Here is a 57,671-nt window from a genome sequence, read left to right as displayed (position 1 = left end):
CGCAGTCCACTTGTGTCTGCAGGTATTCGGCGAAGCGCTGCATGCCTTCTTGTTGACCGGCGCTGAAAAACAGCGCGCCGACGTCTGATCTGCCGGATACCCCGATGATGGTCTGCCAACTGGTGATGTTGGGCGTTGCGCACAAGAAGGTGAGCACGTCCTCGCCGAAGCGCTGCAGTGCCTCGGCAACGGGGCCGCTGCTTTGCGAAAGCGCACTCAGCAGCGGGTCGAAATAGCGGTCGGACATGTCCTTGGCAAACGCCACGAACAGCTCTTCCTTGGACGGGAAGTAGCCGTACAGCGTGCGCTTGGAGCCGCCCACGCGGGCGGCGATCTGCGACATCGAGGCGCCTTCAAAGCCCAGCTCGAGGAAGACCTCGCTGGCCGCCTGCACGATGGCGTCGCGTTTTTCTTCGGTTCTGACCCGCATCGACTCACTCCACTCTTGAACTTTAAGTATACCGACTGGGCAGAAATGCTTGACGCCTACGGTAGAGCTTATTAGTATACCGAACCGTACCGTTTAGATTTAATCCTCATGTGTCCCGTCGGAGACTTTCTCGTGCGTCCTCATGCTTCGTTTCGCCTGCCTGTGCTTGCCGCTGCCGTTGCCGCCACCGTTCTGCTGAGTGCCTGCGGCAGCCCGCCTGGAGGTCCGCCGCCGGCCGAGGGCATGCCCGAGATGGGCGTGCTGACCGTCAAACCGCAGTCGGTGACGCTCACCACCGAACTGCCCGGACGCACCGTTCCCTACCTGATCGCCGAAGTTCGCCCGCAAGTGGGCGGCATCGTGCAGACGCGCCAGTTCACCGAGGGCGGCGATGTCAAGGCCGGGCAGACGCTGTACCAGATCGACCCGGCGACCTATCGCGCAAGTTACGCCAGCGCCCAGGCCACCCTGGCCAAGGCGCAGGCCAATCTGCGCACCGCCAAACTCAAGGCCCAGCGCTATACCGAGCTGGTGCAGATCAAGGCGGTCAGCCAGCAGGAGGGCGACGACACCGACGCGGCTCTGGGTCAGGCCGAAGCCGACGTGGCGGCCGGCAAGGCCAGCGTGGAGACCGCGCGCATCAACCTGGCGTTTGCGCGCATGGATGCACCGATCTCCGGCCGCATCGGCCGCTCCAGCGTGACCCCCGGTGCTTTGGTGACCGCCAACCAGGCCACCGCGCTGACCACCATCCAGCAGCTGGACCCGATCTATATCGACGTCACCCAGCCCAGCGCGGCGTTATTGCGGCTCAGGCAGGCGATGGCGCGCGGCGATCTGGAAAAGGCCGGCGACGACGCGGCCAAGGTGTCGCTGCTGCTGGAAGACGGCAGCACCTATCCGCTGCAGGGCCAGCTGGCGTTTTCCGATGTCACCGTCGACCAGAACACCGGCTCGATCACCTTGCGCGCGGTGTTCCCGAACCCGAATGCGGAGTTGTTGCCGGGCATGTATGTGCGCGCGGTGCTGCAGGAGGGCATCAAGGAGCAGGGCGTGCTGGTGCCGCAGCAGGCGGTCTCGCGCAACGGCGCCGGCAAGCCGACCGCGTTCGTGGTCGGTGCCGATCACAAGCTGCAATTGCGCGTGCTGGACACCGACCGCGAAGTCGGCGACCAGTGGCTGGTGCGAAGCGGCCTGAAGACCGGCGAGCAGGTGGTGGTCGAAGGCGTCTCGCGCGCCCGCGACGGCATCGAGGTCAAGACTGTGCCGTGGCAGCCCAAGGGCAAGCCCGCGACTGCTGGTGATGCAGCCGGCACTCCTTCCGCCCCGACCGCACCGCGTGCGGCCAACTGAGGCGGGATCACACGTCATGGCACGTTTCTTTATCGATCGTCCGATCTTCGCCTGGGTGTTGGCCATCATCGTGATGCTGGCCGGCATCCTGTCCATCGCCACACTGCCGATTGCGCAGTACCCCAGCATCGCACCGCCCGCCGTCGCCATCACCGCCAACTACCCGGGCGCCTCGGCGCAGACCCTGGAAGACACCGTCACCCAGGTCATCGAGCAGAAGATGAAGGGGCTGGACCACCTCAGCTACATGGCCTCCACCAGCGAATCCAGCGGTGCGGTGACCATCACCCTGACCTTCGACAACGGCACCGATCCGGACACCGCGCAGGTGCAGGTGCAGAACAAGTTGTCGCTGGCCACCCCGTTGTTGCCGCAGGAAGTGCAGCAGCAGGGCGTGACGGTGACCAAGTCGGCCACCAACTTCCTCAACGTGCTGGCCTTCACTTCCGAAGACGGCAGCATGAGCGATTCGGACCTGTCCGATTACGTGGCGGCCAACGTGCAGGAAACCATCAGCCGCGTCGAAGGCGTGGGTGATACCACCTTGTTCGGCTCGCAGTACGCCATGCGGGTGTGGATGGACCCCAACAAGTTGAATAATTTCAGCCTGACCCCGGTGGATGTGCGCACCGCGATCCAGGCGCAGAACGCGCAGGTCTCGGCGGGTCAGTTGGGCGCGTTGCCGGCGGTGGCCAATCAGCAACTCAATGCCACCATCACTGCGCAAACCCGGCTCAAGACGGCCGAGCAGTTCGAAAACATCCTGCTGCGCACGCAGTCCGATGGCGCGCAGGTGCGGTTGCGCGATGTGGCACGCATCGAACTGGGCAGCGAGAGTTACAACACGGTGGGCCGCTACAACGGCAAGCCGGCGGCCGGTCTGGCGATCAAGCTGGCCACCGGTGCGAACGCACTGGATACCGTGCGCGCCATCGATAAAAGCCTGGAAGGGCAGGAGAAGTTCTTCCCGCCCGGCATGAAGGTGCAAAAGCCGTACGACACCACCCCGTTCGTGCGGATCTCCATCGAGCAGGTGGTGCACACGCTGATCGAAGCGGTGGTACTGGTGTTCCTGGTGATGTATCTGTTTCTGCAGAACTTCCGTGCGACCTTGATCCCTACCATTGCGGTGCCGGTGGTGTTGCTGGGCACGTTCGGCGTGCTGGCGGTGTTCGGTTTCACCATCAATACCCTGACCATGTTCGCGATGGTGCTGGCGATCGGTTTGCTGGTGGACGATGCGATCGTGGTGGTGGAAAACGTCGAGCGCGTGATGGGCGAAGAACATCTGTCGCCCAAGGAAGCCACGCGTAAATCGATGGATCAGATCTCTGGTGCGTTGGTGGGTGTGGCGTTGGTGCTGGCCGCGGTGTTTGTGCCGATGGCGTTCTTCGGTGGCTCCACCGGTGTGATCTATCGGCAGTTCTCGATCACGATTGTCTCGGCCATGACCTTGTCGGTGCTGGTGGCGATGATCCTGACTCCGGCCTTGTGCGCCACCTTGCTCAAGCCGGTGGAAAAAGGCCATGGCCTGGCCACCACCGGTTTCTTCGGCTGGTTCAACCGCGTGTTCGATCGTGGCAACAACCGTTACCAGGGCGTGGTGCGTCACATGCTGGGCAAGGGTTGGGGGTACATGCTTGCCTATGCCGCGCTGCTGGCGTTGGTGGTGTTCGGCTTTATGAAATTGCCAGTGGGGTTTTTGCCGGACGAAGACCAGGGCACGCTGTTCGTGCTGGTGCAGTTGCCGCCCGGTGCCACCGATGCGCGCACCGGTGAGGTGCTCAAGCAGGTGGAACATCACTTTCTGGTCGGCCAGAAGGATTCGGTCGCTGGCGTGTTCGCCGTCTCTGGTTTCAGTTTTGCCGGTAGCGGCCAGAATACCGGCCTGGCGTTCGTCAAGCTGCGGCCGTGGGACGAGCGCACCGGCAAGGGCCAGAGCGTCACCGATGTTGCGGCCAAGGCCGGTGCCTTCTTCGCCGGCATCCGCGATGCCAGGGTGTTCGCGTTCGCACCGCCGGCGGTGTCCGAGTTGGGCAATGCCACCGGCTTCGACCTGATGCTGCAGGACCGCGCCAACCTCGGTCATGAAGCCTTGATGCAGGCGCGCAATCAGTTGCTTGCCGAGTTGTCGCAGGACAAGCGCCTGGTGGCGGTACGCCCGAACGGGCAGGAAGACACGCCCGAGTTCAAGCTGGAGATCGATTCGCACAAGGCGCAGGCCATGGGCGTGTCAATCGCCGACATCAACAACACCTTCTCCAGCGCGTGGGGCAGTACCTACGTCAACGACTTCATCGACAAGGGACGCGTCAAGAAGGTGATGCTGCAGGCCGATGCGCTGTACCGCATGAATCCACAGGACATCGACCGCTGGTTCGTGCGCAACAGCGCCGGCACGATGGTGCCGTTCAACGCCTTCGCCACCGCCAGCTGGCAATCGGGCTCGCCGCGGTTGGAGCGTTACAACAGCGTGCCGTCGGTGGAAATCCTGGGCATGGCGCTGCCCGGCGCGGCATCCAGTGGCGAAGCGATGCAGATCGTGGAAGCGGCGGCCGCCAAATTGCCGCCGGGCATCGGCTTCGAGTGGACTGGTTTGTCGCGGCAGGAAAAATCCTCCACCGGTCAGACCGGCCTGTTGTACGGCCTGTCGATCCTGATCGTGTTCCTGTGCCTGGCCGCGCTGTACGAAAGCTGGGCAATTCCGTTCTCGGTGATTCTGGTGGTGCCGCTGGGTGTGTTCGGCACGCTGCTGGGCGCGATGCTGACCTGGAAAATGAACGATGTGTACTTCCAGGTTGGCCTGCTCACCACGATTGGTCTTGCATCGAAAAACGCGATCCTGATCGTGGAGTTCGCCAAGGAGCTGCATGAAAGCGGCAAGAGCCTGATCGACTCGGCATTGGAAGCAGCACGCATGCGCTTGCGGCCAATCCTGATGACATCGCTGGCCTTCATCCTGGGTGTGGTGCCGTTGGTGCTCGGCAGTGGTGCCGGTGCAGGCGCGCAGCATGCGTTGGGCACAGCAGTGATCGGCGGCATGTTGTCCGGCACGATTTTGGCGATCTTGTTCGTGCCGTTGTTCTTTGTGTTGGTGATGGGCCTGTTCAAGCGCCGACCACAGCCCACTTCACCCGCCCCACAACCGACAGGACACTGAGATGACCCCGATTCGCATGACATTGACCGCGATCGCGGTGGCCAGCGTGCTGTCCGGTTGCACGCTGATGCCGCGCTATGCACGGCCCGACGCGCCGGTGCCGGAGCGCTTTGCCGGCACCGATATCACGATTGCTTCGAACGCCACCGAGTCGCCACCAACACCAGCACCGACGAGGCGATGGACATCGCCAACATCGGCTGGCGGCAGGTGTTCACCGACCCCGCGCTACAGCAGGTGATCGCGCTGGCGTTGGAGAACAATCGCGATCTGCGCGTGGCCGCGCTCAACATCGAAGTGGCACGCGCGCAGTACCGGGTGGAGCGCGCTGCGCTGCTGCCTTCGGTGCAGGGCACCGGCACTTCCAACAACGCGCGCACACCGTCGGAGCTGGCGATTCCGGGCCAGCCGCAGGTGTTTCGCACCTATAGCGCCAACATCGGCGTCAGTGCGTACGAGCTGGATCTGTTCGGGCGCGTGCGCAGCCTGAAGGAACAGGCGTTGCAGCAGTTTCTGTCCACCGCCGAGGCCCGCCGCAGCACGCACATCAGCCTGGTGGCCGAAGTGGCCACCGCCTATCTGACGCTGGCAGCGGATCAGCAGTTGCTGCAGTTGGCGCAGTCCACCTTGAGCAGCCAGAGCGATAGTTATCGCCTGCAGCAACGCAGCTTCGAGTTGGGTATGGCCTCGCAGCTCACCCTGCGCCAGGCACAAACCACGGTGGAAACCGCGCGCGTGGATGTGGAGCGTTATACCGCGCAGGTGGCGCAGGATCGCAATGCCCTGGTACTGCTGGTGGGCACGCAGGTGCCGGTGGAGCTGTTGCCGCGTGCGTTGCCCGATGGCGCCAGCGTGGACGGCAACGTGCTGGCCAGCGTGCCGGCCGGATTGCCGTCGCAGTTGCTGCAACGCCGCCCGGACATCCTGGAAGCCGAGCGCAACTTGCGTGCGGCCAATGCCAATATCGGCGCGGCGCGCGCGGCGTTCTTTCCCAGCATCAGCCTGACCGCATCGCAGGGCTCGTCCACCAGCAGTCTGTCCAACCTGTTCGATTCGGGGACCCGCGCCTGGAGCTTCGTGCCCACGCTGACGTTGCCGATCTTCAACGCCGGGCGTAACCGCGCCAATCTGGACATGGCCAAGGCCAATCGTGCTATCGAAGTGGCGCAATACGAAAAGGCGATCCAGAGCGCGTTCCGCGAGGTCTCCGATGCGCTCGCGCAGCGCGAAACCCTGGGCCGGCAATTGCAGGCCCAGCAGGCCTTGGTGGATGCCACAGCCGACAGCTACCGGCTGTCGCAGGCGCGCTTCGAACGCGGCGTGGACAGTTACCTGCAGGCGCTGGATGCGCAGCGCTCGCTATATAGCGCCCAGCAGACCCTGATCACCACGCAACTGTCGCGCTTCACCAATCTGGCGACGTTCTACAAGGCGATGGGTGGTGGCTGGCTGCAATCGGCCGAGCCCAATCTGGCCACCACTGCAACAGGTCAGCCCAATGGCTGAGACGGACGTTGATGCCGCGCCTGCATGCCCGGCCAGACGCGCGCCACACGACAAACGTGGCGCGATTCTGGCGGCGGCGCGGCAGCTGTTTCCGCGCCATGGGTTCGACAAGACCAGCATGGACACCATCGCCGAACGGGCGATGGTGTCCAAGGCCACGGTGTATGCGCATTTTGCGTCCAAGGAGGTGCTGTTCCGCACCACGCTGGAAGCGCTGGCGCATGCATCGCCCAATCGATGGGACGCGTTACTGGAGATGCAGGCGCCGTTAGAGCAGCGCCTGGCGGCGGTCGCCAAGGCGGTGCTACGGATCTCCACGAGTGGCGCGCTGGACGACACGGCGTATGGCCTGGTGCGGCCGCCGTTGTTGCCCAGCCAGATGCGCGAAGAGATGTGGACACTGGCCTTCGAGCGCTACGACAACATGATGCGCGCGCTGCTGGCGCGCGAAGTGGAGCGGAGCAGCCTGGTCATCGACAATCTGCCCGATGCCTCGGTGCATTTTTTCGAGTTGATGACAGCGTTGCCGGCAAATACGGCGATGCGTGGCGATGGCGTGGATGCGGATTCTGTGCAGCAGAATCGCGATGTGCGCGGTGCAGTCGCGCTGTTCTTGCGTGCGTATCGGCCGGATGTTGCGCGCACGGCGGGCACAACCAGACGCGAAGTGCCGAGTGGTTTCTAGGCGCGCTGGACCTACGCTTGCGGCGTCTGTTCGCGCGTGTCTCCCGCATTTGTATGCGGCGATCACGTCGCTTCATGACACGCATGCCGACCACTGCGTTGATGAAGCGCACTCATAACCGTTAGCGCCAGCCGCTGTGCAATGTGCGCGTGGCGCAGGATTATCGTGTGGCATCGGTGCTGCAGCGGTGTTGCCGCCTGCGGCCGACTCATCCAATGCGGCCGTGTGCCGCGGGAGCAAACGATGCAAACACGACAGTTGGGAAGCAGCGGGCTACAGGTGTCCGCATTGGGCTTGGGCTGCATGGGCCTGAGCTACGGCTACGGGCCGGCAACCGCGCGCAAGGACGCCATCGCGCTGCTGCATGCGGCGGTGGCGCAGGGCGTGACCTTCTTCGACACTGCCGAAGCCTACGGGCCCTTCGTCAACGAGGAACTGTTGGGCGAGGCATTGGCCGCGCATCGCGACCAGGTGGTGATTGCGACCAAGTTCGGTTTCAAGAACGGGCATGCCGATGCCGGTCTCGACAGCCGCCCCGAACGGATTCGTGCTGTGGCAGAGGCCAGCCTTGCACGCTTGAAGACAGACCGTATCGATCTGTTCTATCAACATCGCGTGGACCCGGCTGTGCCGATCGAAGAGGTCGCCGGGACCGTCAAGGATTTGATCGCCGAAGGCAAGGTCAAACACTTCGGCCTCTCCGAAGCCGGTGCCGACACCATTCGTCGTGCGCACGCGGTGCAAGCGGTGACCGCGTTGCAAAGCGAATACTCGCTGTGGTGGCGCGAGCCGGAGACCAGCGTGCTGCCGGCGCTGGAAGAACTCGGCATCGGGTTTGTGCCGTTCAGCCCACTCGGCAAGGGATTTTTGACTGGCGCCATCAACGCTGAGACGCAATTTTCCGACGACGATTTCCGCAATCAGGTACCGCGCTTTTCGGCCGAAGCGCGGCAGGCCAATCAGGTGCTGGTCGAGCGCATCCAGGCCATCGCTGCAGACAAAGATGCAACGCCGGCACAGGTCGCATTGGCGTGGTTACTGTCGCGCAAGCCGTGGATCGTGCCGATTCCCGGCACCACCAAGCTGCATCGACTCGAAGAAAATCTGGGCGGCGCTGCTGTGACGTTGAGCGGCGAGGATCTTGCGCGGATCCAGCAGGCGCTGGATGCCGTGGCGATTGTCGGCGAGCGGTACAGCCCCGAGCGGCAGAAACTGGTTGGTAAGTAGTAGGGCGGCTGATCTGCTTCTTGGCTGCAGGGCCCTTGCCGGCCTACCATCGCGGGACACGCCGCAAGTACGTCCGTGTAGGCTCTTACGCGGCATCCATGCCGCGTAAGGTCCCGCGACGGTGGGCCGGCAAGGACCAGTCGAGATGGTCGGTGCATGGCTTTGAGTAAAGCAGCCAGCAAACTCTCTGGTGCGGTGTCCTCGCCGATTGCGGGACCGTGTGGCGGCATGGATGCCGCCACCGAGCCTTATCTGTTCGGAATCTGGCAGTTTAGGTGTCGAGAGCCGGCGTGGGCCACCGTGAGAGCCTGGATCTCAGCGATCGTCGTGTAGCTTGGTACCCACGCCGGATTCTCCCTTGATTCGCCCGAACAGTTGCCCGAGGTGACACTCGAAACGATAAGACTGGGCAAGCGAGGGAGCTCTCGACATTTCTAGCCTAGCGGAGATTTCCCATGAGCGGAATCGGGATCGATGTGTGCAAACACTCTCTTGACGTTGCGGTTTTTCGAGGCCAGACCCGTCAGTTCACCAACACCGCAGGCGGTCATCGGAAGCTTGTCGATTGGCTGAATACGCTGTCGGTGCGGCAGGTGGTGCTGGAGGCGACCGGGGGCTACGAGCTGGCAGCGCTGGATGCCTTGCATCACGCCGCATTGCCGGTGGCGCGCGTCAATGCGCAACGGGCACGCAACTTGGCCAACGGTTTGGGACTGGCCAAGACCGACCGGCTGGACGCCGCCATGTTGGCCTGCATGGCCGAGAAGATGGAGCTCCATCAGTATGTTCCACTGGAACCATGGCAGCGCGATCTGGGCGAGCATGTGCGTGCCCGTCGGCAACTGGTGGATCTGTTGAAAACAGCAAGGCAGCAGCTGCAGCAGGTTGCGGAAAAGCGCTGCGCAAGCTGCTGCAGGGCAACGTGAACCAGCTTGTGCGCAGTGTGGCGCGGTTAGACAAACTGATCGCCGGGCAGCTGAAGACGCTGCTCACCGAGCAACCGCACCTGGCTGCGTTGAAGACGCTCAAAGGGGTCGGTCCGGTGCTGCTGGCCGTGCTGGCGTGCCGGTTACCAGAGCTTGGGACGCTCAGCGGAAAGCAGATATCCCGATTGGTTGGCGTTGCCCCGCTCTCGCGCGACAGCGGCGCGATGCGAGGTAAACGGGGATTGGCGGAGGCCGAGCCGACATCCGACAGGCGCTGTATATGGCGGCCATGTCCTCAGCTCGGCACGAGCCACGTCTGCGCGATTTTTACAGAGCGCTGCGGGCACGCGGCAAGGAGGGCAAGGTCGCCCTTGTGGCGGTGATGCGCAAGATGCTGGTGATCCTCAATGCGCGCGTGCGCGATGAAAGAGCCGCCATGAAGCCCGCCTGAGCGCATTTGACGGCCATGCGCAAACGCAAAAGCGTGCCGGCCAGCGGCCGGCACCTACCGATGGACGCACCCGAAGGAAACCGATCGAAGGCCGCGAATCGGGGTCCTGATCAACACAGTTGCTACATGGACGTACTTGCGGCGTGTCCCGCGAGCGGCGAGGGCACCGCGCGCTCGACTAACCAGGCTGTTGAGTATTCGGCTACATCCAAACGACGCGACGACGCGAAGTCTCGGTTGTCTTGGAGTGATTGAGCAGTGCGGATAAATCAGGTATAGAGCGGCTGATCTGCGGCGTGGCTGCAGAGTCATGCCTGCGCACCATCGCAGGACACGCCGTAAGTACGTCCTTGTCTCCAGGGCGGCACCCATGGCGCCCCCTTCGCCCGCGTCAACGCACCAGATCGTGCCGCAGCGCATCGATCACCACCTTGAGTGCGCTGGAGGATTGGCGGCGGCTGGGGTAATAGGCGTAATAGCCGTCGAACGGGTCGCACCAGTCGTCCAGCACGCGGCGCAGCCGGCCGGCGGCGATATGTTCCAGCACCATGGTTTCCGGCAGAAACGCCAGTCCACCGCCAGCCAATGCGGCGCGCAGGATCGCGCTGCTGCCGTTGAAGGTCCATTGCCCGTCCACCCGCACCTTGACTTCGCGGCCGTCCTTTTCGAAGTCCCAGGGCAGCAAGCCGCCGTGCGTGGGCAGGCGCAAGCCGATGCAGTTGTGCTGCGCCAGTTCGGCCGGTACCGCCGGGATGGTGTGATGCACGAAGTAGCTCGGCACCGCCACCACCGCCATGCGCTGCATCGGGCTGATCGGCACCGCGATCATGTCCTTGGCCACCTGGTCGCCGAGCCGGATGCCGATGTCGTAGCGCTCGGCGACGATATCGGCCAGGCCGTAATCGACGGTGACCTCGATCTTGAGATCGGGATAATCGGGCAGCACCTTCGATAGCGCTGGCCAGATGTAAGCATCGGCCGCATGGCCGGCAGTGGTGATGCGGATGGTGCCGGCCGGTTTGTCGCGAAATTCGGTGAGCGCAGACAGTTCGTCGTCGATTTCTTCCAGGCGCGGTGCCACGGTCTCGAATAGACGCGCGCCGGCTTCGGTCATCGACACGCTGCGTGTGGTGCGGGTCAATAGACGAATGCCAAGCCGCGTTTCCAATGCGCGCACGGTATGGCTCAACGCCGACTGCGAGACGCCCAGTTGCGCGGCGGCACGGGTGAAGCTGCCTTCGCGTGCCACGGTGACGAAGACCTGCAGATCGTTGAGATTTTCACGCGCCATCGATGCGAATGCCGGCGTCAGGCATGTCATTCATGCGGCTGCATCATGCGCGAATCTGCGTGATGGCTTCAAATCCGAGTGCATTGCCCGCATTGATGCGCTGTGTTTCTAGGTGCATGCGCAATCGGGTGAGTAGTCGGTGTACGCATGCGCGCTACAGTTCAAGCACTGGATCAAGGAGCACTGCAATGAATCTGTTCGCAACTGCGATGTCGCTGTCGATGATGGCCGCCGTCACGCCCGGTGGTGAAGAGCAACAAGCAATCAGGGTGAGCAAGGCCGGTGGCGTGGCCTCTGCAGTCGGCCCGGCCGACTATTTCACCGGCAAGGTGCGTATCGATGCGCCATTCCAGACCGACGCGCCGGCGCGGGTGGGCGGTGCCACGGTGACCTTCGAGCCGGGCGCGCGTACTGCCTGGCACACCCATCCGTTGGGTCAGACGCTGATCGTCACCGCCGGTGCCGGGCGTGTGCAGGAGTGGGGCAAGCCGGCGCAGGAGATCCGCCCCGGCGACATCGTGTGGATTCCGCCGGGCGTCAAGCATTGGCACGGCGCCAATGCGACGGTGGCGATGTCGCATATCGCCATCGCCGAGGCACAGGACGGCTCGCCGGTGACCTGGCTGGAACAGGTCAGCCACGCGCAGTACGCGGCGCAGTGAAGTGACGGTCGTTGCCGACGCGGCAGGGCCGCATTCGCCCTCGGGCAGGTATCGCATCGCGATCCGGGCCTGGGAGCCGCGCATGTCGCTGTGGGTGGAAACCCCGCAGATCGTCGATGCGCAAGATGGCGCGGTGCTGCTGGAGTTCAACGATCCGTGCTGGTCGTTGGAGACGGCACACTGGCACAGCGATGTTGCAGTCGAGCTGACGCTACGGAAGTATCCGGGCGATCACCGACCGGCGCAGGTGGTGGCGATGCTCAATTGCCGCGATCGCAGTGCAACGGTGGCGTCCAGCACGGTGTGCACCTTCGCGGAGCTGGAACACACGCTCGATTGCTTCCTCTCTACCGGTGAACCGGCGCCACCTCGGTGATGGCCATCTGACCCACAAGTGCATCGGCCTTCAGGTGGTACAGCAGTTCGCGCATTGCCAGCGGCGCGAGCACATCGCTGTGGCGTGGTCGATCGAGCAGACCTCGCGAGCCGCAACGCGGCATCCTTTCAGTTGGCGTACCCACACCTGCTGTCCAGCCCCGAGCGTGCGCGCCGGCTGAAGGGCAGGGACGCTGGCGCTGATAGAGCGCTCACGCACTCGCCGTATCGCGAGCGCCTGTTTCCGTGACCGCCTCGCCCATGCCCGCACAACGTTCGACCATCCCCGCGCCAACGAGTCTAGCCGACTGGAAGGCGATCGAAGCCGCCGCCAGCGCTGAACTGGCCCGGCGCACCGAGCAGGCGCATCAGCAGATCCTGGGATTGTTGACCACCCATGGGCATCTGCTCAGCGACGCGCAGCGGCGCGGATTGCACAAGCGTCTGTTGCGTGCCGGGCGCTAAGAGCGGCTAGTCAGTCCTCTGGAACGCTGCGTCGATGGCCGCAAACTGCGCTCCACCTTCGCCTTCGTTGAAGAGTGAAATACAGAGATTTTGAGTCGTTGCGCCGTTTAGCTGCGATCAAAAGCTTGGTTGGTCGAGTGCGCGGTGTCCTCGCCGCTCGCGGGACACGCCGCAAGTACGTCCCTGTAGGCTCGGTGGCGGCATCCATGCCGCCACACGGTCCCGCAATCGGCGAGGACACCGCACCAGAGAGTTTGTCGGTTGCTTTCTTAAAAGCTTGTGCGTTGCTCGACCTGTATTGGGAAGATGACCGAACGCGCCGTTATCCGAACAACGGGCGTCATGCCTTGGCTGCAACATGCACACCGACCATCTCCACTGGTCCTTGCCCGCCCACCGTCGCGGGACCTTACGCGGCATGGATGCCGCGTAAGAGCCTACATGGACGTACTTGCGGCGTGTCCCGCGACGGTGGGCGGGCAAGGGCCCTGCAGCCAGGCCGCAGATCATCATGCGGCATTGATGCCTTACAAGAACGTATTTGCGGCGTGTCCCGCGATGGTAGGCGGGCAAGGGCCCTGCAGCCAGGCCACGGATCATCATGCGGCATTGATGCCGTACAAGAACGTACTTGCGGCGTGTCCCGCGATGGTGGGCGGGCAAGGGCCCTGCAGCCAGGCCGCAGATCATCATGCGGCATTGATGCCTTACAAGAACGTACTTGCGGCGTGTCCCGCGATGGTAGGCGGGCAAGGGCCCTGCAGCAAACCCGCAAATCAGCCGCTCTACAACCAACCAATCCACACCGTTCGATCACCTCCCAAGGCGAGCGCAAGGCTGCGATTGTTGAAAGCATCCGGCTCTAACAGCACGCATCGATCCACACCCTGCGAGCATCTGCCGAATCGACCACCGCGCCAACGCTCAAGTAGCCACTTCCCACGGCGGCACCTCGCCCAGACGCTCCAGCAGAAACTCCACGAACGCGCGCACGCGCGGCGGTTGCAGCTGGCGTGCCGGCATCACCGCGCTGATCTGCGAGGTGGGCGGTGGGTAATCCGGCATCACTGCGACCAGGCTGCCGGCGCGCAGCTCATCGGCGATATGCCAGTACGAATGTAGCGCGATGCCCTGACCGGCGAGCACCGCATCGCGGATCAGCTCGCCGAAGTTGCTCTCGAAGCGGCTCTGCATGCGCACCCGCACCAGACCGCCTTCGGGCGTCTGCAGCGTCCAGACGTCCTGGCGGCCGTCGCGGCCCATCAACAGCACGCCGGCATGCCCGGCGAGATCGTCCGGTGTGCGCGAGGTACCGTGGCGGCGCAGATAGTCGGGCGAGGCGGCGAGGGTGCGGCGGTTGTCGGCGATGCGCCGCGCCACCAGCCCGGAGTCGTCCAGCGTACCGATGCGGATTGCCAGATCGAAGCCCTGCTTGACCAGATCCACCAGATCGTCGCTCAGGTGCGCACTGATGCGCACCCGTGGATGGCGGGCCTGGAACTCCGGCAGCAACGGCGAGACGTATTGCCGCCCGAACGAGGCCGACAGCGTCACCCGCAAGGTGCCGCCGACATCGTGCGCACTCTCGCGCAGATCGTCGGCCAGCGCATCCAGATCTTCCACCAGCACGCGGCCGCGTTCGGCCAGTTGCTGGCCTTCTGCGGTGGGGTGCAGGCGGCGCGTGGTCCGGTGCAGCAGGCGCACGCCCAGATCGCGTTCGAGCCGCTTGAGGCGTTGGCTGGCCACGGCCACGGACAGATCCAGGCTACGTGCGCCGGCGGTGATCGAGCCTGCGTCGAGCACGCGCAGGAACAGGGCGATGTCGCCGAGACGGTCCATACGATTCTCAATGCTGCGTTGATAGTGAATCAGGATAGTAGGGGTTTTTCCGAAAGACGCAGCGGCGCAGGCTGTGCGCAGTCCTCCTTGGCCCACCCTCATGTCCGCTTCCGTGCGTTCTTCCCGTTTTCCTCCGGCGCTGCTCGCGCTGACCATCGGTGCGTTCGGCATCGGCACCACCGAGTTCGTGATCATGGGCTTGCTGCAGCAGGTGGCCACCGATCTGAATGTGTCGCTGACCGCCGCCGGCCTGTTGATCAGCGGCTACGCGCTGGGCGTGTTCGTCGGCGCGCCGGTGCTGACCCTGGCCAGTGCGCGGCTGCCGCGTAAAGCGGTGCTGGTCGGGCTGATGGCGATTTTCACCCTGGGCAACGTGGCCTGCGCGCTGGCGCCCGATTACGCCAGTCTGATGGCCGCGCGCGTGCTGACCTCGCTCGCCCACGGCACCTTCTTCGGCGTGGGCGCGGTGGTGGCGACCTCGCTGGTGCCGGCCGACCGCCGCGCCTCGGCGATTTCGCTGATGTTTGCCGGCCTCACCGTCGCCACCCTGCTGGGTGTGCCGGCCGGTGCGTGGCTGGGCCTGCAGTTGGGCTGGCGCGCGACCTTCTGGGCAGTGACGGTGATCGGCGTGCTGGCCACGGCTGCGGTGGCGCTGTGGGTGCCGGCGGCCGCAGGCGCTGCCGTGCCGGTGCCGTGGCGGCAGGAGGTGGCGGTGCTGGCACGCGGTCAGGTGCTGCTGGCTTTGGCGATGACGGTGATCGGCTACGCCGGCGTGTTTGCGGTGTTCACCTATATCCAGCCGCTGCTGGTGGATGTGACCGGCTTCGCGCAGGCGGCGGTGTCGCCGGTGTTGTTGGTGTTCGGCATGGGCATGATCGTCGGCAATCTGCTGGGCGGTCGCCTGGCCGATCGACGCCCCACCGCGACCCTGCTGGGCAGCTTGGCTGCCTTGGTGGTGGTACTCGGTGCGATGGGCTTTTTCCTGCATAGCAAGATCGCCATGGTGATGTTCGTCGGCCTGTTGGGCGTGGCCGCGTTCGCCACCGTGGCGCCGCTGCAGTTGCGCGTGCTGGAGCATGCGCGCGGCGCCGGCCAGAACCTGGCCTCCAGCCTCAATATCGCCGCGTTCAATCTGGGTAATGCACTGGGTGCGTGGCTGGGCGGGCTGGTCATCGCCACGCGCGCCGGATTGGTGGCGACGCCGTGGGTTGCCGCATTGCTCACCGCCGTGGGCCTGGGCATCGCGTTGTGGAGCGTGCATCTGCAGCGTCGTGGGGCGAACGCGCCAGCCGCATGCGTGCAGGCGGGTTGATTCGCTCCTTCGATCGACCAGCACTGCGCTCGTTTCTTCGATTTCCAGGAGCATGTCATGGACACACGTTTTCTCGGCCGTTCCGGTTTCAAGGTGCCGGTGCTTGGCCTGGGTGCCGGCACGTTTGGCGGCAAGGGGCCGCTGTTTTCCGCATGGGGCGACACCGATGTGGCGCAGGCACGGCGCATGATCGATCTGTGTCTGGAGGCAGGCATTAACCTGTTCGACACCGCCGATGTGTATTCCGATGGTGCTTCTGAGGACATCCTCGGTCAGGCACTGCAGGGCCGCCGCGATCAGGTGATCATCTCCACCAAGACCGGTTTGCGGTTAGGCGATGGGCCCAACGATGCAGGCGCTTCGCGCTTCCGGTTGTTGCGTGCAGTGGATGCTTCATTGCGACGCCTGCGCACCGACTATATCGACCTGCTGCAGCTGCATGCCTTCGATGCGATGACGCCGATGGAAGAGACCCTGTCCACGCTCGATGCGCTGGTGCGCGCCGGCAAGGTGCGTTATCTGGGCGCGTCCAACTACGCCGGCTGGCAGCTGATGAAGTCGTTGGCGGTGGCCGATGCGCAGGGCTGGAACCGCTTCGTCGCCAATCAGACCTATTACTCGCTGGCCGGGCGCGATTACGAATGGGAGCTGATGCCGCTGGGCATCGACCAGGGCGTGGGCGCGGTGGTGTGGAGCCCGCTGGGCTGGGGCCGGCTGACCGGCAAACTGCGCCGCGGCCGACCGCTACCGGAACACAGCCGCTTGCATGCCACTGCCGCCGCTGGCCCGGCGATCAGCGACGAACGCCTGTTCGATATCGTCGATGTGCTCGACGCCATTGCCGAAGAAACCGGCCGCAGCGTGCCGCAACTTGCCATCAATTGGCTGCTGCAACGGCCGACCGTGAGCACGGTGCTGATCGGTGCGCGCGACGAGGTGCAGCTGCGCCAGAACCTGGGCGCGGTCGGTTGGTCGCTGACACCGGAGCAGCGTACGCGCCTGGATGCGGTGAGTGCGGTGGAGCCGCCGTATCCGTACTACCCCTATTGGCGCGGGCACTTTGCCGAACGCAGCCCGCTACCGGTGTAACCCGGGCTGCGCCATTGCACCACGCTGCAACCCGATCGCTGCAGCGTGGCCTGCGTCACCACAGCCTGTTCATAACGGCCGCATCATAAGTGACGTATCACAACAGCCGTGCCGCCCGCGGAATCACCTCGGGCATGATCGCTCCCACGCCCTTGCTGCCCTGCAGCTGCCTGCAGTTGTCCAGCGCGGTAGCCACCGAGCCGTAGCCGATCATCGCGCTGCCATCGATGGCCGAGGCATATACCAGTGTGCCGCCGGTACGTGTGGCCAATGCACCGGCGATAGCGGGCGTGGTATTGAACAGTTTGATTGAGGAGCCCAGCAAGATCAGTTGGCCGCTGCGGGTTTCGAGCGCTGCGGCCACACGCGGCTGTTGCCCGGCCGGAACCGCGGCGGCCGTGCGTGCGGCCGTGCCGGCATCGAGATAGATCGCGTAGCGGTCGAAGCGTGCAACCGGGACGTCTGTGGTGGTTTGCGACGCCGGCACCGCGCGTGCGGCGGTCGTTGCAGGCGCGCCATCGGCCAGCCTGACCACTGCGCCGGGAATCAGCCGGAAGCTGGTACGTCCTGCAGCGATGGTCGGCCCGGTCGCCGCAGCGTGCAGGCGTTTGCTGTCGACCAGCTGCGCCGATGCGGGAGCGCAGACGCCTGCTGCAGCGACAACGAGCAGAGTGAGCAAGGATGTCTTCATGTCAGTGACCCACCACGCGCATTTCGAATTCCTCCAGTTGTTCCTTGCCCTTGTCGGCGAGCATGTCGTCGACTTCCAGGGTCCAGCGCCCGGCCGAGGGTTCGTCCAGGAAGGCGTTGCTCGATGTCAGCCAGACCACGGTTCCATCGGGGGCCTGATCGAGTGTGGAAAACGGCGTCATCACCGTGCTGCGCGTGCCGCTGGGCGACACCAGCACCACGCGCAGGTGACTGGGGTCCTTGTGGGTGGCCGAGAAATACAGTTGCACGCCTTCCACCTTGAAGGATTGGGTGATGTTCAGTGACAACCTGGCCGGTGCCGCGACACCACCAATGGTGCTGCTGTTGCCTTCATACACTTTCCAGCTGGTGTCCCGCTGGGCGGGCAGCGAGGTGAAGTGCATTGCACGTTCCACAGCCGCAGCGGCGTCGACCAGCCCGAAGCCATACCAGTTGCTGAAACGATGGCCCGCCGCACTGGTGGCCCAACCCGGGTCGATCACGGTGCCGTTGTAGACGGCCTTGGGTTGAGCCGGGTCGACCTGGGTCGCGGTCGTGGCCAGGATGTATTTGACATCGTGCAGGGTCAGTTGCGGATTGGCGCCCAACATCAACGCCGCCACGCCCGCCACGGTAGGCGATGCCGCCGAGGTGCCATTCATGCGCGCGGTGTAATTACACGATGCATCGATCTTGGAGCGGCTGCTGTCGAGCGCGTTCTACATCTGGCGGGTACGGTCACGGTTGTTGCCCGCTGCACAGCCGCTGAGGTCGGTGGTGACGATTGCGGCTTTATAGAAGCGCCGCAGCGGCAGAAGGTTGGTGAGCCCATAAGAGGGTCTGGCTGTTTCCGGGTGCGGATCGAAGGCGCGCTGAAACCCATACTCGCCACCCAGCCCGGAGACCCACAGCGCAGAGCCTGGAGATGAGTACGACGCCCGCACGCCATCGGCGTTGACGGCACCGGCCACGATCGTGGTCATCAGGTTGTTGAACTGGTCGGCGTTGGCCAGTGCGCAGCCGACACCGAGTTTGCGGGTCTGGTCTGCGCAGCGATCTACCGGATTGCCTTGTGCATCGTTCTCGATAAGGGCAAAGAACTCGTTGCCGGCAGCTTTGACATACACCCCGCCTTTCCCGCCACGCTGCGCCTGCATCAGTCTTTCGAGCGACTGTTGTTCGTCGACTTCGGTGTAGGGATACACGCGCGACGCACCGCCCCAACTGTTGTTGAACACCTCCATGGCGCGCCCTTCCGGCCCGTCGCCCCAGGCGTAGCGAATGTCGACGTACTGCTTGCTGCCATCCGTCTCTGCAATTGCATTGAAGCCAGCCAGCTTGGCCTCCGGCGCAACGCCACGTCCGCCGATCCCATTCCATCCGCGCTCGGCAATGATGCCCGCCACGGCGGTGCCATGGTCGCTATCGATCTCGCTCGCTGGTGGCGTCGGGTCGTTGGAGCCGGTCAGGAAATTGCGCGAACCGTTGGCGACGATATTGTCGACCAGGTCCGGGTGTGCGATCTCCAGGCCGTCATCGATCACCGCGACATTGACGCCTGCGCCGCGAATTCCCAGCGCATGCAGGATGTCGACATCCAGGTCCACACCCGCGACCGGTCTGCCATCGCCGAACACCGGCTGGCCTTGATTGCGCAGATGCCATTGATAACGGAACAGCGGGTCGTCGCCCTGTTTCGCCTTGGAAGAGGGAGGGGTAGTGGTAGCCGGTTGCGCCACGGCGGTGGCGGTACCTGCGCAGAGGCACAGCGCCAATGCCACAGCCGAGCACAGCGCGGATCGCCTGGAAGCGGGAGTCATCACGAGGTCTCATCGAAAGGGGAAGGGAGGATGCGGCGCCGACACGGCGGACAGCGCCGTCACGCAACCAGGCCGCAGGCGTTTGCCTGCGGCCGTGGCACTCACATCGGTTGCATGACTGCCTGCATCACCACCAGCGATACCTGCGCGATGCCGCTGCTGCCTTGCAGACGGGCCACCGCCCGCTGGGCCTGTTCGATCGAGGAATAGGTGATCACCGCGCTGCCATCCACCTCGGAGGCATAGGCGATGGTTCCGCCTGAGCTGCCTGCCAGCGAGGTCGCGGTGGCTGGCGTGGTGCCGGTCAATTTCAGTTGCGGCCTGACCAGCACCACGCGTCCGGTGCGCTCGTTCACTGCCGCTGCCAACGTGCGTTCGGTGCCGGAGACGCCAGCGCTGCGCGCAGCGCCCGCGGTGTTGTCCAGCACTACGGCATACGGGCCGATGCGTGCGGCAATCTTGCCTGTGGCTACCGAAGAAGTAGCACTTGTGCGCGCCTTGCCGGACAAGGGCGCTGATCGTTCCGCATCGTCAGCCGGCAGGGTCTCGGCAACCACCGAGCCTGGCAGCATGCGGAACATGTCGGCTCCGGATTTGAAACGCTCGCCGGTGGCCGCGGCGCTGAGCGTATTGGCATCCATGTACTGCGCGGCTTGCGCCAGGCCGGACACTGCAACGCAACCGAGCAACAACGAAACAACAAGTGTGTTCTTCATATCAGTGCCCCACGATGCGAAGTTTGAACGTCTTGAGTGCAGCAGTGGTCCTGGGCTCGCTCATGTCGGTGACTTCCAGCGTCCACACGCCCTGCGAGGTTTCGTCCAGAAACGCGTTGCTGGAAGTAAGGTCGATATAGAACCCGGTCTTGGCATAGGCATCGGCATCCAGCGCCGAGAACGGCGTGAGCACATAGCTGCGTGTGCCACTGGGCGATACCAGCACCACCCGCAGATTGCTGGGCGTCAGATGCGCGGTTTCCAGCGACAGTTGCACCGATTCGACCTTCATTGCCTGCTTGATGCGAATCCGCTGGGTGGCCGGCCGCGCCGGCCCACCGATCTGGCTACCTGCATTGCCGGACTTGACCCAGCGTGTGTCGCGCATCGGCGGCAGTGGCGTGAAGTTGCTGGCCTTGTAAACGGCCGCCGCCGCATCGGCCAACCCGAAGCCATACCAGTTACTGAAGCGATGCCCGGCGGCATTGGTGATCCAGCCCGGATCGATCACGCTGCCCTGATAGGCCACACGTGGTTGCCACGGATCGATCTGCCGCGCGGTGGTGGCCAGGATGTACTTGACGTCGCGCGCGCTCAGGCTGGAATTGGTACTGAGGATCAACGCGGCCACACCGGAGACGGTAGGCGCCGCTGCCGAGGTGCCATTCATGATGCCGCTGTAATTGCAGGATGCATCGATCCTGGAGGCGCTACTGTCCAGCGCGTTCAATACCGCCGCGGGATTGTCGACGTTGTAGCCTGCCTGGCAGCCGCTCAGATCGGTGGAGACAATGGCCGGGTCGTAAGCGAACGGCGCGGTATCCGGCGCGAAGATCTGCGCTGCGTTGGGGTAGAACTTGCGCTGTCGCCCGAACTCGCCACCAAGACCGGACACCCACAATGCAGAACCCGACGACGAATACGAGGCGCGTTGCCCCTTGGCATTGACGCTGGCAACGACAATGGTGCCCGGCAGGTTGGCCAGCGGATCGATGTTGGCCAGGGCGCAACCGACATTCAATGTGCGCGATAGCTCGCTGCAGATGTTGACGGGCGTTCCGGTCTGGTCCGGCACGCGCAGGCGCCTGAAGCTGTTGCCCGCAGACTTGACGTAGATGCCGCCAAGACCGCCGCGGGTCGATCGCATCAAGGCTTCCCAGGACTGCTGATCCTCCACCGGAAAATCGAAGTAGATCGACGCGACCGACCCCCAGCTATTGTTGAACACATCGATGTTGCGCGCCTCGGGTCCATCGCCCCACGCATAGCGCACGCTGGCATCGGAGGTGGACGACGCCCGCCCGAACAAATCGAAGCCGGCAAGCAGCGCTTCCGGTGCGACGCCGCGCCCACCGCGGCCGTTCCAGCCGACCGCACCGATGATGCCGGCCACCAACGTGCCATGCGCATTCTCGGGATCGATGGGAGTTGTGTCGTGCGATCCGTCTTCGAAATTGTGCGAGCCATTCGGCAGGATATTGTCGGCCAGATCTTCGTGGCGCAGTTCCAGGCCGTCGTCCACCACGCCAACCCGCACGCCGCGGCCGCGAATGTCGATGGCATGCAGGAGATCCACATCCATATCCACGCCAGGTACCGGGCGGCTGTCGCCGATCACGGCTTGTCCCTGGTTGGAGATGTGCCATTGATAACGCAGTAGCGGGTCGCCTGCGTTGGCCCGGGCAGCGGTCGCCGGCTGTGCGGCAAGCGCAGCGATTGGTGGGCTGCCGATCAGCACGGCGCCGATCAGCAGTGCGAGATGTCGCCTGTGAAAAAGGTTCATTCCGTTTGATTCCGGTCAAAGGGTAGGCACGGTTAAAGCGACACAGTTCCCCGTCCGGTCGATCAGGCGATCGGCCAGTGCAACTGCTTCAACACATTCGGGCCGTGCCTATCGAGCCCGAATCGGCAGAATCAGTAGACGTTGAAAAGTGAATTCACGCGGCAATGGCCGCGTTGAGGAAACCCGATCAGGCAACGCCGGAGGCATGCGCCTGGCAGTACGGGCGAGCCGTCAGTACCAGGTCGGGTTGGATGCAGCGTGCAAAAGAAGAATGCCAACAGGCAGCAACAGGGGCCATGTCCGTGTATCCCGAAAGAGCCAGTGAAACGCATCCGTCAGAAACGCTGGATGGATGCGACCAGGTCGTCCGTCGGCTCCCCTGTGCGCGTCCGCGCAACCGACGCTGGCGATGCGCATGCATCGGCAGCGATCCGATTAAAGATTGGTCAATTCTTGTTTGCAAGCCAGGCACCAGGTGACATTCACGTGACCCGCTGCGCAGTTTATGCGAGGCATGCCGACTCACGCACGCAATGCGAAGTTTTCGGCACGAGATTGGCCGCTATATTTTGCGATCTATCCGGAATCTATTGATAGAAAAAATCACGATGCGCGAATCTGCTTCGCATTTGGATTGATGCGCTACGCCGATCGCGAAGGTAATGCGCCCTGGTCGCAGCATGCACGCATCAGATGCGTCGCTGCTGTAGTGCTTTATGAAGAACGGCCGCTGTTACCTGCGCCGCCATGCATGCATCTGGCACCGTTCAGCGCTGCGCACGTGCACGCACCTGCAACATGACAACGTCAGTTGCCAGCAGGACGAACGCAGGCGCCGATGCCGCGCGTGGCGAGGCGTCAGCGCCCGCACTTCTCGATTGCAGCACCTACCAGCGATACGCCACCGACATCTGGTACTGCCGTCCGGCAATCGGCCGGCCCATGAACACGCCGCCGGTTGCGGCTCCCTGCACGCGCACATTGCCTTCGGTCAGGCCCAGCGTGTCGGTGATATTGCTGCCACTTGCGGTCACTTCCCAGTGCTCGCCCACATGCAGGTTGGCGCCGATATCCACCATGTCGTAGGAGGGCAGGCGCTGGCTGTTGGCCAGATCCGCAAAGCGCTCGCCCACGTAGGAATAGGTGGCAAACAGCTTTAGATCGCCGAACGGCAGCATCCAGTAATAGCTGGGCGTGATGCGGAACTGGCGCTTGGGCTGGCGCATCACCTGGTTGCCGGTGAAGTTTTGATAATCCCGGTACTTGGCATCCAGCCAGACGCCGGTACTGGCCAGCTCGAAACCGCCGAACGGGCGGATGGCCGCTTCCACTTCCATGCCGTAGGCGCGCGAATCGCCGACTGCGGTGAAGTTGGTGCCATCGGCCAGGAACGCCTGAAACGGCGAGTTCTTGAAGGTGTTGTAGAACGCGGTCAGGTACAGATCGTAGTTGCTGGCGCCGAACTTGAGACCGAGTTCGTACTGATCCACTTCCTGCACGCGATTCTGTCCATCGCGCAGATTGTCGAAGCCGGGAAACTTCACCCCGGAGTTGACGCGCGCGAACAGGCTGTTGTGATCATCCAGTGTGAAGTTAAGGCCTGCAGTCCACGATAACGCTTCATCGTCCTGATCGATGCGGCGGGTGCTGGCCAGTGCCAGCGAGGTGGCGTTGTCGTACAACGTGGCCGGGTTGGCATCCAGATCGACGCTGGCGGTATCGTGCACGTCGCCGGTCACGCTCTGGCGTTCGTAACGGGCACCCAGGTCCAGGCGCAAGCGCTCGTTGAGTTCCCATTCGTCGGCGACGAAGGCGGCGATGTTCTCGCCGTCGTAGTTCGCGCGCAGGTTGAAGAATGCAGTGCTGGTGAAGCCCTGACGCGTGGCCTGTTGCCCATTGTCCAAGGCCAGATCGATACGCCGCGCGTTGTTCTGCGCGGTGAGTAACATGGTGTTGCCCAGATACCAGGTGTCGGCCGAGGAGTACTTGGCGTAGTACGCGCCCACGGTGAGCGTATTGCCGGCAAACAGTTCGCGGCTCAGGCGCAAGTCGTTGGTGACCGAATTCAGGCGCTTGTCCACCGACCACCAGCCGGCTTCTAGCACCTGCTGATTCGGGTCGACCGCGCCACCGCCGTTGGTGAAACTGCCGCTGCCGGTGGTGCCATAGCTGGCGATGAAGTCGCTCAGGCGCTGCGGTGCGTCGCCGGTGAACAGCGCATAGGTCGGCGCGCTGCCGCTCATCACGTTGAAGCGATCGGCAATGGTCCAGGCGCCGGTTTCCCAGTTCAATTCGCCGCCGAACACATCGATATTGACGCCACGTCCGTCGGCCAGATCGCGTCGGATGGTCTGTCCATTCGGCCCGACCAGCAGATCGACATTGCGGAAGTCGCGGCCGAGCAGGGTTCCGGTCTGCGCATTCAAGCCGGGGAAGTTGGACAGGTCGTTGCCGTTATTGCGCGACAACAATGGAATGGCGGTATAGAACGCGTTGTTGTCGTCGGTATGCCGCGCGTACAACGACACTTCGCCACTGTCCCAGCGCTTGCTCAAGGTGGCGCTGAACTGGCCGCCCTTGTCGGCGGAAAACTGCGGGTCGCGTACGCCATCGGTCTCGCGAAAGAAACCGCCCACGCTGTAATACCAACCGTTGCCCATCGGCCCGCTGTTGAACACATCGATGCGGCGCAGGTCGTTGTTGCCGCCGGTCAGGCGCACGCTGCCTTCGGGTTCGTCCTGGCCTTTTTTCTGGATGAAATTGACTGTCAGCCCCGGCTGCCCGTTGGAGAAGATCGGGCTGGAACCACCACGCAACACTTCCATGCGCTCGACGGTATCGTCGACGCGGAACAAGGTGGAGTTTTCCAAAAACGACAAGGTCGGTGGCGGAAACAGCGGCGAGCCATCCAGTTGCATCGTCACGAACGGCGCGTCGCCTTCGGACGGCATGCCGCGCACGAAGATGTTGGCACCGGTGCCACCGCCGCTGGGCTCGGCCCACACGCCCGGCACGATCTTCAACAGGTCTGCGGTGCTCTGCGGCACCGCCTGCTGGATCTGTTCTGCGCTGGCGGTGGTGATCGAAAAGCTGGCATCGCGCTTGGCCAGGCCCTTGAAGCGCGCTGTGCCGCTGACGATCACTGCATCCAATGTGGTGGCGTCGCTGCGCGGTTCTGCTGTCGAGGTTTGCGCATGCACAGCGGGCGCAAGCAGTGCGCCAATGGCCAGGGACAAGGCATAGCGGGGCATCGATGACGACATGAAAGCTCTCCTTAGAAGCGTCGCAACTGGCAGCGATGCGTGCAGTCGCGCGCGCTCTGCCAACAAAGTGACCGGCAGCACATCACGGCGCCGGTAGCGCAACGCGGTAACGCACGTTGCGTTGCTGTTCTAACGGAGTTGCCAGCAAAAGCTGTTGTGCGCCGCGTCAACCCATGCCCACGCGCTTTGCCCGCGCCTTACGCCACCGCGCGGACCGGTGCCGCTTCCCGAATCGGTAGATTGATCAGTGCGGCGACCACTGCCAGCGCCATGTCGGCGTACCACATCCAGCTGTAATCGCCGAAGCGCTCCAGCGCCAGCCCACCCAGCCACGCGCCGAAGAAACCGCCCACCTGATGCGACAACAAGGTCAGCCCGAACAACGTTCCCAGATAGCGCGGGCCAAACAATTTGCCGATCAATCCTGCCGTCGGTGGCACCGTGCCCAGCCAGGTAAAGCCCAGTGCCGCGGCGAACAGGTAGAAGGTCAGTGGCGTTGGCGGCGCAATCAGATACAGGCCGATCAACACCGCACGGCTGGCGTACAACGCGCACAGCAACCACTTCATGCGGATGCGTTCGCCCAGTTTGCCGGCGACCAGGCTGCCGGCCACGTTGAACAAGCCGATCAGTGCGATCGATGCTGCAGACACGCTGGCAGGCAGACCGCACAGTGCGATTTCGCCGGGCAGGTGCGTGACCAGAAACGCGATGTGTACCCCGCAGGTAAAAAAGCCCAGATGCAGGCACCAGTAACTGCGATCGCGTACTGCCAGGCGCAACTGCGCACGCAAACCGATGTCGTCGTTTGCGACGGTACTGCGCGTGCCTGGCGGCGATGATCTACGTCGCAGCGGCCAGGCCAGCGGCAAGGTCAACAACGAGATCACTGCCAGCCCGGTCATCGCCCTTGCCCAACCGGCTGCGCCGATCATCAACTGCACCAGCGGCGCAAACACGAACTGCCCGAGCGAGCCGCCGGCGTTGATCAGCCCGGCCGCGAACGAACGCCGCTCCGGCGCAATACGACCGGCGGTGGCACCGATCAGCACCGAAAAACTGCCTGCGCCCGCACCTGCGGCAGCCAGAATGCCGAGCGAGACGATCAGCCCCCATTCGCTGGCCATCCACGGGCTCAGCCCCAAGCCCAGCGATAACAGCACGCCGCCGAACAGCAGCACCGGCAACGGGCCGCGCTCGTCGGCAATCGCCCCGAACACCGGTTGCACCGCGCCCCAGACCAATTGCCCCACCGCCAGCGCGAAGCTGATCGACGCGATGCCGATCCCGGTCTGCCGATGGATCGGCTCCACGAACAAGCCGGTGGTCTGGCGCGCGCCCATCGTCAGCATCAGCATCGCCGAGGCGATGAGCAGCAATCCCCACTGCGCGCTCGCACGCGCTGTCGCCGGGGCGCTCATGCGGCTGTCTCCAGTAAGGCATCCAGGCGTTCCAGCGTTGCATGCAACTGTGCGGTCGGTGCCGCACCGAACAGCGCCTCGAGCTGTTCCTGCGCCGCCAGCCAGTGCGGCCGTGCGCGCACCAGCAACCCACGGCCGCTGCGGCTCAGGACCAGCCATTTCTGCCGGGCATCCTCGCCGCGTTGGGTCTTGATCCATCCGGCCGCCAGTAGCGGTTTGAGGTTGCGGGTGAGGGTGGTGCGGTCCATGCCCAGCGTGTGTGCCAGCGCGCCCAGCGATTGCGCCGCATCCAGCCTGCGCAGGATCGAGTATTCGTTGAGGCTCAGACCCACCGGCGCCAGCGCGTGGTCGTACAGCTGGGAGGTACGCCGTGCAGCACGGCGCAGATGAAAGCAGGTACAGCCGCTGAGCTTGGACATGGGATGCCTCCACAGTGGCAAGCAGAATGCGTGTATATGCACTTATTGGCAAGTTTCAGTTGGAAGTTTCAAGATGCTGTCGCTATCCATGCGAACGCTGGCCGCTGTCGATGGCTTGCGATCTCCAGCCGTGTCGCTTGGTTGTGCGTGAGAGCCCCTGTGCTGCGAGCAGTGCATTCGCCTGACAGTCGAGCCTGCAAGGCCGGCCTCGGCCGCTGAGCAGGTCGCAGCGGCACGATGCGCCTTCCGGTACGCGATGCAGCGCTGGCGCAGCCATCACCTGGACAACGCAAAAAGAGGCCGCCCGAAGGCGGCCTCGCTTATGACGGCGGGAGAGAGCGCCGTCAGAAGAACATCCGCACGCCGAACGAAGCGCTGCGACCAGGAAGCATCACATCGTCCTTTAGGAAGGAGGTGTGCACGCGTGCATCCTGATTGGTCAGGTTGTTGCCATCCAGAAACACTTCCCACGCATTGCTGCCGCGGTCCACGTGGTAGGCCAGATGCGCATCGACGAACGTATAGCCGTCGGTCGCGGTTTCGTTCACGGCGATCTTGTCCTGCTTCATGGTGCGGGTGGCACCGAGCGAAGCGCGCCACTGGTCGGCATTCCAGCGCATTTGCGCGCCGACGCGGCCCGGGGCGATACGCGGCAGATTGCCGCCATCGTTCAAGCGCGCGCGCACGGTGTCGCCGAACACGCGCAGGTCCCACGCGCCGGTGTCGTTGTTGGCCAGATGGAAGGTGGCCTCGCCTTCGAAACCGTGGAAGATCGCGTCGGCCTGGGTCCACTGGCGGATCGGCAGGAAGTCGTTGTCTTCCTCATTGAACCACTGGTTGCCGGTGTCGACGATGTAGACGAAGTCGTTGTAGCGGTTGTAGTACGCGGCGACCTTGGCATCCACCCATTCGTTCTGGAAGTTCAGGCCCAGCTCGGCCTGGTTGGCCTTTTCGGTCTTCAGATTCGCATCGCCGATCTCGAAGGCTAGCGTGGCGATATGCGGGCCGTTGGCGAACAGCTCTTCTTCGGCCGGCGCGCGTTCGGCGTGGTCGAGGTTGGCGGTCAAACGCCATTGTTCGTTGAAGCGGAAACCGCCGCTGAGCGAGAAACTGGTCGGGGTGAAGTCGCGGTCCACGCCGATGTCGGTCTGGTACTTGACCTTGTCCACGCGTGCGCCGAGTTCCGCAGTGACGCGATCCCAGCTGTTGCGCGCAACGCCGAACACGCCGAGCGAGCGCGTATCGGTCTTGGGTACGAAGGATTCTTCGCCCACGGCCTGGAAGGTGGTATCGCTGCCCTGCAGGCCGAACGCGGTCTGCCAGCCGCCGCTGAAGGTGAAGGAGGCTTCCACGCGGCCTTCGTTTGCCCGCTTGGTGAACACGGTGCCGACTTCTTCTCCTTCGAACTCGGTGTGCGCGTAATCGGTGTGGCCGAAGCTGTAACGCAACGCGCTGCCTTCGCCCCACGGATCGGTCAGCCCGCCCTTGAGGTCGTAGCGGTCCTGCTGCAGCTTCAACGACACGCCGCGCTCGCCGATCGACAGATCGCCCGGCTCGCCGGGATTGCCGTAATTGTCGCGGAAGCGCGACGCCGAGAGGCCGACAAAGCCCCAATCGCCCGACAGCGACGCGCCGATCGAGCCCACCTTGGAGTCGATCCAGGAATTGGCCTGGCGCCCTTGCGGGGTGTCGTAATCGTTCTGGTTGCGGTACACGCCGTCGGCATGGATCGACAGCCCGCTGCCATTGCCGGCATCGACGCGGAACATGTCGGTATTGCCGTCCTTGTCGCCGCCGTCGAAGCGCACTTCGGCGCGGCCGCTGAAGCCGTCCACCGGGGTTTCGGCAATGCGTCCGTCGACCACGTTGACCACGCCGCCGATCGCGCCGGAGCCATACAGCAGGGTGGAGGGACCCTTCAGCACTTCGATCTGGTTGGCCAGGAACGGCTCGATCGCCGGCGAGTGGTCCTGGCTGACCGTGGACACGTCCTGTGTGGACAGGCCATCGCGCAGCACCGCCACGCGCGGGCCGTCCAGGCCGCGGATGATCGGCCGGCCGACGCCGGGCCCGAAGTTGGAACTCTGCACGCCGGGCAGGCTGGACACGGTTTCGCCCAGGCTCTCGCTACGCACTTCGTCCAGACGCTCGCCGGCCAGCACTTCGACCGGGCGGCTCAATTCGCCGGCCGCATCGCGCAGCGGGCTGGCGGTGACGACCACCTTGTCCAGATCCTTGATATGGCGGCCGCTGGAATGGGTGGCGTCGTGGCGCGTGTCCGAACTGGGCGGGGTCTGCGGGTCGGCCGGGGCAGGCGCGTCCTCGGCCATGGCCAGGGCAGGGGTCAGCAGGCTGGTCAGGGCCAGCGTGAGCGTGGAGCGGCGAAACGAGGAAACGAGGCGAGGATGCATGGCGGGCCGGACTCTGTGATTGTTACTTTATATCAATGATAAGGCGCAGCTTGACTGCTGGGCCGACGGCGAGATCCACGGCTGCACAGTGCAGTGACGCGGATCCGGAAGCGAGTAAGCTCTGGAACAAGCAAGATGTTATATTATTCCACGTCGCCGCGAACACCTGCTGGAAGTCATGCCTCTACCGTCCCTTCGCCATGTGCTCGACCGCTTCGGTGCGACCGGTTCGCTGCTGTGTGCCGTGCATTGCGCCGTGCTGCCCTTGGTGCTGGCACTGGCGCCGTCGTTAGGCCTGTCGTTCTGGCTGGGCGATGGTGTCGAGCTGGCGATCGTGGTGTTCGTGAGCCTGCTGGGCCTTTTCAGCCTGGTATTGGGCTATCGCCGGCATAAGGCGCTGCATGCGCTGGCGCTGTTGCTGCCGGGTTTGCTGCTGCTGTGGGCCGGCCTGCTGTACGACCCGCTGCACCACGCGGCGATCCCGCATGCGGTGGTGATGACGCTGGGCGGCGCGCTGGTCGGTATCGCCCATCTGGTCAATCTGCGCCTGAACCACGGGCATGCCCACGTTCACGACGCCAGCTGCGCACACTAGCCCAGGCTGCGCTGGCCGGGGCCGTCGTGGTAGGCTTGCCGGCCTTGCGCGAGGGCGCCGCCGGCGTAAACCTCGCCAGACCCGTGTTCAGCGCGGGGATTTTGTATTCAGTATTCACATTCAGGAGTCGACGAACATGGGTAAGGGTGACCGCAAGACCGCCAAGGGCAAGCGCTACAATTCCAGCTACGGCAATTCGCGTTCGCACGCGGTGAGCAAGGTTGTCGTGGGTGCAGCTTCCCCGGTTGCCAAGAAGGGCGTGGTCAAGGCCCCGGCCAAGAAGGCTGTAGCCAAGAAGACCGTCGCCAAGGCCGGCTGATTCCTAGCCTGCTGCGCGACACCAGAACGCGGCGCTTGCGCCGCGTTTTTTTATGTCCGAGGTCAGCGCAAACGCGCGCGTCGCAAACGCGCGCGTTGTTGCTAGCGCGTCGTTTCCGCAGCCGGCGGTTGGCTGGCCGCCGCCGGCGCCAGCAACTGTTCGGCCAGTCCGCGATAGATCGGCGTCTTGCAGACCAGCCCAGACACCGCACGCGCAATCAGCACGGTAGCCAGGATCGGCAGCAGCATCTGGCTGGTGTCGGTGAGTTCCAGCGAGATCACCGCCGAGGTCAGCGGTGCCTGGGTCACGCCGGTCAAATAGGCGCACATGCCCAGCAGCACGAAGGTGCGCGGGTCCACGCCCGGCATCAGCACCGACAGGTTGTGGCCGATGCCGGCGCCCACTGCCAGCGCCGGCGAGAACAAGCCGCCCGGGATGCCTGCCAAGTACGAGACCAGATTGGCCACCAGCTTCATCAGCCCGAATTCGTGGCCGACCACCGCATGCCCCTGCACCAGACTGCGCGCCTGCTCGTAGCCGGTGCCGAACGCGCCTTGCCCGAACACCAGCGCCAGGCCGACCAGGGCCACGCCGCACAGCGCGGCCAGCAGCACCGGATGGCGCTGGCGCAGCGTTGCCATCCAGCGCGGCTTGCCGCTGACGCTGGCCAGCACCATGCGTGCGAACACCCCGCCGAGCAGACCGGCCACGCCGCCGCACAGCGCGATCGCCAACCACGCCTGGCCCAGCGGCAACGCCACCGCCACCTTGCCGAAATAGGTGTAGTTGCCCAACAGGCCCAGCGACACCACGCCACCGACGATCACCGCCGTGAGCAGGGTGCCGGAGAAGCGGTGCTCGAAACGCCCGCTCAGTTCTTCGATCGCAAACACCACGCCGGCCAGTGGCGTGTTGAACGCCGCCGCGATACCGGCCGCACCACCGGCAAGCAGAAAGTGCGAGAGCTCGCGCGGATCGTGAAACCCGAACCAACGCCCGAACGCATGCATCAGGCTGGCGCCGACATGCACGGTGGGACCTTCGCGGCCCACCGAGGCGCCACCGAACAACGACAAGGTGGTCAAGGCGAGCTTGCCGATCGACACGCGCAACGACAGATTGGTTTCCCGAAACGCCGGATCGTTATGTTCCAGCGCGGCGATGACCTGCGGGATGCCGCTACCGCGCGTGGGTCGCATCGCGCCGGAGGTGAGCCAGGCCAGCAAGGCGAAGATGCCCGGCGTCAGCAGCAGCGCCCACCAGATCGAGTGCGCGGTGATGCGCTGAAACAACTGGAAGGCCGCGTCGCTGGCCTTGGCGAACACGATCGCCACCAGCGCCACCGCAATCGCGCCGCCCCACAGTGCAGCGCGGCGACGCCAGCCTTCGCTGGATAACAACGGCCGCAGCCGAAGCCGGCGCGGCGAGGGATCAGAAGCAGACATGCCGCTATTGTCGCATCGGCGCGCCGTAGCCGCGACGCGTCACTCAGCGTGCGTCGGCCGGCGGCACGCGCAAGGCCGGCAACAAGGTGGCGGGATTGCCATCGTTGGGCGCGGCGGGAATTCCCAACAGCCGCGTCATCAGGGAATACACATCGACATTGTCGAAACCCGGCAAAGTCTTGCCCTGCGCCAGATCCGGGCCTTGCGCCAGGAACACCGCGCGCATCGAAGGCAGCGCCGGATCGAAGCCGTGCGAGCCGCGCAGCTGACCGGGCACGCGCTTGGCCAGTTTGTCCGGAAACAGTGCGTCCCAGCCTTCGTGCATCTGGCACACGATCGGCGGAATGCGCGGGTGCGTGCCGTACTGCCAGCGTGCGGGCAGCGCGGCCTTGCGCCAGCAGTCGTACTGCGCATGCGCACCGAGCAGGGTGGCTTCGGCGCGCGCCTGCTGCCCGGGCACGGGATCGAAGCTGATCACCTGGCCCTCGGTGATTGCTGTGGCGATGGTGGGCGGCGCCAGGTCTTCCACGCTGAGCGCATGCCCGGGCGGCACCTCGGCCATGCCGTGGTCGGAGACCACGATGATGTTGGTGCGGCTGCGCGTGCCGTCGCGTTGCATGCCGGCCAACAGGCGGCCGATTGCGCCATCCACCGCGCGCACGCTGTCGGCGTACTCGCGCGACTCCGGGCCATGATCGTGGCCGGCTTCGTCCACGTGTTCGAAATACAGCGTGACCAGGCGGTTGGTTGCGGCGCCTGATGCGTCCAGCCAGCCCAGCACCTCGTCCACGCGCGCGTCCAGACCGGTGCCTTCTTCGTAGTGGCGCCAGCGCGTGGGGCGCACACCTGCAATCGCCGCCTCGCTGCCGGGCCACGACCAGGTCGCTGCATGCAGGCCGTTGTTTTCGGCACCCACCCAGATCGGTTCACCGCCCCACCAGCGCGCATCGCCCACGGCCTCGGGCTTGCTCAGCCAGAAGCTGCCGAGCACCGGGTCGCGCATGCTGTTGTGCACGATGCCGTGGTGGTCCGGGCGCAGGCCGGTGACCAGCGTGTAGTGATTGGGAAAGGTCAGCGACGGATACGAAGGGGTCATCCAGCGCGCACGCACGCCGTCGTGCGCGAGCTGCGACAGGTTGGGCGTGATGCCGCGATCGAGCATGTCGGCACGCAGGCCGTCGATGGAAATCAGCAGCAAGGAATGCGGCGTGTCGCTGGATGGCGCTTCTGCCGATGCCGACGCGCTGGAAACGGCCGCTGGCGCGCTGCGCGGCGGCACGGTGTTGGTACAGGCAGTGAGCAGCGCAAACGCGGTGGCGGCAAACACAAAACGTCGATCGATCATCGCGCCAGTTTACGGCGCGGCAATGACTTCGCGAAGTCAGCGCACCTTGGTTGCGGAGAGTTCGGCGAACAGATCGTCGGCAGGTGTGCTCTGGCGCGGCGACCACCCTTCCAGCTGCAACAATGCCTGCTTGGTCGGCAGGCCGCCGCCGAAGCCGGTCAATGCACCGTTGGCGCCGATCACGCGATGGCAGGGCAGCACGATCGGCAGCGGATTGCGGCCATTGGCGGCGCCGACTGCGCGGCTGGCGGCCGGCCGTCCCACCGCGTGCGCGAGTTGCGCATAGCTCCAGGTCTGCCCGAACGGAATCTGCGCCAGCGTGTGCCAGACCTGCAGCTGAAATGGCGTACCGGCTGGTGCCAACGGCAGATCGAAACTGCGCCGCCCGCCGTACAGATAGTCGAGCAATTGCTCGCGTGCCTCGCGCACCAATGGTGCATCGGGATCGTGCAACCAACGCGCGCGGCCGAGCGCGTCGTAGCGATTCTGCGCGAACAGGATGTGGTGCACGCCGGCGTGATCGGCGGCCACGCTGAGTGCGCCGATCGGCGAGGAGAAGGTGTCGTAATACAACGTGCTCGCGAACGGGTGTCCTTGCGATCGACGGCGAGATGCCACAGGTGCAATACGGCGTAGGCGCGCCACGGCCGCCACGCCTGCGAGCGGGTTTCGGTGGCGCGTTCGCTGAGGCGCTCCGGCGTGCCGAGCACCTGCTGCAGGATCAGGTCGCCGGCCGGAAACGCATCCGGATGCGATAGCGCACGCATGGCGATGTACTGCGCGGTCCACGGCCCGATGCCGGGCAATGCAGTGCAGGCGGCGACGAACTCGGGCAGGCGTTGGCCAGCGCCAAAATGCAGCCGGCCTTGCGCGCATGCCGATGCCAATGCACGCAGCGTGGCGGCACGTGAACGTGGCAGGCCGAGTTGCTCCAGCGGCGCCTCGGCCAGCTGTTCCGGCGTGGGAAAGATGCGATCCAGGCCCGGCGGCATGTCGACATGATGGCCGCCATGGCGCTCGACCAGCCGCGCCGCCAGCGTCGCCGCACCGGCCACGCTGATCTGCTGGCCCAGTACCGCGCGCACCGCCACTTCAAAGCCGTCCCAGCCGCCCGGCACGCGCAGGCCGGGGCGGCGCGCGATCGCCTCGGCCAGCAACGGCTCGGACGCCAACGTGGCGTGCACCGTCTGCAGATCCGCATCCAGATCGAACAACCGGCGCACGCGTCGCACGATCTGCGGAATCTGACGCGGGTCGGTCGCACCGATGCGCAACAACAACTCCGCACGCTGCGGCGCCGCGCTGACGTCGATCAGCGTCGCGTTGCCCGGCGTGCCGATCACGCGTCGGTAGCCGCTGGCGTCGACCTGCTCGATGCCGGGAATCGCACGCCGCTGCAGAAACGCCAGCATCGCGGGTAGATCCAGCGGCGGCCGATAGCCGAGTCGCAAGGTCAGTTCGCCACCCGGCACCTCGGCACGCTGCTTGCGCAACGCCGATGGCGGCATGCCGCAGCCATCCAGAAACGCCGCGTTGAAGCGCCGCAGGCTGTTGAAGCCGGCCGCCAGTGCGACCTCGGTGACCGGCAATGCGGTTTCGGTCAGCAGTTGCTTGGCCAGCAGCAGCCGGCGCGTGCCATGCACCTGGATCGGCGTGGCGCCGAGTTGCTGCACGAACTGCCGCTGCAACTGGCGCGCACTCAAACCGACCGCATCGGCCAGCGTCTGCACCGGCTGCTCCTGCAGGGCGCCTTCGACAATCATCGCCAGCGCGCGCTGCACGCTTTCTTCGCCCAGATGCTGCTGCGCCTGCGGCGACAGTTCCGGCCGGCAGCGCAGGCACGGTCGGTAACCGGCCGCACTGGCCGCTGCCGCAGTTGCGTAGTAACTGATATTGCCCGGCTTGGGCGGCGGCGCCGGACATACTGGCCGGCAGTAAATACCGGTGCTGCGCACGGCGGTGAAGAACAACCCGTCGAAGCGTGCATCGCGCGCCAACCGGGCGCGGTCGCATTGAATTCGGTCGGGCGTGGCGGTCTGCATGGCGCCAGTCTATGCGCTCGTCCCGACCCAGGCTGGCCGTTTTCGGACAGCACTGCGCAGGGCATGCGTGTTCATGGCAGGGTCAAACGGTTGGCCCATTCAGCCATAGACTGGGGGTGATCTCGGTCGCGGTCTGTGTCCTACCTCATGCTGAAACTGCTCTGTCTCTCTCTTTGCTGCGTGCTGGCGCTGTCTGGTTGCGATCGCACCGGCACGTCGGCCGATGCCGCGGGTGCGCAGCAGAACGGCGCGGGGCAGGCCGGCGATGGCGACCATATGGTCTCGGTGGATACGCCCGAACCGGTGGCGCCGCCGCCGCGCCCGCGCGCGCAAACGGGCGAAGCGGGGTGGCCGCAGGCGGAACTGGAAGCCGGCAAGGCCTGGATCAGCTGCGCCACCGATTACAGCAGCGAAGCCGGCGATGGCACGCTGCTGCCGGCGCTGGATCGGGTCAGTGTGGAAGCGGCGCTGGCGCCGTGTCGCGACACCGGGCTGCTGCGGGTGCGCTATGCCGGCAAGATCAACGCCGGCTTCGCTGCGTTGGTGTGGCGGCTGGCGGCGGTGGCCGAGCAGCTGCGGTTGCCGCATCGCATCCTGGATCTGGATTCCAGCGGCGGGCAGGTGGAAGCGGCGATCCGCGCCGGCGATACGATCGGCGAATCCAACTGGACCATCTGGGTGCGCGAAGGCTCGATCTGCCACAGTGCCTGCGTGTTCGTGCTGGCTGCCGGCGACAACCGGTTGGTGGCTGGCAAGATCGGTATTCATCGCATGATGCGGATCAGTTCCAAGGCCACCTCGCGCGCGGAACTCAATCGCGAATTGCGCGAGGTCTACGGCAACGTTAAGGATTATCTGGAGCGCAACGGGGTGGCGGTGGCAGTGGCCGATCTGATGATGACCGTGCCCAACCGCAGCCTGCGGCTGCTGACGATGGACGAGCTGCGCGAGTACGGCCTGGATGGCACCAACGCGGTGCAGGACGATCTGGAGCGCATCCGCCAGATGCGCAAGTGCGGCGATGCCTTCGTGCGCCGCAAGGATGCGTTTCTGGTCGCCTTCGATCAGAAGTGCAAGGGCGAGGGTGCCGATCTGGAGGCGGTCAACGCCTGCGGCCTGGCCTTGAAGCAGCGCTTCGGTTTCCCGGATGCCACCTGCCCGGAAGAAAGCCCGCTGGCCGAAACCGACGCTGCCGCCTTGCCTGCGACTTCCGACCCGGCGAAGGCGGCGGACGCGGCTGCAGGTGACACCCAGCTCGCCACGCCGGCACCGGCACCGGCCGCTGCCGAATCGGTCTCCGAGCCGGCGCCGGCCCCTGTTCATAGCGAAGGCTGAGCTTCACGCGCACCGCACCGTCCGCTGCCTATCGTCGCAGCAGACAACGGCGCCGGGGGGGGCAACATGATCGGAAAAACGAAAGGGGTGATGCTGGCGTACCTGCCATCGGCCCTGCTGGTGCTGGGCGGGTTCGGAATTGCCGAGCTCCTGCAGATGATCGCCGCAGCCAAACAAGTGCAATGGCCGGCCACGCTGGCGGTCTGGCTGAGTCTGGTCGCGTTGATTGCAGCCACTGCGCGTGCGCTGTGGATCAGCTGGCGACTATGGCGGCCGCGCAGCGTTGCGACGGTCCCGCCGAGCGGAGACGCCTGACGCTGCCGGTCATGCAGTGAAACTTGTTGACGGCACGCCTGATGTCGATGCGCCATGGCGCTGCTCGCTCAACGTCATAGACGCAACACGCACTAGACTGCCGTTCCGGGCGCACCTAGCGTGCGACTGTTCTCCCTCTATCGATATACGCACAAGGTCATCTACCCAATGTTCCGTCCCCGTTTGCTTGCCGTGCTGGTGTTGGCTCCGTCGCTTGCCTTCGCACAACAACCTCAGACCGGCGCGCGTCCGGCCGCCGCACCGGTTGCTGGCGGAACAACCGCCGCCGGAACAACCGCAGGCACGCCCGCAGTCACTACCGCGCAGCAGGTGCAACTGGTCAAGCAGAACACCGAGATGACCCAGGCCGCATTGCGTGTGGCGCAGATGGTCGATACCAACCAGGTCGCACCGCTATGGGATGGCGCCTCCACGGTGGCCAAGACGGCGGTCAAACGCGATGTCTTCGTCAGCCAGATCGGTGCCGAGCGCGCGCGCCTGGGCGCAGTGGTCGGCCGCGGGCAGGGCTCGGTGACACGGGTCAAGTACGGCCCCGGCGCGCAGGTGCCGGAAGGGCTGTACATCAACGTCAGCTTCCCGACCCGGTTTGCCAAGGCGCAGCAGCCGGTGCGCGAGCTGGTGTCGTTCCGGCTGGATGAGGACAAGACCTGGCGGCTTGCCGGCTACAGCCTGCGCGCGTCGATCAAGTGATGCCGCGGCCAACCGGAGACTCTGAGTGGAACTGACGATCGAACTAAAGATGCTGGGCTGGGCGATGGTGCTCGGCCTGGTGCAATTGCTGGCCGCCTCGGCCAGCATGACTGCCCAGCGCGGCACCAAGTGGAACGCCAGCGCGCGCGATGGCGAGACCAAACCGTTGACCGGCGTTGCGGCGCGGCTGGATCGCGCCTTCCGCAACTATCAGGAAACCTTTCCGATCTTCGCTGCTGCAGTGCTTGCGGTGAGCGTTGCCGGACGCACCAACGCGGAGACTGCGCTCGCTGTGCAGCTGTATCTGTGGGCGCGCGTGGCCTATGTGCCGGTTTATGCAGCAGGCATCCCTTATCTGCGTAGTGCGATCTGGGTGGTGTCGTTCTGGGGCATCGTCAAGCTGGTGCGGGCGCTGCTGGGCTGGTGATGTGCCGTGTTCTGCGTTCGCGCAGACGGCTGGCCAGTGTCTGATAAACCTAGCGAGAGATCGCCCGATTGCTACGGTGGTTTGTCATCTGTTCCCGTTGCGGCTTGATCCCGATCAAAGCCAGTCAACACCACTGCCGCTAGACTGAGCGCATCGGTGGTAGCGGAGCGCATCATGCAATCGGTAGATATCGCGGTGATTGGCGCGGGGCCGGTGGGCCTGAGCTTTGCGCGGTCGTTGGCAGGCAGTGGTCTGTCGATGGTGTTGGTCGACCAGCAACCGCGCGCGCAGCTCGCCGATCCTGCATTCGACGGGCGCGAGATCGCATTGACCCACGCCTCGCGTGCGCTGCTGGAACAACTGGGGATCTGGCAGCAGTTTCCCAGTAATGCGATCTCCCCGCTGCGCGATGCACGCGTCATGGATGGGCATTCGCAGTTCGCATTGACCTTTGCGGCCTCCGCACGCAGCGCTGGCGATCTGGGTTGGCTGGTGCCGAATCATCTGATCCGTCGCGCCGCCTGGCAGGCCGTGCAGACACAACCTGCAGTGGACATGCGTTGCGGCTGCACGTTGCTGGCCGTGCAGCAGTGTGGCGACTGCGTGGTGCTGCAGTTATCCGATGGGCAAACGCTGTCGGCGCGCCTGTTGGTAGCGGCCGACAGTCGATTTTCCAGCACCCGGCGCCTGCTTGGTATCGGCGCGCAGCTGCGCGATTTCGGCAAGAGCATGCTGGTGTGCCGCATGCGTCATGCGCTGCCGCATCGGCAGGCGGCATGGGAGTGGTTCGGCTATGGCAAGACGCTGGCGTTGTTGCCGCTGCAGGGCAATCGCGCCGGCGCAGTGCTGACGCTGCCGCCGCGGCAGATAGAGGCCTTGCTGGCGATGAACGAGGCGGACTTCAGCGCAGCGGTGACCGAGGCATTCGAACATCGGCTCGGCCCGATGCAGCAGGACGGCAGCCGGCATGCGTATCCGTTGGTGGCGGCCTATGCACAGCGTTTCGTAGCCGAGCGTGCTGCGTTGATCGGCGATGCGGCAGTGGGCATGCACCCGGTCACTGCGCATGGGTTCAACTTCGGCTTGCAGGGCCAGGCACGCCTGGCCGAGCGCGTGCGTGCCGCCACAGGTGCCGGGCGCGATATCGGCGCTGCGTCGCTGTTGCGCGGCTACGAACGTGCGCATCGGCTGGCAACGCGGCCGCTGTACGAAGCGACCAATGCACTGGCCGCGCTGTATACCGACGAACGTGCGCCGGCCCGCTTGTTGCGACGTGGTGCGCTGCGTGCGGCGCATGCGGTAGCACCGTTCAAACAGGCAATTGCGGCGCATTTGACGCAGCGGAGCGTTTGACGCGCTGAAGGGATCGCGGTGCAAGCAGTACCTGCCGCGCCACGTTGGTGCATCGCTGGGCGAGGGTGTTTTGCGATGGCTCTCACTGCGTGAGCGGACAGCGGTGTCAGGCGATCATCAAGCTGTCGCCATGGGCGCGTCACGCGTTGCGCCACGGCGTTTCATCGCGCTACGAGGTTGCGTTGCAAGGTTTATCACTGCGTGAGCGGACAGTATGGTTGGCCGAGCATTTGGGGTTGCTCGTGCTGCAGTCAGACCGCCTGTAGCCAAGCAGAGTGCAATCAAACCGGCGCGTTTACCCGCGCAAGAATCGCATCGATCGCCGTCCGCGCATCGCCACTGCGCAAGGCTTCTTCCAGCAGGGGAATCACCCAGGCGCAGCCGGCTTTGGTCACATCTGCGCGCCAGCCGCCAGGCCAGCCTTCCAGCTCGTGCAAGGCCAGCATGCTGCAACCGCCGCGCTCGGCGTGGCCGCCACGAATCGACTGCTCGAACCAGAACGGCGTCGCCGAATCGGCATCGATCGAAAAAATATAGACATCGTGGTCCGGATCTTCTGCCGAGGGCGCGATATTGCGCCAGCTGACCTGCACCACCTTCATTCTGCCGGCTCCGCATCGGGGTCCAACGCCAGCACGCGGATTTCCACATCGTCCAATTGCACCAGCTGGCCGGGGCGGATCTTGGCGGTCTTGCGCAGCTCCTGCACGCCATCGACGCTGACCGCACCGCTGGCGACGATCGCCTTGCCCTGGCCACCGCTGTCGGCAATGCCGGCTAGCTTGAGCAGTTGGTTGAGTTCGATGTACTCGCCGTCCAGGTCGAATTCCAGGAATTGCATGGTGCGCTCGCTAACAGGAAGACGGCGATTATCCGCCTGTCGCAGGCGACAACACCACTGCGGCAAGGTGAAGGGCGGCAGCTGGATCGATACGTCACCATGCAAGCGCTTTGGCAGCATCCAATGCGCTGCGATTCGCGTGTGGCGCCAGTGAGTTATTCGCGTCGAAAGCGGGCGATCTCGTCCAGCATGCTTTCGGCGCGGATGACGCCTGGGCCGGCATGCGCGTTGTCGATACGTTCCAGCCACGGATGCTGGGTGCGTTGCAGTCGCCGGTAGCCGAGCCAGGTGCCGATGGCCCCGAGCATGCCCACCAGCGCATTGATCAGCAGCCAGCTGTGCGGCAGCGTCATGCCGGTGAGCATGCGCCAGAGGCCATCGGCCACTGCGACCCAGAGTACCCAGAACACAACGCCCAGCCACGGCGCCACCCGCGTGCGCCAGCGCCGCAGTTGCGCGAGCGCCTGCTGTGTCTGCAGCAGCGGCCCGGCGAAATCCAGCTGCGACACCAATTGCAGTTGGCGTAGTGCGGAGATTGCCAGCGCAATACTCCACGCCTGCAGCAGCACGCCGCCGATGATCGCCGCAGCCTGGTCCGCGTGGGCAAGCCAATTGCGTGCGATCACGATGTTCAGCGCGACGGCGCACAGCAACTGCGCGATCTGGCTCGCCCATAGCGGGCGCAGGCTGGCGCGCGCTGCGTGGCCGCGCACCTCGCCGAGCAGTTGGTCGGTAAGGGCGGTTTGCTGATCCAGGCGTTGGTGCACTGCGTGCCAGGCGCGTTGCATGTCGTCGAGTTCCATGTGCTGCTCCTCTTGCGGGTCGTGTGGGTCAGAGTTCTGCGCGGATGCGCGCTTTCAGACGGCTGAGTTTCGTGGCGACGTTGGTTTCGCTGATGCCGAGCACCTCGCCGATCTCGCGGTAGCTGTGGTCGTCCAGATACAGCAGCATCAATGCGCGCTCCAGCCGCGGCAGTTGCGCGATGAAGCCGTAGAGCGCGGCGATCTGCTGCTCGTGCGCCGGGTCGCGTGCCAGTGGATCGGCGATGCTGTCGGCCACCGCCTCCAGCGGCACCGGCTCGTACGTAGCCCGGCTGCGGCCGCGCAGATCGCTGATCGCCACGTTCAATGCGATGCGATACATCCAGGTGGAAAAACGCCGGTTTGGGTCGTAGCCTGAAAACGCGCGCCATAACTGCACGGTGATGTCTTGCACCAGCTCGGCGCGGTCGTCCGGGTTCCAGCAATAGCTGGCCGCGACCTTCAGGACGATGCCGCGGTGATGCTGCAGCAAGGCGTTGAAGCGGGTGTGAAGGTCTGTTTCCAGGGACATGGCTCCGGCCGCGCAAGTGGATAAGAAGGTTCGAAGAGATGATTCGCCAGGCAGCGCAAATCCTCACAGCCTGAACGGACTGTCACGGAAATTTCGACAGCAGGGGGCCTGAAGGCGCACACTATGCTGCTTTGCGCCTGCCGGATCCGTGCGGCGCCTCCGGAGTTACCAATGACCCAAGAATCTCCCGCGCCGCTGCTGTTTGCAGACCTCGGCCTCTCAGACGCTGTGATGAAGGCCGTCGCCAACGTTGGCTACGAGACCCCTTCGCCGATCCAGGCTGCCACCATTCCCGCGCTGCTTGCTGGCCGCGACGTCCTCGGCCAGGCGCAGACCGGCACCGGCAAGACCGCTGCGTTCGCGCTGCCGGTGCTGTCCAACGCCGATCTGAACCAGCTCAAGCCGCAGGCGCTGGTGCTGGCCCCGACCCGCGAGCTGGCCATCCAGGTCGCCGAGGCATTCCAGAAATATGCCGAAGCCATTCCCGGCTTCCGCGTGCTGCCGGTCTACGGCGGCCAGCCCTACGCCCAGCAGCTGAGCGCGCTCAAGCGCGGCGTGCATGTGGTGGTGGGCACTCCCGGCCGCGTGATCGATCACCTGGATCGCGGCACCCTGGATCTGTCCCAGCTCAAGACGCTGGTGCTGGACGAAGCCGACGAAATGCTGCGCATGGGCTTCATCGACGACGTCGAAGCGGTGCTGAAGAAGTTGCCGGAAAAGCGCCAGGTGGCGCTGTTCTCCGCGACCATGCCGCCGGCGATCCGCCGGATCGCGCAGACCTATCTGAAGGACCCGGCCGAAGTCACCATCGCGGCCAAGACCACCACCTCGGCCAACATCCGCCAGCGCTATTGGTGGGTGAGCGGTTTGCACAAGCTGGATGCGCTGACCCGCATTCTCGAGGTCGAGCCGTTCGACGGCATGATCATCTTCGCGCGCACCAAGGCCGGTACCGAAGAACTGGCGCAGAAGCTGCAGGCGCGCGGTCTGGCCGCTGCCGCCATCAACGGCGACATGCAGCAGGCTGCACGTGAGAAGACCATTGCCCAGCTCAAGGACGGCAAGCTGGACATCCTGGTTGCCACCGACGTGGCCGCACGCGGCCTGGACGTTGAGCGCGTCAGCCACGTGCTGAACTACGACATTCCGTACGACACCGAAAGCTATGTGCACCGCATCGGCCGTACCGGCCGTGCCGGCCGCACCGGCGATGCGATCCTGTTCGTCACTCCGCGTGAGAAGGGCATGCTGCGTTCGATCGAGCGTGCGACCCGTCAGCCGATCGAAGAAATGCAGCTGCCCAGCGTGGATGCGGTCAACGACACTCGCGTGGCGCGTTTCATGACCCGCATCACCGAGACCTTGGCCGGCGGCCAGATCGAGATGTATCGCGATCTGCTGCAGCGCTACGAGAGCGAGAACAACGTGCCGGCGATCGATATCGCTGCGGCGATGGCCAAGTTGCTGCAAGGCGATTCGCCGTTCCTGCTGACCCCGCCGGTGCGTGGCGCACGCGAGGAATTCGCACCGCAGCGTAACGAGCGTGCCGATCGCGGCGATCGTAATGACCGCGGTGATCGTGGCGAGCGCCCACGCTTCGAGCCGAAGTTCGAGCGCGGCCCGCGTGCCGATGGCGAGCGCGCTGCGCGTCCGCCGCGTGCCGAGCGCCCTGCGTTTGCCGGTGACGGCGCTGGCGCCGTGCGTCCGCGTCGCGACCCGGTCGCACCGCGTGGCGAGCCGGAGGTCGGCATGGAGAGCTACCGCATCGAAGTGGGCCACACCCACGGCGTGAAGCCGGCCAACATCGTCGGCGCGATCGCCAACGAAGCGGGTCTGGAAAGCCGCTACATCGGCCGTATCGACATCCAGGACGATTATTCGATTCTGGATCTGCCGGCCGACATGCCGCGCGAATTGCTGACGCACCTGAAGAAGGTCTGGGTGTCTGGCCAGCAGCTCAACATGCGCAAGCTGGAAGAGGGCGAGGCTGCGGCGTCGCCGTCCAAGCCGCGCTTCCCGCGTAGCGGCAAGCCGGCCGGTCGCCCGAATGGGCCGAACCGTCCGATGGACCGTGCCGGCGCGCCGCATCGCAAGGGTCCGCCCAAGCCGCGCGGCGAGTAAGCGGAGCTGACAAACCCGCTGCGTGCGGCCGCCCGGTCCACGCAGTCGGCCTCCGGAATCGGTATGTTTATTGACGCATACCGGATCCCGCGTCTGGTTCTTCAGGCGTTGCCCATTGCGAACCACCCTTTGTTAGCCATGCTAAGTCCGTGAGGCAGTTGTGCTCGCCGGGTGCGCATTGCCATACAGACTCGGTCGTTGCGGCCGCTACTGCCTTCAGGCGCCCACTGGGCGCCTGAATCGCATTGGGCAGCGGCGGGGGACGAGGATGGCGATGGCGCAGGCGGCACGCGGCAAAAGCGGTGGTCGGACCATGCACATGGTGCGCGGCTGGCTGACACTTCCCTTGGCATTGCTGATCGGTGTGGCTGTCGGCATGGCGATGCTCTCGGCGCTGATGATCGAGGTCCAGTCCGGCGCCACCGCCTGGATCGTCGGCCAAAGCCATTGGTCCAACGCCCAGCAGGAGTCGGTGTACTGGTTGGAGCGCTATCTCGTTAGTGGCGATCCAGCCGACCTGCAGGCCGCCTGTCGGGCACTGGAGGTACCGCTGGGCGATCGTGCGGCACGTCAGGCGGTCGAACAGCCGGTGATCGACTGGGACGCGGTGTACGCCGGTCTTGCCGCAGGACGCAATGCCCGCCAGGACATGCCGCAAATGGTACGGCTGTACCGCTACGGCCAGGTGTTTCCATACCTGAGCGAGGCGATCGCGCTGTGGAAACACACCGACGCCGATATCCTGCAGCTGAGCGTACTGGCCGACAGGGCGGCATCGGCGCAAGCCACCAGCCGGCCGGACCCGCGCGCGCTGCAGAACCTGCGCGAGGACCTGCATCTGCTGGATGCGCGCATGCGCGGCGATGCCGAAAAATTTCAGGCCTTGCTGATCCGCTGCGCGCGACTGCTGCACGATGTGATGGTGTTCTGCAGCGTGGCCACCTTGCTGCTGGTGCTGACCACCTGCGTGCTGGCGATGCGCCGCATCCGCGATTATCTGCTCTCGCACGAGGGCCGCTTCCGCACTGCGTTTCAGCAGGCTGCGCTGGGTATGGTCAAGTTTGACCTGCACGGTCGCGTGCTCGATGCAAACACCTCGATGGCCAACATCCTGCGCTACCGGCCCGAGGAACTGCAGGCCTGCACGCTGGCCGAGGTGATGCACCCTGGCGATATCGCGCTGGACAGCCGCGGCATGATCGATTGGCCCAGATTGATGCAGTCCGGCGAACTGCGCTTTCTGCGCGCCGACGGCGGGGTGATGTGGGGGCGCTGGAGCGCCTCGCTGGTGGAGCCGGGCCCGGAAGAACCGACGCTGGTGCTGGCGGTGATCGAAGATGTCTCGCATGCGCACGAGCTGGCCGACGAAGTGTCTTTCCATGCGCGCCACGATGCCTTGACCGGCTTGATCAATCGCCACGAAATCGAACGCCGGCTGCTGCGCCTGATCGAACCACCGCAATCGCCGCAGCTGTGCCACGCGCTGTGTTTTGTCGACCTGGATCATTTCAAGCTGGTCAACGACACCTTCGGGCATGCGGTCGGCGACAAATTCCTGTGCCATTTCGCCGACGTGATCACCATGCAGCTGCGCCCGGGCGATTGGCTGGGGCGGCTGGGCGGCGATGAGTTCGCGATCCTGCTGGCCAATACCGATCTGCTGCAGGCGCAGGCCGTGCTTACCCACATGCACGGCGTGCTCGGGCAGCCGTGGAGCCATCAGGGCGGCAAGCCGCTGACGCCCAGCTGCAGTTTCGGCGTGGTGGAAATCCGCCAGGGCGCCAGTGATCTCAACGCCTTGATGACCGCCGCCGATCTGGCCTGTTATGCGGCCAAGGAAGAAGGGCGTAACCGCATTCGCTGTTTTGACGAAAACGATCTGGCGCTGGCGCGGCGGCGCCACGACGGTGGTTGGATCAGCGCGGTGCAGCAGTCCATCGCCGAACAGCGGTTGCTGTTGTATGCGCAGAAAATCCAGGTGTTGAGCGACCCGGGACGTCTGCGGTACGAAGTGCTGGTGCGCATGCGCGCGCGCGACGGCCGCGTGCTGAGCCCGGGCGAATTCCTGCCTGCGGTGGAGCGCTATGGCCTGGGTCGCATGGTCGATGTGCATGTGCTGGAAACCTTGTGCGCGCAATTGGCGGCCAATCCGCTGCATGTGGCGAGACTGGATCTGTGCCATGTGAATCTGTCGGCGCAATCGATCGCCCAGCCGGATTTTCTCGACTTCGTGTGTGCGCTGTTCGAGCGCTACCCCACGCTGGTGCCCAAGCTATGCATGGAGATCACCGAGACCGCGGTCATCGGCAATCTGGAACAGGCGCAGCGCTTCGTGCAGAGCGTGCGTGCGCATGGCTGCCATGTGGCGCTGGACGATTTCGGCAGCGGTCTGGCCTCGTTCGGCTATCTCAAACAGTTCACCGTGGACGTGCTGAAGATCGATTGCGGCTTCGTGCGCAATTACGCGCACGACGCGGTGGATCGCGCCGCAGTGCATTCGATCGCGCAGGTCGGCCTGGCGCTGGGGATCGAAGTGGTGGCCGAAGGGGTGGAGTCGGAAGCCGATATTGCCGGCCTGCGCGAGGCCGGCGTGGGCCAGGTGCAGGGTTTCAGCCTGCATCGCCCATGCCCGCTGGACGAGCTGGTGCAGGCCTCCCTGCCGTTGATGGCGGTGCCTGGAGAGATGCAACGGCTCACGATTGCCGATAAATCGCCGATAATCGGCAGATGACAACTCGACTCAACAAATACATCGCCGAAACCGGCTTCTGCTCCCGCCGCGAGGCCGATCGGCTGATCGGCGAACGCCGCGTCACCGTCAACGGCGTGCCTGCCGGCACCGGTGCGGTGGTGGGCGAGGAAGATACCGTGCTGGTGGACGGCCAGCCGCTGCGCACGCGCGCTGCCAGCAAGCCCGGTGGCCGCAAGCATGTGTACATCGCGCTCAACAAGCCGGTCGGCATCACCTGCACCACCGAGAGCTCGGTCAAGGGCAATATCGTCGAATTCGTCGGCCACGAGCAGCGCATCTTCCCGGTCGGCCGGCTCGACAAGGAGTCCGAGGGGCTGATCCTGATGACCAGCAATGGCAACATCGTCAACGAGATCCTGCGTGCGGAAAATCGCCACCAGAAGGAATATCTGGTGGCGGTCAACAAGCCGGTCACCGACGAGTTCCTGCGTGGCATGGCACGCGGCGTGCGCATCCACAACGAGACCACGTTGCCGTGCCGCACTGCGCGCATCGCCAAATTCGGCTTCCGCATCGTGCTGGAGCAGGGCTTGAATCGGCAGATCCGCCTGATGGCCTCCGAATTCGGCTACCGCGTCACCCAGCTGCGTCGGGTGCGCATCGATAACATCAAGCTGGCTGCGCTCAAGCCGGGGCAGTGGCGCAACCTCAGCGATGCGGAACTGCGCGGCTTGCTGCCGCAGCGCACCGATTGGTGACGCCGCAAGGCATGGGCTGAACGGAAGCGACACGGTGTCTCGGGTGGTCCGGCGCACCCCGATAGTCGAGCCTGACGCGCTCGGTCATACTTTCGCCGCAAATAGCCAGCTGGGGGAGCGGGCAGGTGATCAAACCGGAATTGCCGGACAACGAGGCCGAGCGGCTTGCAGCGCTACGCCAGTACGAGGTGCTGGATTCGCCGCCTGAGCGCGCGTTCGACGATCTCACCATGATCGCGTCCACGCTGTGCGAGACGCAGATGGCGGCCGTGGTGTTGGTGGACGAAGACCGCCAGTGGTTCAAGTCTGCGCATGGCGCGCCACGCGGCGAAGCGCCGCGCGACATCTCGTTCTGTGCGCACGCGATCCTGCGCCCGGATGAAGTGTTGATGGTGGACGACACCTTGCTCGACCCACGCTTCCACGACAACCCGATGGTGACAGGCACTTCTGCGGTGCGCTTCTACGCCGGTGCACCGTTGGTGACCAGCGAAGGGATGGCGCTGGGCTCGCTGTGCGTGTTCGACCAGAGCCCCACGCATCTGCGCGATGAGCAGCGTAACGCCTTGCAGGCATTATCGCGCCAGGCCTCGTATCTGCTGGAGTTGCGCCTGGCCGGCAAGCGCCTGCGTCAGCAGTTGCATGAGCGCGAATGGTACGAGCAGCAGATGGCCGGTTATTACGCGCAGATGGATGCGTTGAACGCGGACCTGGTCGAACAGACCCGTACCGATCCATTGACCGGCTTGCCCAACCGGCGTGCCTTTGCGGCTGCCTTGGCCGCGGCGACCGAGCAGACGCGTGCGGCAGGCCAGCCGTTGTCGGTGGCGTTGCTAGACGTGGACCACTTCAAGACCGTCAACGACGTGCACGGCCACGACCAGGGCGATGTGGTGCTGCGTGAGCTCTCTGCGTTGTTGCGCGCGCATGTCGCCGGTGCCGGCACCATCGCGCGTTACGGCGGCGAGGAATTCGTGTTGCTGCTACCCAATGTGGATCTGCTGCAGGCGCGCGTGCAATGCGAATACCTGCGCCAGAGCGTGGCGGTGATGACGATCGCGCTGCCGGTGACGGTAAGCATCGGCGTGGCAACGCTGCATCCGCAGGAAAACGTGGAAGCGGTGATCAAGCGCGCCGACCAGGCCCTGTATGCGGCCAAGCGCGGCGGGCGCGATCAGGTGGTGGCGTTGGGGTAGGGCGGTGCTGCTGCGCGCGCCGATGCTTCATCGATAATGCCTGTCGCGGCCTGGGCCGCTCCTACGATGGGGTTCGATGGGAGTTGTCGATGCTCCATTGCGCTGCGCAGTCACTCGACGATGTTCTTCGCTTCGGCGGTGCCGAGCAGTTCCGGGTGCACGATCTTGCGCCGGCGTTCCAGCATGGGATGCAGGAACACCGCGCCGAGAATGATCGCCACGCCCAGATAGAACTGCAGGGTCAGCTCGCGCTGTTCGCCCAGCAGCGCGATTGCCAGCACGATGGCGTAGACCGGTTCCAGGTTGGTCACCAGCTGCACCGAGTAGGCGCTGAGATGGCGCAATGCCACCAGTGCCAGTGCAAACGGCAGCAAGGTGCAGGCCAGCGACAGCACGAGCAGCAGCACGCCATCGTGCAGGCTGGGAATAATCAGCAGATTGCCATGCAACGACGGCAACAGCAGCGGCATTGCCGGTGCCAGCAAGGTCAAGGTCAGCGTGCCGGCGCCGAGCTCCAAGGCAGTGACGGTGAGCGGGTCGGCATGCGTCACCATGCGCTTGTTGAGCGAGCCGAATAACCCGACAAATACCGCCGAAATCGCGCCAACCACCACGCCGGCACGCATGCCATCCGGCACGCCGCCGACCACCAGCGCCACGCCCGGCAACACCGCCAGCCCGAACAGCAATTCGCGCGGGCGGAACGGTCGCTGCGTCACCCACGGCTCGATCACTGCGGTAAATACCGGCGCCAGCGCAATGCAGGTCGCTGCCACCGATGCATTGGCCAACTTGATCGCGCCGTAGAAGGTCAACCAATGCAACGCCACCAGTGCGCCGATGCCGCAATAGCCCAGCACCACCCGCCCGGACAAGCCGCGCAGTCCGCGCCAGACGCGCGGCAACAGTGCCAGCGCCACCACCACGATCAACATCCGCCACCACACCAACGGCAACGCCGGCAGCGTGATCAGCTTGCCCAGGATCGCGGTGATGCCCCAGAGCAGGACGCAGAAATGAATTTGCAGTTGCGCCTTGCGCAGATCGTTCGTGGGCATGCGCCATTGTCGCCTAATTCGTCATGCCGCCAAACACGCGCCGCTTGCGCGCCAACCACGTCGAGCGGCCATGCACGCGGGTTGCCGACGGCGGCACGCGCTGGCGGGACTAGCGCGAACCCAGCGTATGCAGCAACGCCATCGCAGCAGCGGGATTACGCTCCTTCGCAGCACTGATGAAAAACACGAATACCTCGCGCGGTGTGGCTTTGGCTTGAGGCTCGGCATCAATGTGCGGTAGATCCGCCGGATCCTCGCCACGCCGCCAGGCCTGGATGCGCTCGGCCCAGCGCGCCAACGCCGGCGCCGGATAACCTGCAGCGAGACGCGCCTGGCTGCGCATCAAGCGTGCATAGACAAAATCGGTGGATAGATCGGCAAAGGATGGGTGCTCCTGCGAATCGGTGAACACCGTGGCCACGCCATGCTGGCGCACCAATGCCAGTAGCGAGGCGTCCACCGCGTCGTGGTCGCGGATTTCCAGCACGTGCCGCAGCACGCGCTTGCCGGCGCGTTTGGGCAGCAGCGACAGAAAACCATCCAGATCCTCGGCCTGCAGGCGATGCCCCTGCTCGAACTGCCACACCAACGGGCCGAGTGTTTCGCCAAGCTCGGCAATGCCACCGATGAAGTCTTCCACCTGCGCCTTGGTGCCCGCCAACTTGCGCGATTGGGTGATACGGCGCGGCGCCTTGGCGGAGAACACGAATCCCGGCGGCACCTCATCGCGCCACTTCGCGTACGTCGCCGGCTTTTGCGCGCCGTAGTAAGTGCCGTTGATTTCGATCGCAGTGACGTGGCGGCTGGCGTATTCCAGCTCGCGCCGTTGCACCAACCCTTGTGGATAGAACATGCCGGCACGCCACGGCGCATACACCCAACCGCCAATGCCGACATGGATGCCATCGAGCGCGGGCGGGGGTGCGTCAAATAGGTCGGTCATGGCGGGCTCCACAGTGGCGTAATGACAGCCACGTGTGCCCAGCTGCGGGCAGATCGAGGCATGCCTGGCTGGATGATAGCGTCGCCGGGCGTGCAGGGATGAAGGCCCAGCGACCAGGGGCTGCTGGGCGCGCATGTGGCATGCACGGGTGATCAAGTTGGTCGGGTGACGTCATGCATCGTTGTGGCCGTTCAAAAAAACGGCGCCGCGCACTTGCAAGGCGTAAGCGCCGCAGACACACCCTTCTGCCTCCCAGCCGACCATCGGCTTACACGGACGCTGCCATGCCGCTACCATCGGATATCGCCGCTTGAGATCGCACCGATGACCTGGACCACGCCCGATCTGTGTGACCGCTTCCCCGAGGTGCATGTCGCCGAGCCGCTGTTCCGCCACTTCGGCGGGCGTGCGGCGTTTTCCGGGCCAATTGCGACGGTGCGCTGTTTCGAAGACAACTCGCGCGTGCGCGAATTCGCTGCCACGCCTGGCGATGGGCGCGTGCTGGTGGTGGACGGGCAGGGCTCGTTGAAGCACGCGTTGCTGGGCGACCAGATCGCCGCGCAGGCGGTGGCCAATGGCTGGGCCGGCGTGTTGATCCATGGCTGCGTGCGCGATGTGGAGATTCTCGCCACGCTGCCGCTGGGCGTGCTGGCGTTGGGCGCCTGCCCGCGCCGGACCGAGCGGCGCGATCTGGGCGAGGTGGAGGTGCCGGTGAATTTCGCCGGGGTGGCGTTCGTGCCGGGTCATTGGCTGTACGCCGATGCCAACGGCGTGTTGGTGGCAGCGCTGCCGCTGTCGTTGGACAGTGCCGGCGGACCGATTTGATCGAGAAAATAAGGACTTGCTAGTGACCTTGAACCGATGGCTGAGTGGAGGCGTGCTGATGCTGGCAGGCGTGATGACGACAACGCAGGCAGCCGAGCTTCCCGCCGGCATGCAGCAGTTCGATGCGCAGATGGAGCGCGTGCGCAAACAGTTCGATGTGCCCGGGATTGCGGTGGCCATCGTCAAGGATGGACAGGTGGTACTGGAGCGCGGCTACGGCGTGCGCGAGATCGGCAAGCCCGCGCCGGTGCAGGCCGATACCTTGTTCGCCATCGCATCCAACACCAAGGCGTTCACTGCGGCCTCGCTGTCGATGCTGGCCGACGAGGGCAAGCTGTCGCTCGACGACAAGGTCATCGATCATTTGCCGTGGTTTCGCATGTCCGACCCATATGTCAGCGGCGAGATGCGCGTGCGCGATCTGCTGGCGCATCGCAGTGGGTTGAGTCTGGGTGCGGGCGATTTGCTGTTCTGGCCGACCACCAGCTACAGCACCGAAGAAGTCGTGCAGCGCTTGGCCAAGGTGCCGTTGAAAGGCGGTTTTCGCGACCGCTACGCCTACGACAACATTCTTTACGCAGTCGCGCAGAAGGTGATCGAGCAGGTCTCCGGGCAGAGCTATGCGGCGTTTCTGCAGCAACGCATCTTCGCACCGGTCGGCATGCGTGGGACGCGCTTCAATGCCGACCATCTGCAGCCCGGCGACAACGCGGCGGTGGGTCATGCCAAATACGACTTCACCGAGCTGCGCACGGTTGCGCCGTTGACCTGGTCCAATAACTCCGGTGCCGGCGGTATCTATTCCAGCGCGCACGACATGGCGCTGTGGATGAAGCTGCAACTGGCCGCTGGCGCGTTGCCCGATGGCACTGCGTTGTTCAGTGCCAAGCGGCAGCAGGACATGTGGTCGATGATCACGCCGATTGCGATCGCCGAGCCGGCGGTACCGGAGCTGGCCGCAGCACGCCCCAACTTTGCCGGCTACGGTGAAGGCTGGAGCCTGAGCGATTATCGCGGCCATCGGCTGGTGTGGCACACCGGTGGCTGGCCGGGCATGGTGTCGCGGCTGACCCTGGTGCCCGACCAACACCTGGGCGTGGTGGTATTGACCAACCAGGAAGTCGGTGCCGCGTTCAATGCGGTGACCTTGCAGGTGCTGGATGCGTTCTTGCAGGTGCCGGCCACCGACTGGACGGCCGCCTATGCCAAGGCGGTGGACAAGGCCGACAGCGATGCCGACACCAGCTGGAAGAAGCATCTGGACGCACGCGCGGCGCGCTCCACGCCGTCGTTGCCGTTGCGCAGTTATGCAGCGACCTATCGCGACCCGTGGTACGGCGATGTGGTGATTCGCCAGGACGGCAAGCGCTTGCGTCTGCAGTTTTCCAAGACCGCGCAGCTGATCGGCACGCTGGAGCATTGGCAGCACGATAGCTTCATCGTGCGCTGGGACGACCGCAGCTTGAATGCCGATGCCTTCGTCAATTTCGCATTGACTCCGGATGGCGCGGTACGCGAAATGCGCATGGAGGCGATCTCGCCGTTGACCGATTTCAGCTTCGATTTCCAGGATCTGGTGTTGACGCCGGTTGCAGAAGGGCAGCCGACGCAGAAGTGATGCGTCGTTGGTTGCGACCGCAGGCACAGCCACTGCACGGAGCGTGTAGTGGCTGGCGGCCACGGCAGCCTGGGCGCATCGTCCAGTGCTACCCCCAACCGACTGCACCGCATCGGGATCGCCATCTGCTCTGCAGCACGGGCGTCAGCAAGGCATTGATCACGGCGCGTGCGGGCAACCGAGCTCGGCGCGCATACACCACGTCGCTTGGCTTGCCGGTGCAGCACAGCCCTGCCGACCGCGGGCGATGCCTGCGTGGCAGCTGCACGATGGCTATCGCCCGCTGGCACGGCTCGATATGATCCGCGCACCCTCAAAGATGTTGCCTTGCGCATGACCACTCCGCAGATGTCGGTGTATTTCTTCTTGCAGGCTGCAGTGATCTTGCTGATCTGCCGTCTGGTGGGTTTGTTGGCCAAGCGGGTGGGGCAGCCGCAAGTGGTGGGCGAGATGATTGCCGGCGTGGCGTTGGGCCCTTCGTTGTTCGGCATGTTGCTGCCGGATGTGCAGGCGGCGCTGTTTCCCAAGCAGACCCTGGACGTGCTCTACGTGCTGGCCCAGTTCGGCGTGGGGCTGTACATGTTCCTGGTCGGTACCGACTTCCGCAGCGATCATTTCCGCGCGCGCTATCGCAGCGCGATGAGCGTGTCGTTAGCCGGAATTGCGGTGCCGTTCGCGCTGGCCTTTGCGATGTGTCCGTGGCTGATCAACGTGGATGGCTTGTTTTCGGAAAAAGCCAAGTTGACGGAAGCTTCGCTGTTTTTGGGCGCGGCCATTGCCATTACCGCCTTCCCGATGCTGGCGCGCATCATTCACGAGCGCGGTCTGACCAACAGCCCGTTGGGCACGCTGGCGTTGACGGCCGGCGCCTTCGACGATGCGGCGGCGTGGTGCATTCTGGCGATCGTGTTGGCCAGTTTCGGCGGCAGTTGGGGGGGCGCGTATCTGGCCATCGGCGGTGGCGTGGCCTATGCGTTGTTCATGATCTTTGTCGGCCGCCATTTGCTGCGGCGGCTCGAGAATTACGTGGTGGCGGACCAGCCGCTGAGCAATGGCGTGCTGGCGGTGATCCTGATGCTGTTCTGCCTCAGCGCCTGGGCGATGGATGCGATCGGCATCCACGCCGTGTTCGGCGGCTTCCTGCTCGGCGTTTGCCTGCCCAGGGGCGCGTTGACCGAAAAACTGCGCGAGATGATGCAGCCGTTCGTGGTGGTCTTTCTGTTGCCGATGTTCTTCACCTATTCCGGTCTCAAGACCCAGCTCAGCGTGCTGCTGCAGCCGCAGATCATGCTGGCCGGCGTGGCGATTTTGGCGGCATCGTTCATTGGCAAGGGATTGGCCTGCTGGGCCGCTGCGCGGATCACCGGCGAGAACAATCGCGATGCGATGGCGATCGGGTCGCTGATGAATGCACGCGGTTTGATGGAGCTGATCATCATCAATATCGGGTTGCAGGCCGGCGTGATCGAACAAGGCCTGTTCTCGGTGCTGGTGCTGATGGCGATCCTGTCCACGCTGATGGCCACGCCGCTGTTCAACTGGATCATGCGCCGCCATGCGCACTTGACCGATGCGGTGCCGAGTCTGCAGCAGCGCTGAGGTTGTTTCGCAGATTTTGTAGATGCAGGGACAAACTGGCGTCGCGCTGCGGTGGAATTACTTGATGCCGCCACGCCCCGCTGCGAGGTACTGAGAGCGCGTCTGCCACCTGGGTGCGCTTGCTTGCGTCCTTGCATGCGTCATCGATATTGGCCACCTGCAATTGGGCGGCTGCAAGTATGCAGCGATGCAGTCGGTGGCGCATCGCTGCATACTTGCACTGCAAACAGGTAGCCAAGACACGATGAGCAAGGCCAAAAAAAAGAAAGCCGCACAGCAGGTGGTGCAGGTACCCGTACCGGTGTATCAGCTGCATGTCGCGCTGGTAGGGAGCACGCCGCTGGTGTGGCGCCGATTGCTGGTGGCCGGGTCGCTGCGCCTGGCAACGCTGCATCGCGTGCTGCAGCCGACGATGGGCTGGAGTAGCGCGCATCCGTACGAGTTCGATCTGGGTGGCGGCCGCTACGGCGAGTCCGGGCTGGATGTTCCCGACCGCCCACGGCTCAAGCATGCCGCCCGCGTCACGTTGGAAAGCGCGGTGGGCGAGCTGGAGTGGTTCGATTATTTCTACGGCAGCGGCGCGGGCTGGCAGCATCGTCTGCAGGTGGAGGCCATCCTGCCGCCGGATGCGGGCCTGCGTGGCGCCCGTTGCGTGGACGGCGCCAATGCCTGCCCGCCGGAAAACAGCGAAGGCATCGAGCACTACCTGGAATTTCTGCAGATCATCGCCGACCCTGGCCATGCTCAACACGTGCAAGTGCTGGCGACACTGGGTGGACGCTTCGATCCGGCGCATTTCGATCTGGACGAGGTCAACCGGTTGCTTGCGCGCATCCGCGACTAAGCGCGGCTGACGACACCTGAGCGCCACTGCGGCTTGACGCGCGATCGGCTAGCCTGATCTCCCGGTTTTTCCAAAGTGTCTGCAATGTTCCGCTGGTTCGAATCCCTGATCGATGTCTTCCCGCCGATCGAGCGGGAAATGCCGCCACGTAGCGTATGGCGGTTCTATCTGCATTATCTGCGGCCGTTGTGGCCGATCCTGCTGGCGACGCTGATCGCCGGATTGCTGCTCGCGCTGGTGGAAGTGGCGATGTTCGACTTCCTCGGTCGCATCGTCGACATGCTCGCCGAGCGGCCGGGGCCGGAGTTCTTCCGTCGCCATGCCGGCGAGCTGATGTGGATGGCGCTGATCACGCTGGTGGCGCGGCCGTTGTTCACCGGCCTGCATAACCTGCTGGTCAATCAGGCGATCGTGCCGGGCTTGAGCAACCGCTCGCGCTGGTTGATGCACAACTACGTGGTACGGCAAAGCCTGGGGTTCTTCCACAACGACTTTGCCGGCCGCATCGCCAATCGCGTGATGCAGACCGGTACCTCGCTGCGCGAATCGGCGGTGCAGATGGTCGATGCGCTCTGGTACATCGTGGTCTATACCGGCAGTGCGTTGTGGCTGTTTTCGCAGGCCGATCCGTGGCTGATGCTGCCGTTGTCGCTCTGGCTGGTGGTGTATATGGCGCTGATGGCGTTCTTCGTGCCGCGCATGAAGGCGCGTGCCTGGATCGCATCGGATGCACGCTCCAAGGCGACCGGGCGCATCGTCGATGGCTACACCAATATCTCTACGCTCAAGCTGTTTGCACATGCCGGCCGCGAGCAGGCGTATGTGCGCGATGCGATCGATGAGTTGACGGTCAAGCATCGCGGCCAGACGCGCGTGACCACCGTCATGGATACCGCCATTGCGGTAGCCAATGGTTTTCTGATCGTGGGCACCTGCGGGCTGGCGTTGTGGCTGTGGAGCCGCGGCCAGATCAGCGTGGGCGCGATCACGCTGGCGACCGGCCTGGTGATCCGCATCCACAACATGTCCGGCTGGATCATGTGGACGGTCAACGGCATCTTCGAAGATATCGGCAGCGTGCAGGACGGCATGCAGACCATCTCGCAGCCGGTGCTGGTGCAGGACGTGCCCGATGCAGTGCCGCTGCAGGTGACGCAGGGACAGGTGCAGTTCGAGCACATCCATTTCCATTACGGCAAACGCGGCGGCGTGATTGCCGGGCTGGATCTGCAGGTGCGCGCGGGCGAGAAGATCGGCCTGGTCGGGCCGTCCGGTGCCGGCAAATCGACGCTGGTCAACGTGCTGCTGCGGCTGTACGACTTGGAGCAGGGGCGCATCCTGATCGATGGGCAGGACATCGCGCAGGTGACGCAGGAAAGCCTGCGCGGGCAGATCGGCCTGGTCACGCAGGACACCTCGTTGCTGCATCGTTCGATCCGCGACAACCTGTTGTACGGGCGACCGCAGGCCACCGAAGCGCAGATGCTGGAGGCTGTGCGCAAGGCGCGCGCGGAAGGTTTTATCGACACTCTGGTGGATGGCGAGGGCCGCCGCGGCTTCGATGCCTATGTGGGCGAGCGCGGGGTCAAGCTGTCGGGCGGTCAACGGCAGCGCATCGCGATTGCACGCGTGTTGCTGAAGGACGCGCCGATCCTGATTCTGGACGAAGCCACCTCGGCGCTGGATTCGGAAGTGGAAGCGGCGATCCAGGACAGTCTGGACGCGTTGATGGGCAACAAGACCGTCATCGCAATTGCGCACCGGCTCTCCACCATCGCGCGCATGGATCGGCTGGTGGTGATGGATGCGGGACGCATCGTCGAAACCGGCACGCATGCGGAATTGATTGCGCAGGGCGGGCTGTATGCACGGCTGTGGGCGCGGCAGACGGGTGGGTTTGTTGCGGCGGATGGGTGATGAGAAATATGCGCTGGCACAGATGCCCGCGTTTCATATGAGTGTGGTGCTACCTGGATGATGCGGGTTTGATGCCTGCCCGCAGAATCGCAGCAATCACTGCAGCAAGCCCCTCTCCTACGGGAGAGGGGTTGGGGTGAGGGTACGGGGCGTAGCCACTGGCCAGTTGGACCACACGAAGCTTCGCCCGTACCCTCATCCGCCCCTGCGGGGCACCTTCTCCCGAGGGGAGAAGGGATGCAGGCAGCTCTTCATTAAGCCCCTCTCCCGTCGGGAGAGGGGTTGGGGTGAGGGTACGGGGCGTAGCCACTCGCCAGTTGGGCCACACGAGGCTTCGCCCGTACCCTCATCCGCCCCTTCGGGGCACCTTCTCCCGAGGGGAGAAGGATCGGTCACTCGATCGGCTGATCCAGCATCAACTCGCGTGCAAAGCGCACCGGTGGGGCGCCGTACGACAGCATCTGGTCGTGGTAGGCCTTCAGGTTGAATTTGTCGCCCAGCTTGGCCTGCACCGCCTTGCGCGTATCCAGATGTTCCTGCACGCCGACGAAATAGGTCGGCAATTGTGCGGACGACAGTTGCGCACGCACCCACTTGCCCGAGGCTTCGCTCTCCTGCTGGAAGGTGTCGTGGGTCATCAGGTGCATTGCCTTGTCGCGATCCCAGCCGTCCACATGTACGCCTTGATCGAGGATTGCGTTGGCAATGGTGCGCAGGTAGAACTTGTGTTGCACCAGGTGGAATAA

Annotated in this window: 45 protein-coding genes and 5 pseudogenes (2 of these 50 only partly in view); 27 read left to right on the top strand and 23 right to left on the bottom strand. The window is 64.6% G+C overall.

From position 1 onward, the window contains the following. Nucleotides 1-430, bottom strand: partial view of a TetR/AcrR family transcriptional regulator gene (locus NDY25_RS02285; RefSeq protein WP_256627742.1) — the 5' portion only. It extends 188 nt beyond the left edge of the window; only the first 430 of its 618 coding nucleotides appear in the window; it begins with the start codon at nt 428-430; its stop codon lies off the left edge, out of view. 132 nt (nt 431-562) lie between these two features. On the opposite strand from NDY25_RS02285, the gene NDY25_RS02280 reads away from it, so the two are divergent. The 6 genes and pseudogenes from NDY25_RS02280 (at nt 563) to NDY25_RS02255 (ending at nt 9,738) form a co-directional block, all read left to right on the top strand. Continuing rightward, complete coding sequence (locus NDY25_RS02280) at nt 563-1,783, top strand: efflux RND transporter periplasmic adaptor subunit (RefSeq protein ID WP_256627741.1); 1,221 nt, start codon at nt 563-565, stop codon at nt 1,781-1,783. 16 nt (nt 1,784-1,799) lie between these two features. After that, complete coding sequence (locus NDY25_RS02275; RefSeq protein ID WP_168958857.1) at nt 1,800-4,943, top strand: efflux RND transporter permease subunit; 3,144 nt, start codon at nt 1,800-1,802, stop codon at nt 4,941-4,943. A gap of 1 nt (nt 4,944) precedes the next feature. Continuing rightward, nucleotides 4,945-6,449: pseudogene (locus NDY25_RS02270) on the top strand (efflux transporter outer membrane subunit). Then, complete coding sequence (locus NDY25_RS02265) at nt 6,442-7,134, top strand: TetR/AcrR family transcriptional regulator (RefSeq protein WP_256627740.1); 693 nt, start codon at nt 6,442-6,444, stop codon at nt 7,132-7,134. The pseudogene NDY25_RS02270 and the gene NDY25_RS02265 overlap by 8 nt, the downstream one beginning before the upstream one ends. Nucleotides 7,135-7,377: 243 nt before the next feature. Further along, complete coding sequence (locus NDY25_RS02260) at nt 7,378-8,361, top strand: aldo/keto reductase (RefSeq protein WP_168958854.1); 984 nt, start codon at nt 7,378-7,380, stop codon at nt 8,359-8,361. A 455-nt stretch (nt 8,362-8,816) separates the two neighbouring features. Further along, a pseudogene (locus NDY25_RS02255) lies at nt 8,817-9,738 on the top strand (IS110 family RNA-guided transposase). 391 nt (nt 9,739-10,129) lie between these two features. Here the strand turns inward: NDY25_RS02255 and NDY25_RS02250 are convergent. Then, entirely contained in the window at nt 10,130-11,029 is a 900-nt protein-coding gene (locus NDY25_RS02250; RefSeq protein ID WP_162498362.1) for a LysR family transcriptional regulator, read from the bottom strand. A 188-nt stretch (nt 11,030-11,217) separates the two neighbouring features. On the opposite strand from NDY25_RS02250, the gene NDY25_RS02245 reads away from it, so the two are divergent. After that, complete coding sequence (locus tag NDY25_RS02245; protein ID WP_168957807.1) at nt 11,218-11,691, top strand: (R)-mandelonitrile lyase; 474 nt, start codon at nt 11,218-11,220, stop codon at nt 11,689-11,691. Nucleotides 11,692-11,773: 82 nt separating this feature from the next. Continuing rightward, a complete protein-coding gene (locus tag NDY25_RS02240; protein ID WP_168957806.1) occupies nt 11,774-12,067 on the top strand; it encodes a hypothetical protein in 294 nt (97 codons plus the stop codon). Here NDY25_RS02240 and NDY25_RS23090 read toward each other — a convergent pair. Further along, nucleotides 12,060-12,195: pseudogene (locus NDY25_RS23090) on the bottom strand (AraC family transcriptional regulator N-terminal domain-containing protein); the annotation flags it as partial. The gene NDY25_RS02240 and the pseudogene NDY25_RS23090 overlap by 8 nt on opposite strands. 132 nt (nt 12,196-12,327) lie before the next feature. Between NDY25_RS23090 and NDY25_RS02235 the strand changes: the two are divergent. After that, nucleotides 12,328-12,531, top strand: coding sequence for a hypothetical protein (locus NDY25_RS02235; protein WP_168957813.1), 204 nt, complete (start codon nt 12,328-12,330; stop codon nt 12,529-12,531). Nucleotides 12,532-13,455: 924 nt separating this feature from the next. Here the strand turns inward: NDY25_RS02235 and NDY25_RS02230 are convergent. Continuing rightward, on the bottom strand, nt 13,456-14,370 hold the full coding sequence (locus NDY25_RS02230) for a LysR family transcriptional regulator (RefSeq protein WP_251754840.1): 915 nt from the start codon (nt 14,368-14,370) through the stop codon (nt 13,456-13,458). Nucleotides 14,371-14,470: 100 nt separating this feature from the next. On the opposite strand from NDY25_RS02230, the gene NDY25_RS02225 reads away from it, so the two are divergent. Continuing rightward, complete coding sequence (locus NDY25_RS02225) at nt 14,471-15,682, top strand: MFS transporter (RefSeq protein ID WP_043908415.1); 1,212 nt, start codon at nt 14,471-14,473, stop codon at nt 15,680-15,682. A gap of 57 nt (nt 15,683-15,739) precedes the next feature. Further along, nucleotides 15,740-16,771: an aldo/keto reductase gene (locus tag NDY25_RS02220; RefSeq protein WP_168957804.1), complete on the top strand. Its 1,032-nt coding sequence runs from the start codon at nt 15,740-15,742 to the stop codon at nt 16,769-16,771. 97 nt (nt 16,772-16,868) lie between these two features. Here the strand turns inward: NDY25_RS02220 and NDY25_RS02215 are convergent, their stop codons facing one another. The 8 genes and pseudogenes from NDY25_RS02215 to NDY25_RS02180 all read right to left on the bottom strand — a co-directional run bounded on the left by NDY25_RS02215 (nt 16,869) and on the right by NDY25_RS02180 (nt 29,294). Continuing rightward, nucleotides 16,869-17,462 (bottom strand): hypothetical protein, encoded by a 594-nt coding sequence (locus NDY25_RS02215; protein ID WP_168957803.1) that lies wholly within the window; start codon nt 17,460-17,462, stop codon nt 16,869-16,871. Nucleotide 17,463: 1 nt separating this feature from the next. After that, nucleotides 17,464-19,281, bottom strand: a pseudogene (locus tag NDY25_RS02210) (S8 family serine peptidase). A 101-nt stretch (nt 19,282-19,382) separates the two neighbouring features. Further along, a complete protein-coding gene (locus NDY25_RS02205; RefSeq protein WP_168957802.1) occupies nt 19,383-19,997 on the bottom strand; it encodes a hypothetical protein in 615 nt (204 codons plus the stop codon). A 1-nt stretch (nt 19,998) separates the two neighbouring features. Continuing rightward, the gene (locus NDY25_RS02200) at nt 19,999-21,747 is read right to left on the bottom strand and encodes a S8 family peptidase (RefSeq protein WP_180336528.1); all 1,749 of its coding nucleotides are present in this window, start codon (nt 21,745-21,747) and stop codon (nt 19,999-20,001) included. A 920-nt stretch (nt 21,748-22,667) separates the two neighbouring features. Further along, complete coding sequence (locus NDY25_RS02195; protein WP_168957800.1) at nt 22,668-25,043, bottom strand: TonB-dependent receptor; 2,376 nt, start codon at nt 25,041-25,043, stop codon at nt 22,668-22,670. Between the two features lie 197 nt (nt 25,044-25,240). After that, on the bottom strand, nt 25,241-26,464 hold the full coding sequence (locus tag NDY25_RS02190; protein ID WP_168957799.1) for an MFS transporter: 1,224 nt from the start codon (nt 26,462-26,464) through the stop codon (nt 25,241-25,243). Continuing rightward, nucleotides 26,461-26,883, bottom strand: coding sequence for a MarR family winged helix-turn-helix transcriptional regulator (locus tag NDY25_RS02185; protein ID WP_168957798.1), 423 nt, complete (start codon nt 26,881-26,883; stop codon nt 26,461-26,463). The genes NDY25_RS02190 and NDY25_RS02185 overlap by 4 nt, the downstream gene beginning before the upstream one ends. Nucleotides 26,884-27,227: 344 nt before the next feature. Beyond that, complete coding sequence (locus NDY25_RS02180) at nt 27,228-29,294, bottom strand: TonB-dependent receptor (RefSeq protein WP_168957797.1); 2,067 nt, start codon at nt 29,292-29,294, stop codon at nt 27,228-27,230. A 178-nt stretch (nt 29,295-29,472) separates the two neighbouring features. Between NDY25_RS02180 and NDY25_RS02175 the strand changes: the two genes are divergently transcribed. Next, the gene (locus NDY25_RS02175) at nt 29,473-29,889 is read left to right on the top strand and encodes a MerC domain-containing protein (protein WP_006450151.1); all 417 of its coding nucleotides are present in this window, start codon (nt 29,473-29,475) and stop codon (nt 29,887-29,889) included. 136 nt (nt 29,890-30,025) lie between these two features. After that, nucleotides 30,026-30,208 (top strand): 30S ribosomal protein THX, encoded by a 183-nt coding sequence (locus NDY25_RS02170; protein WP_006450150.1) that lies wholly within the window; start codon nt 30,026-30,028, stop codon nt 30,206-30,208. A 101-nt stretch (nt 30,209-30,309) separates the two neighbouring features. On the opposite strand, the gene NDY25_RS02165 is transcribed toward NDY25_RS02170, so the two are convergent. The 4 genes and pseudogenes from NDY25_RS02165 to NDY25_RS02150 all read right to left on the bottom strand — a co-directional run. After that, nucleotides 30,310-31,653: a chloride channel protein gene (locus NDY25_RS02165; RefSeq protein ID WP_168957796.1), complete on the bottom strand. Its 1,344-nt coding sequence runs from the start codon at nt 31,651-31,653 to the stop codon at nt 30,310-30,312. Between the two features lie 43 nt (nt 31,654-31,696). Beyond that, nucleotides 31,697-32,998 carry an alkaline phosphatase family protein gene (locus NDY25_RS02160; RefSeq protein WP_168957795.1) on the bottom strand — a complete coding sequence of 434 codons (1,302 nt, stop codon included), beginning with the start codon at nt 32,996-32,998 and terminating at the stop codon, nt 31,697-31,699. 36 nt (nt 32,999-33,034) lie between these two features. Then, a complete protein-coding gene (locus tag NDY25_RS02155; protein ID WP_256627963.1) occupies nt 33,035-33,616 on the bottom strand; it encodes a methylated-DNA--[protein]-cysteine S-methyltransferase in 582 nt (193 codons plus the stop codon). Next, nucleotides 33,580-35,040 (bottom strand): annotated as a pseudogene (locus NDY25_RS02150) (DNA-3-methyladenine glycosylase 2 family protein); the annotation flags it as partial. The pseudogene NDY25_RS02150 and the gene NDY25_RS02155, both read right to left, overlap by 37 nt. A 147-nt stretch (nt 35,041-35,187) precedes the next feature. On the opposite strand from NDY25_RS02150, the gene NDY25_RS02145 reads away from it, so the two are divergent. The 5 genes from NDY25_RS02145 to ubiM all read left to right on the top strand — a co-directional run bounded on the left by NDY25_RS02145 (nt 35,188) and on the right by ubiM (nt 39,181). Then, entirely contained in the window at nt 35,188-36,375 is a 1,188-nt protein-coding gene (locus NDY25_RS02145; protein WP_168957792.1) for a COG3904 family protein, read from the top strand. A 66-nt stretch (nt 36,376-36,441) separates the two neighbouring features. Beyond that, on the top strand, nt 36,442-36,690 hold the full coding sequence (locus NDY25_RS02140; protein WP_023904514.1) for a hypothetical protein: 249 nt from the start codon (nt 36,442-36,444) through the stop codon (nt 36,688-36,690). Between the two features lie 168 nt (nt 36,691-36,858). Next, complete coding sequence (locus NDY25_RS02135; RefSeq protein WP_168957791.1) at nt 36,859-37,401, top strand: DUF4019 domain-containing protein; 543 nt, start codon at nt 36,859-36,861, stop codon at nt 37,399-37,401. 25 nt (nt 37,402-37,426) lie between these two features. Then, nucleotides 37,427-37,828 (top strand): MAPEG family protein, encoded by a 402-nt coding sequence (locus NDY25_RS02130; RefSeq protein ID WP_104549685.1) that lies wholly within the window; start codon nt 37,427-37,429, stop codon nt 37,826-37,828. A gap of 174 nt (nt 37,829-38,002) precedes the next feature. Further along, nucleotides 38,003-39,181: a 5-demethoxyubiquinol-8 5-hydroxylase UbiM gene (ubiM, locus tag NDY25_RS02125; RefSeq protein WP_168957790.1), complete on the top strand. Its 1,179-nt coding sequence runs from the start codon at nt 38,003-38,005 to the stop codon at nt 39,179-39,181. Nucleotides 39,182-39,462: 281 nt separating this feature from the next. On the opposite strand, the gene NDY25_RS02120 is transcribed toward ubiM, so the two are convergent. The 4 genes from NDY25_RS02120 to NDY25_RS02105 form a co-directional block, all read right to left on the bottom strand. Next, the gene (locus NDY25_RS02120) at nt 39,463-39,783 is read right to left on the bottom strand and encodes a hypothetical protein (protein WP_168957789.1); all 321 of its coding nucleotides are present in this window, start codon (nt 39,781-39,783) and stop codon (nt 39,463-39,465) included. Next, a complete protein-coding gene (locus NDY25_RS02115; RefSeq protein WP_042598248.1) occupies nt 39,780-40,022 on the bottom strand; it encodes an RNA-binding S4 domain-containing protein in 243 nt (80 codons plus the stop codon). The genes NDY25_RS02120 and NDY25_RS02115 overlap by 4 nt, the downstream gene beginning before the upstream one ends. A 155-nt stretch (nt 40,023-40,177) precedes the next feature. Continuing rightward, nucleotides 40,178-40,825 carry a hypothetical protein gene (locus tag NDY25_RS02110; protein ID WP_168957788.1) on the bottom strand — a complete coding sequence of 216 codons (648 nt, stop codon included), beginning with the start codon at nt 40,823-40,825 and terminating at the stop codon, nt 40,178-40,180. Nucleotides 40,826-40,853: 28 nt separating this feature from the next. Next, nucleotides 40,854-41,354 (bottom strand): RNA polymerase sigma factor, encoded by a 501-nt coding sequence (locus NDY25_RS02105; protein ID WP_168957787.1) that lies wholly within the window; start codon nt 41,352-41,354, stop codon nt 40,854-40,856. 171 nt (nt 41,355-41,525) lie between these two features. On the opposite strand from NDY25_RS02105, the gene NDY25_RS02100 reads away from it, so the two are divergent. The 4 genes from NDY25_RS02100 to NDY25_RS02085 all read left to right on the top strand — a co-directional run bounded on the left by NDY25_RS02100 (nt 41,526) and on the right by NDY25_RS02085 (nt 48,121). After that, complete coding sequence (locus tag NDY25_RS02100; protein WP_168957786.1) at nt 41,526-43,475, top strand: DEAD/DEAH box helicase; 1,950 nt, start codon at nt 41,526-41,528, stop codon at nt 43,473-43,475. A gap of 274 nt (nt 43,476-43,749) precedes the next feature. After that, nucleotides 43,750-46,206, top strand: a complete 2,457-nt coding sequence (locus NDY25_RS02095) for a putative bifunctional diguanylate cyclase/phosphodiesterase (RefSeq protein ID WP_256627739.1) — start codon at nt 43,750-43,752, stop codon at nt 46,204-46,206. Then, on the top strand, nt 46,203-46,925 hold the full coding sequence (locus tag NDY25_RS02090) for a pseudouridine synthase (protein WP_006449920.1): 723 nt from the start codon (nt 46,203-46,205) through the stop codon (nt 46,923-46,925). The genes NDY25_RS02095 and NDY25_RS02090 overlap by 4 nt, the downstream gene beginning before the upstream one ends. Before the next feature lie 125 nt (nt 46,926-47,050). Then, nucleotides 47,051-48,121: a GGDEF domain-containing protein gene (locus NDY25_RS02085; RefSeq protein ID WP_006449921.1), complete on the top strand. Its 1,071-nt coding sequence runs from the start codon at nt 47,051-47,053 to the stop codon at nt 48,119-48,121. Nucleotides 48,122-48,231: 110 nt separating this feature from the next. Here the strand turns inward: NDY25_RS02085 and NDY25_RS02080 are convergent, their stop codons facing one another. Together NDY25_RS02080 and NDY25_RS02075 are read right to left on the bottom strand one after the other, a co-directional pair. Further along, on the bottom strand, nt 48,232-49,179 hold the full coding sequence (locus NDY25_RS02080; protein WP_168957785.1) for a DMT family transporter: 948 nt from the start codon (nt 49,177-49,179) through the stop codon (nt 48,232-48,234). A 109-nt stretch (nt 49,180-49,288) separates the two neighbouring features. Continuing rightward, the gene (locus tag NDY25_RS02075; RefSeq protein WP_168957784.1) at nt 49,289-50,122 is read right to left on the bottom strand and encodes a DUF72 domain-containing protein; all 834 of its coding nucleotides are present in this window, start codon (nt 50,120-50,122) and stop codon (nt 49,289-49,291) included. A 324-nt stretch (nt 50,123-50,446) separates the two neighbouring features. On the opposite strand from NDY25_RS02075, the gene rraA reads away from it, so the two are divergent. The 5 genes from rraA to NDY25_RS02050 all read left to right on the top strand — a co-directional run bounded on the left by rraA (nt 50,447) and on the right by NDY25_RS02050 (nt 56,925). Next, nucleotides 50,447-50,947, top strand: coding sequence for a ribonuclease E activity regulator RraA (gene rraA, locus NDY25_RS02070; protein WP_168957783.1), 501 nt, complete (start codon nt 50,447-50,449; stop codon nt 50,945-50,947). Nucleotides 50,948-50,969: 22 nt separating this feature from the next. Beyond that, entirely contained in the window at nt 50,970-52,565 is a 1,596-nt protein-coding gene (locus tag NDY25_RS02065; RefSeq protein ID WP_168957782.1) for a serine hydrolase, read from the top strand. A gap of 333 nt (nt 52,566-52,898) precedes the next feature. Continuing rightward, complete coding sequence (locus tag NDY25_RS02060; RefSeq protein WP_168957781.1) at nt 52,899-54,164, top strand: cation:proton antiporter; 1,266 nt, start codon at nt 52,899-52,901, stop codon at nt 54,162-54,164. 244 nt (nt 54,165-54,408) lie between these two features. Continuing rightward, a complete protein-coding gene (locus NDY25_RS02055) occupies nt 54,409-55,008 on the top strand; it encodes a plasmid pRiA4b ORF-3 family protein (protein ID WP_168957780.1) in 600 nt (199 codons plus the stop codon). A gap of 84 nt (nt 55,009-55,092) precedes the next feature. Next, nucleotides 55,093-56,925 carry an ABC transporter ATP-binding protein gene (locus NDY25_RS02050; RefSeq protein WP_168957779.1) on the top strand — a complete coding sequence of 611 codons (1,833 nt, stop codon included), beginning with the start codon at nt 55,093-55,095 and terminating at the stop codon, nt 56,923-56,925. A 392-nt stretch (nt 56,926-57,317) separates the two neighbouring features. On the opposite strand, the gene NDY25_RS02045 is transcribed toward NDY25_RS02050, so the two are convergent. Beyond that, nucleotides 57,318-57,671 carry the final stretch of a DUF885 domain-containing protein gene (locus NDY25_RS02045; protein ID WP_168957778.1) on the bottom strand. The gene runs 1,452 nt beyond the window's last position, so only the last 354 of its 1,806 coding nucleotides appear in the window; the start codon falls outside the window, past its right edge; its stop codon occupies nt 57,318-57,320.

The sequence above is a fragment of the Xanthomonas hortorum pv. pelargonii genome (genome assembly GCF_024499015.1).
Classification (GTDB): Bacteria; Pseudomonadota; Gammaproteobacteria; order Xanthomonadales; family Xanthomonadaceae; genus Xanthomonas; species Xanthomonas hortorum_B.
Note: the sequence above shows the minus strand (reverse complement) of the source record. Positions and strands in the feature narration are given on the sequence as shown.

Excerpts from the sequence above, each read along its gene's own strand:
- NDY25_RS02275 (WP_168958857.1), top strand. The coding sequence starts at position 1,800 with ATGGCACGTTTCTTTATCGATCGTCCGATCTTCGCCTGGGTGTTGGCC.
- NDY25_RS02265 (WP_256627740.1), top strand. The coding sequence starts at position 6,442 with ATGGCTGAGACGGACGTTGATGCCGCGCCTGCATGCCCGGCCAGACGC.
- NDY25_RS02260 (WP_168958854.1), top strand. The coding sequence starts at position 7,378 with ATGCAAACACGACAGTTGGGAAGCAGCGGGCTACAGGTGTCCGCATTG.
- NDY25_RS02250 (WP_162498362.1), bottom strand. The coding sequence starts at position 11,029 with ATGGCGCGTGAAAATCTCAACGATCTGCAGGTCTTCGTCACCGTGGCA.
- NDY25_RS02245 (WP_168957807.1), top strand. The coding sequence starts at position 11,218 with ATGAATCTGTTCGCAACTGCGATGTCGCTGTCGATGATGGCCGCCGTC.
- NDY25_RS02240 (WP_168957806.1), top strand. The coding sequence starts at position 11,774 with ATGTCGCTGTGGGTGGAAACCCCGCAGATCGTCGATGCGCAAGATGGC.
- NDY25_RS02235 (WP_168957813.1), top strand. The coding sequence starts at position 12,328 with ATGCCCGCACAACGTTCGACCATCCCCGCGCCAACGAGTCTAGCCGAC.
- NDY25_RS02230 (WP_251754840.1), bottom strand. The coding sequence starts at position 14,370 with ATGGACCGTCTCGGCGACATCGCCCTGTTCCTGCGCGTGCTCGACGCA.
- NDY25_RS02225 (WP_043908415.1), top strand. The coding sequence starts at position 14,471 with ATGTCCGCTTCCGTGCGTTCTTCCCGTTTTCCTCCGGCGCTGCTCGCG.
- NDY25_RS02220 (WP_168957804.1), top strand. The coding sequence starts at position 15,740 with ATGGACACACGTTTTCTCGGCCGTTCCGGTTTCAAGGTGCCGGTGCTT.
- NDY25_RS02215 (WP_168957803.1), bottom strand. The coding sequence starts at position 17,462 with ATGAAGACATCCTTGCTCACTCTGCTCGTTGTCGCTGCAGCAGGCGTC.
- NDY25_RS02205 (WP_168957802.1), bottom strand. The coding sequence starts at position 19,997 with ATGAAGAACACACTTGTTGTTTCGTTGTTGCTCGGTTGCGTTGCAGTG.
- NDY25_RS02195 (WP_168957800.1), bottom strand. The coding sequence starts at position 25,043 with ATGTCGTCATCGATGCCCCGCTATGCCTTGTCCCTGGCCATTGGCGCA.
- NDY25_RS02190 (WP_168957799.1), bottom strand. The coding sequence starts at position 26,464 with ATGAGCGCCCCGGCGACAGCGCGTGCGAGCGCGCAGTGGGGATTGCTG.
- NDY25_RS02185 (WP_168957798.1), bottom strand. The coding sequence starts at position 26,883 with ATGTCCAAGCTCAGCGGCTGTACCTGCTTTCATCTGCGCCGTGCTGCA.
- NDY25_RS02180 (WP_168957797.1), bottom strand. The coding sequence starts at position 29,294 with ATGCATCCTCGCCTCGTTTCCTCGTTTCGCCGCTCCACGCTCACGCTG.
- NDY25_RS02175 (WP_006450151.1), top strand. The coding sequence starts at position 29,473 with ATGCCTCTACCGTCCCTTCGCCATGTGCTCGACCGCTTCGGTGCGACC.
- NDY25_RS02170 (WP_006450150.1), top strand. The coding sequence starts at position 30,026 with ATGGGTAAGGGTGACCGCAAGACCGCCAAGGGCAAGCGCTACAATTCC.
- NDY25_RS02165 (WP_168957796.1), bottom strand. The coding sequence starts at position 31,653 with ATGTCTGCTTCTGATCCCTCGCCGCGCCGGCTTCGGCTGCGGCCGTTG.
- NDY25_RS02160 (WP_168957795.1), bottom strand. The coding sequence starts at position 32,998 with ATGATCGATCGACGTTTTGTGTTTGCCGCCACCGCGTTTGCGCTGCTC.
- NDY25_RS02145 (WP_168957792.1), top strand. The coding sequence starts at position 35,188 with ATGCTGAAACTGCTCTGTCTCTCTCTTTGCTGCGTGCTGGCGCTGTCT.
- NDY25_RS02140 (WP_023904514.1), top strand. The coding sequence starts at position 36,442 with ATGATCGGAAAAACGAAAGGGGTGATGCTGGCGTACCTGCCATCGGCC.
- NDY25_RS02135 (WP_168957791.1), top strand. The coding sequence starts at position 36,859 with ATGTTCCGTCCCCGTTTGCTTGCCGTGCTGGTGTTGGCTCCGTCGCTT.
- ubiM (WP_168957790.1), top strand. The coding sequence starts at position 38,003 with ATGCAATCGGTAGATATCGCGGTGATTGGCGCGGGGCCGGTGGGCCTG.
- NDY25_RS02120 (WP_168957789.1), bottom strand. The coding sequence starts at position 39,783 with ATGAAGGTGGTGCAGGTCAGCTGGCGCAATATCGCGCCCTCGGCAGAA.
- NDY25_RS02115 (WP_042598248.1), bottom strand. The coding sequence starts at position 40,022 with ATGCAATTCCTGGAATTCGACCTGGACGGCGAGTACATCGAACTCAAC.
- NDY25_RS02110 (WP_168957788.1), bottom strand. The coding sequence starts at position 40,825 with ATGGAACTCGACGACATGCAACGCGCCTGGCACGCAGTGCACCAACGC.
- NDY25_RS02105 (WP_168957787.1), bottom strand. The coding sequence starts at position 41,354 with ATGTCCCTGGAAACAGACCTTCACACCCGCTTCAACGCCTTGCTGCAG.
- NDY25_RS02100 (WP_168957786.1), top strand. The coding sequence starts at position 41,526 with ATGACCCAAGAATCTCCCGCGCCGCTGCTGTTTGCAGACCTCGGCCTC.
- NDY25_RS02095 (WP_256627739.1), top strand. The coding sequence starts at position 43,750 with ATGGCGCAGGCGGCACGCGGCAAAAGCGGTGGTCGGACCATGCACATG.
- NDY25_RS02090 (WP_006449920.1), top strand. The coding sequence starts at position 46,203 with ATGACAACTCGACTCAACAAATACATCGCCGAAACCGGCTTCTGCTCC.
- NDY25_RS02080 (WP_168957785.1), bottom strand. The coding sequence starts at position 49,179 with ATGCCCACGAACGATCTGCGCAAGGCGCAACTGCAAATTCATTTCTGC.
- NDY25_RS02075 (WP_168957784.1), bottom strand. The coding sequence starts at position 50,122 with ATGACCGACCTATTTGACGCACCCCCGCCCGCGCTCGATGGCATCCAT.
- rraA (WP_168957783.1), top strand. The coding sequence starts at position 50,447 with ATGACCTGGACCACGCCCGATCTGTGTGACCGCTTCCCCGAGGTGCAT.
- NDY25_RS02060 (WP_168957781.1), top strand. The coding sequence starts at position 52,899 with ATGACCACTCCGCAGATGTCGGTGTATTTCTTCTTGCAGGCTGCAGTG.
- NDY25_RS02055 (WP_168957780.1), top strand. The coding sequence starts at position 54,409 with ATGAGCAAGGCCAAAAAAAAGAAAGCCGCACAGCAGGTGGTGCAGGTA.
- NDY25_RS02050 (WP_168957779.1), top strand. The coding sequence starts at position 55,093 with ATGTTCCGCTGGTTCGAATCCCTGATCGATGTCTTCCCGCCGATCGAG.